The sequence below is a fragment of the Streptococcus sp. Marseille-P6264 genome, assembly GCF_902460355.1.
GTDB lineage: Bacteria > Bacillota > Bacilli > Lactobacillales > Streptococcaceae > Streptococcus.
In genome coordinates this window covers 230687-288216 of the sequence record NZ_CABPTO010000001.1, presented here as the reverse complement: position 1 = coordinate 288216, position 57530 = coordinate 230687, and the positions used below count along the sequence as shown (strand labels likewise).

The 57530-nt window shown below is 42.7% G+C and carries 59 protein-coding genes (2 of these 59 running past the window's edge); 52 read left to right on the top strand and 7 right to left on the bottom strand.

Annotation, left to right across the window (positions count from 1 at the left end):
- The 3 genes from FZ941_RS01530 to rpsU all read left to right on the top strand — a co-directional run.
- Positions 1-173: the final stretch of a class I SAM-dependent methyltransferase gene (locus FZ941_RS01530; RefSeq protein ID WP_398587555.1), read on the top strand. The gene continues 400 nt to the left of window position 1, outside the view; only the last 173 of its 573 coding nucleotides appear in the window; its start codon lies off the left edge, out of view; its stop codon occupies positions 171-173.
- 13 nt (positions 174-186) lie between these two features.
- Complete coding sequence (locus tag FZ941_RS01525; protein WP_148886581.1) at positions 187-810, top strand: Type 1 glutamine amidotransferase-like domain-containing protein; 624 nt, start codon at positions 187-189, stop codon at positions 808-810.
- A 159-nt stretch (positions 811-969) separates the two neighbouring features.
- The gene (rpsU, locus tag FZ941_RS01520; protein ID WP_000048054.1) at positions 970-1146 is read left to right on the top strand and encodes a 30S ribosomal protein S21; all 177 of its coding nucleotides are present in this window, start codon (positions 970-972) and stop codon (positions 1144-1146) included.
- Between the two features lie 252 nt (positions 1147-1398).
- On the opposite strand, the gene mscL is transcribed toward rpsU, so the two are convergent.
- Complete coding sequence (gene mscL / locus FZ941_RS01510; RefSeq protein WP_061422913.1) at positions 1399-1785, bottom strand: large conductance mechanosensitive channel protein MscL; 387 nt, start codon at positions 1783-1785, stop codon at positions 1399-1401.
- Between the two features lie 137 nt (positions 1786-1922).
- On the opposite strand from mscL, the gene dnaG reads away from it, so the two are divergent.
- From dnaG to FZ941_RS01495, 3 genes are all read left to right on the top strand, one after another.
- The gene (dnaG, locus tag FZ941_RS01505; protein WP_316246068.1) at positions 1923-3725 is read left to right on the top strand and encodes a DNA primase; all 1803 of its coding nucleotides are present in this window, start codon (positions 1923-1925) and stop codon (positions 3723-3725) included.
- A gap of 2 nt (positions 3726-3727) precedes the next feature.
- Positions 3728-4840, top strand: a complete 1113-nt coding sequence (gene rpoD, locus FZ941_RS01500) for an RNA polymerase sigma factor RpoD (protein ID WP_002897871.1) — start codon at positions 3728-3730, stop codon at positions 4838-4840.
- 123 nt (positions 4841-4963) lie between these two features.
- The gene (locus FZ941_RS01495) at positions 4964-5302 is read left to right on the top strand and encodes a metal-sulfur cluster assembly factor (protein ID WP_015604868.1); all 339 of its coding nucleotides are present in this window, start codon (positions 4964-4966) and stop codon (positions 5300-5302) included.
- Between the two features lie 83 nt (positions 5303-5385).
- Here FZ941_RS01495 and birA read toward each other — a convergent pair whose 3' ends face one another.
- The 3 genes from birA to FZ941_RS01480 all read right to left on the bottom strand — a co-directional run bounded on the left by birA (position 5386) and on the right by FZ941_RS01480 (position 8237).
- The gene (gene birA, locus FZ941_RS01490) at positions 5386-6321 is read right to left on the bottom strand and encodes a bifunctional biotin--[acetyl-CoA-carboxylase] ligase/biotin operon repressor BirA (RefSeq protein ID WP_148886579.1); all 936 of its coding nucleotides are present in this window, start codon (positions 6319-6321) and stop codon (positions 5386-5388) included.
- A gap of 14 nt (positions 6322-6335) precedes the next feature.
- Complete coding sequence (locus FZ941_RS01485) at positions 6336-7337, bottom strand: LacI family DNA-binding transcriptional regulator (protein WP_148886578.1); 1002 nt, start codon at positions 7335-7337, stop codon at positions 6336-6338.
- 66 nt (positions 7338-7403) lie between these two features.
- Entirely contained in the window at positions 7404-8237 is an 834-nt protein-coding gene (locus FZ941_RS01480; RefSeq protein ID WP_148886577.1) for an AraC family transcriptional regulator, read from the bottom strand.
- A 139-nt stretch (positions 8238-8376) separates the two neighbouring features.
- Here FZ941_RS01480 and FZ941_RS01475 point away from each other — a divergent pair, with 139 nt between their 5' ends.
- The 26 genes from FZ941_RS01475 (at position 8377) to FZ941_RS01350 (ending at position 37022) form a co-directional block, all read left to right on the top strand.
- Positions 8377-10539 (top strand): alpha-galactosidase, encoded by a 2163-nt coding sequence (locus tag FZ941_RS01475; RefSeq protein WP_148886576.1) that lies wholly within the window; start codon positions 8377-8379, stop codon positions 10537-10539.
- 12 nt (positions 10540-10551) lie between these two features.
- Complete coding sequence (locus FZ941_RS01470) at positions 10552-11811, top strand: extracellular solute-binding protein (protein WP_148886575.1); 1260 nt, start codon at positions 10552-10554, stop codon at positions 11809-11811.
- A 13-nt stretch (positions 11812-11824) separates the two neighbouring features.
- Positions 11825-12691, top strand: coding sequence for a carbohydrate ABC transporter permease (locus FZ941_RS01465; protein WP_049552989.1), 867 nt, complete (start codon positions 11825-11827; stop codon positions 12689-12691).
- 13 nt (positions 12692-12704) lie between these two features.
- Complete coding sequence (locus FZ941_RS01460) at positions 12705-13538, top strand: carbohydrate ABC transporter permease (protein ID WP_148886574.1); 834 nt, start codon at positions 12705-12707, stop codon at positions 13536-13538.
- A 255-nt stretch (positions 13539-13793) separates the two neighbouring features.
- Positions 13794-15239, top strand: a complete 1446-nt coding sequence (gene gtfA, locus FZ941_RS01455; protein WP_148886573.1) for a sucrose phosphorylase — start codon at positions 13794-13796, stop codon at positions 15237-15239.
- A gap of 21 nt (positions 15240-15260) precedes the next feature.
- Positions 15261-16397, top strand: coding sequence for an ABC transporter ATP-binding protein (locus FZ941_RS01450; protein WP_148886572.1), 1137 nt, complete (start codon positions 15261-15263; stop codon positions 16395-16397).
- Positions 16398-16573: 176 nt separating this feature from the next.
- The gene (locus tag FZ941_RS01445) at positions 16574-17752 is read left to right on the top strand and encodes a galactokinase (RefSeq protein ID WP_148886571.1); all 1179 of its coding nucleotides are present in this window, start codon (positions 16574-16576) and stop codon (positions 17750-17752) included.
- 66 nt (positions 17753-17818) lie between these two features.
- On the top strand, positions 17819-19303 hold the full coding sequence (galT, locus tag FZ941_RS01440; protein WP_148886570.1) for a UDP-glucose--hexose-1-phosphate uridylyltransferase: 1485 nt from the start codon (positions 17819-17821) through the stop codon (positions 19301-19303).
- A 77-nt stretch (positions 19304-19380) separates the two neighbouring features.
- On the top strand, positions 19381-20382 hold the full coding sequence (galE, locus tag FZ941_RS01435; RefSeq protein ID WP_148886569.1) for a UDP-glucose 4-epimerase GalE: 1002 nt from the start codon (positions 19381-19383) through the stop codon (positions 20380-20382).
- A 133-nt stretch (positions 20383-20515) separates the two neighbouring features.
- Positions 20516-21439, top strand: a complete 924-nt coding sequence (locus tag FZ941_RS01430; RefSeq protein WP_316246079.1) for a bifunctional riboflavin kinase/FAD synthetase — start codon at positions 20516-20518, stop codon at positions 21437-21439.
- Between the two features lie 119 nt (positions 21440-21558).
- Entirely contained in the window at positions 21559-21957 is a 399-nt protein-coding gene (locus FZ941_RS01425) for a Spx/MgsR family RNA polymerase-binding regulatory protein (RefSeq protein ID WP_015604875.1), read from the top strand.
- A gap of 2 nt (positions 21958-21959) precedes the next feature.
- Positions 21960-22238 (top strand): UPF0223 family protein, encoded by a 279-nt coding sequence (locus FZ941_RS01420; RefSeq protein ID WP_005590249.1) that lies wholly within the window; start codon positions 21960-21962, stop codon positions 22236-22238.
- Positions 22228-22998 (top strand): inositol monophosphatase family protein, encoded by a 771-nt coding sequence (locus FZ941_RS01415; protein WP_148886567.1) that lies wholly within the window; start codon positions 22228-22230, stop codon positions 22996-22998. The genes FZ941_RS01420 and FZ941_RS01415 overlap by 11 nt, the downstream gene beginning before the upstream one ends.
- Before the next feature lies 1 nt (position 22999).
- Positions 23000-24313, top strand: a complete 1314-nt coding sequence (locus FZ941_RS01410) for an RsmF rRNA methyltransferase first C-terminal domain-containing protein (RefSeq protein WP_148886566.1) — start codon at positions 23000-23002, stop codon at positions 24311-24313.
- 97 nt (positions 24314-24410) lie between these two features.
- Entirely contained in the window at positions 24411-25295 is an 885-nt protein-coding gene (locus FZ941_RS01405; RefSeq protein ID WP_148886565.1) for a phosphate ABC transporter substrate-binding protein PstS family protein, read from the top strand.
- Positions 25292-26209, top strand: a complete 918-nt coding sequence (gene pstC / locus FZ941_RS01400; RefSeq protein ID WP_005590255.1) for a phosphate ABC transporter permease subunit PstC — start codon at positions 25292-25294, stop codon at positions 26207-26209. The genes FZ941_RS01405 and pstC overlap by 4 nt, the downstream gene beginning before the upstream one ends.
- Positions 26199-27083, top strand: a complete 885-nt coding sequence (pstA, locus tag FZ941_RS01395) for a phosphate ABC transporter permease PstA (protein WP_037615389.1) — start codon at positions 26199-26201, stop codon at positions 27081-27083. Before pstC ends, pstA begins: the two co-directional genes overlap by 11 nt.
- A gap of 10 nt (positions 27084-27093) precedes the next feature.
- A complete protein-coding gene (pstB, locus tag FZ941_RS01390) occupies positions 27094-27897 on the top strand; it encodes a phosphate ABC transporter ATP-binding protein PstB (RefSeq protein ID WP_005590257.1) in 804 nt (267 codons plus the stop codon).
- 27 nt (positions 27898-27924) lie between these two features.
- Positions 27925-28683: a phosphate ABC transporter ATP-binding protein PstB gene (pstB, locus tag FZ941_RS01385; protein ID WP_148886564.1), complete on the top strand. Its 759-nt coding sequence runs from the start codon at positions 27925-27927 to the stop codon at positions 28681-28683.
- An 11-nt stretch (positions 28684-28694) separates the two neighbouring features.
- Positions 28695-29348, top strand: coding sequence for a phosphate signaling complex protein PhoU (gene phoU / locus FZ941_RS01380; protein ID WP_005591940.1), 654 nt, complete (start codon positions 28695-28697; stop codon positions 29346-29348).
- A 225-nt stretch (positions 29349-29573) separates the two neighbouring features.
- A complete protein-coding gene (locus tag FZ941_RS01375) occupies positions 29574-32117 on the top strand; it encodes a M1 family metallopeptidase (protein ID WP_148886563.1) in 2544 nt (847 codons plus the stop codon).
- A gap of 371 nt (positions 32118-32488) precedes the next feature.
- Positions 32489-32926, top strand: coding sequence for a hypothetical protein (locus FZ941_RS01370; protein ID WP_111694531.1), 438 nt, complete (start codon positions 32489-32491; stop codon positions 32924-32926).
- Between the two features lie 120 nt (positions 32927-33046).
- Positions 33047-33721, top strand: a complete 675-nt coding sequence (locus FZ941_RS01365) for a response regulator transcription factor (protein ID WP_125379520.1) — start codon at positions 33047-33049, stop codon at positions 33719-33721.
- Positions 33711-35075 (top strand): sensor histidine kinase KdpD, encoded by a 1365-nt coding sequence (locus tag FZ941_RS01360; RefSeq protein WP_148886562.1) that lies wholly within the window; start codon positions 33711-33713, stop codon positions 35073-35075. The genes FZ941_RS01365 and FZ941_RS01360 overlap by 11 nt, the downstream gene beginning before the upstream one ends.
- Before the next feature lie 74 nt (positions 35076-35149).
- The gene (locus FZ941_RS01355) at positions 35150-35536 is read left to right on the top strand and encodes a VOC family protein (RefSeq protein WP_148886561.1); all 387 of its coding nucleotides are present in this window, start codon (positions 35150-35152) and stop codon (positions 35534-35536) included.
- A gap of 88 nt (positions 35537-35624) precedes the next feature.
- The gene (locus FZ941_RS01350; protein WP_148886560.1) at positions 35625-37022 is read left to right on the top strand and encodes a polysaccharide deacetylase family protein; all 1398 of its coding nucleotides are present in this window, start codon (positions 35625-35627) and stop codon (positions 37020-37022) included.
- Positions 37023-37104: 82 nt separating this feature from the next.
- Here the strand turns inward: FZ941_RS01350 and FZ941_RS01345 are convergent, their stop codons facing one another.
- Positions 37105-38193 carry a DEAD/DEAH box helicase gene (locus tag FZ941_RS01345; RefSeq protein WP_316246067.1) on the bottom strand — a complete coding sequence of 363 codons (1089 nt, stop codon included), beginning with the start codon at positions 38191-38193 and terminating at the stop codon, positions 37105-37107.
- Entirely contained in the window at positions 38186-39166 is a 981-nt protein-coding gene (locus tag FZ941_RS01340; RefSeq protein ID WP_148886558.1) for a Gfo/Idh/MocA family protein, read from the bottom strand. The genes FZ941_RS01345 and FZ941_RS01340 overlap by 8 nt, the downstream gene beginning before the upstream one ends.
- 104 nt (positions 39167-39270) lie before the next feature.
- Here FZ941_RS01340 and udk point away from each other — a divergent pair, with 104 nt between their 5' ends.
- From udk to FZ941_RS01240, 20 genes are all read left to right on the top strand, one after another.
- On the top strand, positions 39271-39906 hold the full coding sequence (gene udk / locus FZ941_RS01335; protein WP_005591973.1) for a uridine kinase: 636 nt from the start codon (positions 39271-39273) through the stop codon (positions 39904-39906).
- Between the two features lie 40 nt (positions 39907-39946).
- A complete protein-coding gene (locus FZ941_RS01330; RefSeq protein WP_148886557.1) occupies positions 39947-40615 on the top strand; it encodes a YoaK family protein in 669 nt (222 codons plus the stop codon).
- 60 nt (positions 40616-40675) lie between these two features.
- A complete protein-coding gene (locus FZ941_RS01325; RefSeq protein WP_148886556.1) occupies positions 40676-41350 on the top strand; it encodes a hypothetical protein in 675 nt (224 codons plus the stop codon).
- A gap of 65 nt (positions 41351-41415) precedes the next feature.
- The gene (locus FZ941_RS01320) at positions 41416-42432 is read left to right on the top strand and encodes a hypothetical protein (protein ID WP_148886866.1); all 1017 of its coding nucleotides are present in this window, start codon (positions 41416-41418) and stop codon (positions 42430-42432) included.
- A gap of 484 nt (positions 42433-42916) precedes the next feature.
- A complete protein-coding gene (locus tag FZ941_RS01315) occupies positions 42917-44482 on the top strand; it encodes a 2-isopropylmalate synthase (RefSeq protein ID WP_148886555.1) in 1566 nt (521 codons plus the stop codon).
- Positions 44483-44494: 12 nt separating this feature from the next.
- Positions 44495-45532 (top strand): 3-isopropylmalate dehydrogenase, encoded by a 1038-nt coding sequence (gene leuB / locus FZ941_RS01310; protein WP_148886554.1) that lies wholly within the window; start codon positions 44495-44497, stop codon positions 45530-45532.
- Positions 45529-45795, top strand: a complete 267-nt coding sequence (locus FZ941_RS01305) for a DUF1294 domain-containing protein (RefSeq protein ID WP_148886553.1) — start codon at positions 45529-45531, stop codon at positions 45793-45795. Before leuB ends, FZ941_RS01305 begins: the two co-directional genes overlap by 4 nt.
- Position 45796: 1 nt before the next feature.
- Complete coding sequence (gene leuC / locus FZ941_RS01300; protein ID WP_148886552.1) at positions 45797-47179, top strand: 3-isopropylmalate dehydratase large subunit; 1383 nt, start codon at positions 45797-45799, stop codon at positions 47177-47179.
- A 9-nt stretch (positions 47180-47188) separates the two neighbouring features.
- A complete protein-coding gene (gene leuD / locus FZ941_RS01295; protein WP_148886551.1) occupies positions 47189-47779 on the top strand; it encodes a 3-isopropylmalate dehydratase small subunit in 591 nt (196 codons plus the stop codon).
- 99 nt (positions 47780-47878) lie between these two features.
- The gene (locus tag FZ941_RS01290) at positions 47879-48658 is read left to right on the top strand and encodes an L-threonylcarbamoyladenylate synthase (protein WP_005590290.1); all 780 of its coding nucleotides are present in this window, start codon (positions 47879-47881) and stop codon (positions 48656-48658) included.
- Between the two features lie 187 nt (positions 48659-48845).
- A complete protein-coding gene (locus tag FZ941_RS01285; protein WP_148886550.1) occupies positions 48846-49295 on the top strand; it encodes a MarR family winged helix-turn-helix transcriptional regulator in 450 nt (149 codons plus the stop codon).
- Positions 49296-49312: 17 nt separating this feature from the next.
- Positions 49313-50167 (top strand): SDR family oxidoreductase, encoded by an 855-nt coding sequence (locus FZ941_RS01280; RefSeq protein ID WP_148886865.1) that lies wholly within the window; start codon positions 49313-49315, stop codon positions 50165-50167.
- Positions 50160-50888, top strand: coding sequence for an ABC transporter ATP-binding protein (locus FZ941_RS01275; protein WP_148886549.1), 729 nt, complete (start codon positions 50160-50162; stop codon positions 50886-50888). Before FZ941_RS01280 ends, FZ941_RS01275 begins: the two co-directional genes overlap by 8 nt.
- A complete protein-coding gene (locus tag FZ941_RS01270; protein WP_148886548.1) occupies positions 50881-52401 on the top strand; it encodes an ABC transporter permease/substrate-binding protein in 1521 nt (506 codons plus the stop codon). Before FZ941_RS01275 ends, FZ941_RS01270 begins: the two co-directional genes overlap by 8 nt.
- Positions 52402-52536: 135 nt before the next feature.
- Complete coding sequence (locus tag FZ941_RS01265) at positions 52537-52854, top strand: TfoX/Sxy family protein (protein WP_148886547.1); 318 nt, start codon at positions 52537-52539, stop codon at positions 52852-52854.
- A 96-nt stretch (positions 52855-52950) separates the two neighbouring features.
- Positions 52951-53616 (top strand): SatD family protein, encoded by a 666-nt coding sequence (locus FZ941_RS01260; RefSeq protein ID WP_148886546.1) that lies wholly within the window; start codon positions 52951-52953, stop codon positions 53614-53616.
- Complete coding sequence (locus FZ941_RS01255) at positions 53613-54350, top strand: DUF3307 domain-containing protein (protein WP_148886545.1); 738 nt, start codon at positions 53613-53615, stop codon at positions 54348-54350. The genes FZ941_RS01260 and FZ941_RS01255 overlap by 4 nt, the downstream gene beginning before the upstream one ends.
- Before the next feature lie 74 nt (positions 54351-54424).
- The gene (locus FZ941_RS01250) at positions 54425-55006 is read left to right on the top strand and encodes a GrpB family protein (protein WP_148886544.1); all 582 of its coding nucleotides are present in this window, start codon (positions 54425-54427) and stop codon (positions 55004-55006) included.
- Positions 55007-55213: 207 nt separating this feature from the next.
- A complete protein-coding gene (locus FZ941_RS01245; RefSeq protein ID WP_148886543.1) occupies positions 55214-56065 on the top strand; it encodes an alpha/beta hydrolase in 852 nt (283 codons plus the stop codon).
- A 169-nt stretch (positions 56066-56234) separates the two neighbouring features.
- Complete coding sequence (locus tag FZ941_RS01240; protein ID WP_148886542.1) at positions 56235-57215, top strand: DUF1002 domain-containing protein; 981 nt, start codon at positions 56235-56237, stop codon at positions 57213-57215.
- A 60-nt stretch (positions 57216-57275) separates the two neighbouring features.
- Here FZ941_RS01240 and guaA read toward each other — a convergent pair whose 3' ends face one another.
- On the bottom strand, positions 57276-57530 hold the final stretch of the coding sequence (gene guaA, locus FZ941_RS01235; RefSeq protein ID WP_148886541.1) for a glutamine-hydrolyzing GMP synthase. Its footprint extends 1305 nt past the window's final position; the window shows 255 of its 1560 coding nt (coding positions 1306-1560); the start codon falls outside the window, past its right edge; its stop codon occupies positions 57276-57278.

Below are 57530 nucleotides of genomic sequence, written 5' to 3'. Positions count from 1 at the left end.
TCAAATCAGACGGAATGCTCTTACTAGCTTGTGAATCTAACAAGCTAACTTATTTTTTACCGAAATTTCAAAGCGAAGAAACATTTAAACGATTCTTGTTATCAGTAGGCTTTGCGCTCGTAACTAGTCAAAGAAAGGGATCGTGGATCTTTTATAAAATTGTTAAAAACTAATGGAGGTACAATCATGAAACAATTATTTTTATGTTCATACTTTGCTGGAGTCAAAAAGCTTTTTAGTGATTATGCAAAGGAAAAAAATCTAGAAAAAAAGGTTGTATTTATTCCTACCGCTGGGAACAAAGAGGACTATACTGCCTATATCGATGAGGCTCAGCAAACATTCAGAGATTTAGGCTTTGAGATAGAGATTCTGGATATTGCTTCTTGTGATCGAGAAATCGCGCAGGCAAAGATTTTCCAAAGCAAGATTCTTTATGTATCAGGCGGAAATACCTTTTATTTATTGCAAGAATTAAAGAAAAAGCAACTCCTATCTCTCATCAAAGAACAAATAAGAGATGGGTTGGTTTATGTAGGAGAATCAGCAGGGGCTATTATTACAGCCAAGGATATTGACTACAATAAACTCATGGACGACAAGACGGTAGCAACAGAGTTATCTGATACAGCAGGATTGGGTGAAGTGAATTTTTATATCCTTCCACATTATGGTGAGGAGCCTTTTACTGATAGTAGTCAGAAGACCTTTGAAATGTATAAAAATCAGCTCAGTTTAATGCTAATAAACAATTCCCAAGCCGTAATTGTAAATGGTGAAGAAAGTGAAGTCGTTTCTGAACAGACTTAAAATAAATTTCTTTTTGCTATTATGATGTTCATTCTAACAATTTGTTGCTTTTAAAAAAGAAAGTGAAGATAATATAAGTTTATGGCAGTTTTTTTCTTGACATTTATCCATTTTGCGTGTAAAATAGAATAGATCTTGGACTTGAAGGGAGTGAAAAAAATGTCAAAAACAGTAGTACGTAAGAATGAATCTCTTGACGATGCTCTTCGTCGTTTCAAACGTGCGGTTACTAAAGCTGGTACTCTTCAAGAAACACGCAAACGTGAATTCTATGAAAAACCTTCTGTAAAACGCAAACGCAAATCAGAAGCAGCTCGTAAACGTAAAAAATTCTAATCAATAGAATGAGGAAACAGCCGATTTGGCTGTTTTTTTCTTTTGGATGGAAAGCCTATAATAAAACAGAGAGTGGGACAGAAATCGGTAATTCGTTAGAATTCGATTTCGTCGTCCCACCTCCGCACAGTTGAGTAGGGCTGTAAAAGCTAATGAAATAGCGTAGTAGAGCCCACTCAACCACTGCGTCTTGCTGGACAATCCAAAGACAATTGAGAGGCTAGGACTTTGGTCCCAGCCTCTGTTTGGATATTAGTTTTGTTTTTCAAGCAAGCTCTTGATTTCTTGCAGAACTTCAAGTTCTGTTGGTCCAGCTGGTGCTTCTTCAGCAGTTTCTTCGTTCTTTTTAGCAAGGCTTTGTGCTTTTTCAGCAGACTTCACGATGAAGAAGAGAACAGTACCGACTACCAAGAAGTTGATCACGGCGCTCAAGAAGTTACCATAAGCTACCCCGTTCCATTTCAATTGAGAAATTTGCTCTAATTGTGCAGCTTTCAAAATTGGGTTGAGGAAGAGGGGAGTGATAACGTCAGTAATCAATGAGTTTACGATTGCTCCGAAAGCATTCGCAATGATAACCCCGACTGCCAAGTCAATCACGTTACCGCGTAGCAAAAATTCTTTAAGATCCTTTAACATTTTCTTTTCCTTTCAAAAAATAATTTAATATTTGAGATTATATTATAGCTTAAAGAAGCAATTATTTCAAGTTATTTGCCTATCAAATGTTTTACATTTGCGTCAAATTATTATAAAATATAGAGTGATATTCTGTGATGAATTGGAGGTATTGTCTATTGGATAAAGAAATCATTTCTGAAATAAAAAATAGTGTCAATATCGTCGATGTCATAGGAGAAACAGTAGCCTTGACTAAGGCTGGGAGAAATTTTCTGGGACTTTGTCCCTTTCATGGCGAAAAGACGCCCTCTTTCAACGTTGTAGAGGACAAGCAGTTTTATCACTGTTTTGGCTGTGGCAAGTCGGGGGATGTTTTCAAGTTTATTGAGGACTACCGAGGCGTATCCTTCATGGATGCTGTTCAGATTGTCGCAGACAGAGCGGGCATTTCCTTAGGGATGGAGAGAGCTGGCGCAGATCGACCGAGACAGGCTCATCCGCATCAGGCGCTCTACGATATTCATACAGAGGCAGCGAAGTTTTACCATGCGGTTCTGATGACGACCAAAATAGGAGAAGAAGCACGCGCTTATCTCTACAATCGTGGGCTGACAGATGAAGTCATTAAGCATTTTCAAATCGGCTTGGCTCCTAATGAAAGCAACTATCTTCATAAGAGCATGGCTGGTAAGTTTGATGAGTCCACTATCATGAACTCGGGTCTTTTTAATCTGGCAGAGAATAATCTGGTCTATGATGCTTTTCAGAACCGGATTATGTTTCCCTTGACCAATGACAAGGGTCAGGTTGTCGCCTTTTCTGGTCGAATCTGGCAAGATTCGGAGGCTGGTTCACAGACTGCCAAGTATAAGAATAGTCGCAGCACCCCTATTTTTAATAAAAGCTATGAGCTTTATCATCTGGATAAGGCCAAGCCGGTTATCAAGAAGAGCCATGAAGTCTATCTGATGGAAGGCTTTATGGACGTGATCGCGGCTTATCGGGCTGGAGTTGAAAATGCAGTCGCATCTATGGGAACAGCTCTGACGCCTGAGCATGTCCAGCATCTGCGTAAGTATTGCAAGAAAATTATTCTGACTTATGATGGAGACAGGGCTGGTCAGGCTGCGACAGCCAAGGCTTTAGAAGAGTTACGGGATATGTCGGTAGAGATTGTTTCCTTTCCTGACAATATGGATCCGGACGAATTTATTGCTAAAAATTCTGCCGAGGAATTGCGACAATTTCTAACCAAAACGCGAATTAGTGATGTAGAGTTCCTTTTGCGTTATCTCAAGCCGGATAATATTGAAAATTTGCAGGCTCAGATTGAATTCGTGGAGCGAATGGCGCCAATCATTGCTCAAACGCAGTCTATTACAGCTCAGAATTCATATATTTATATGTTGGCTGAGTTGCTACCAGATTTTGATTATCAGCAGGTAGAGAATACGGTTAACAACAGTCGTTTGGCTGAGCGAAGTAGTCGAAGCGGACAGCAGTCGGAATTTCCAAGAAGCCCTGTACTGGTAGATCTTCCGTTATCTAAGCAGCTATCACGGCTGATAAAGGCAGAAATCCACATCCTTTATCGTATGGTACATGATCCACTGGTTTTAAATAGCTATCGGCTTCGTACAGATTTCGCCTTTGATACGGCGGAATTGCAGGAGCTATACGAACTTTTACTGGCCAATGGTGAAGTAACTTCGCAGGATTTATCCAGCTTACCAGAAAGAGTCCAGCAACTTTGGTATCGGATGTTGGAGGAAGATTTGCCAGAGGAGATGGAAGACGGAGAGTTAGCAGAAGTTGAGCTGACCAGGGAACGCGAATTGCTTCGTAAGAATAATCAGCTGATTAGCAAAAAGGTTCGAGAAGCTTTGCATACTGGAGATGAGAATGCCGCTATATTAGAGGTGGAGCGCTTAATCGCACAAAAAAGAAGAATGGAGTAGGTATGGCTACAAAACAAAAAGAAGTAACAACATTAGACGTTCAAATTGCAGAATTCATCCGCAATCACAAGCAGACAGGTGTAGCGACAGACGATGAAATCAATGACCAGCTGGTCATTCCTTTCACTTTGGATGCTGATGGGATTGAGGATTTGCTGCAACGCATTCAGGATGCGGGCATCTCGATTACAGACAAGGAAGGAAATCCGAGCGCGCGTGTCTTAAATAACGAAGAGGAAGAAGCGGAGCTGACGGATGAAGAGCTCTTGGGTAGCAATTCAGCCAAGGTCAATGACCCAGTCCGCATGTATCTGAAAGAAATCGGAGTTGTGCCGCTTCTCAGCAATGAAGAAGAGCAGGAGCTGGCTATCTTAGTAGAGCAGGGTGACTTGGAAGCCAAGCAACGTCTGGCTGAGGCCAACCTGCGTCTGGTTGTTTCCATTGCTAAGCGCTATGTTGGCCGTGGTATGCAGTTCCTTGACTTGATTCAAGAAGGAAACATGGGGCTGATGAAGGCCGTTGATAAGTTTGACTACACCAAAGGATTTAAGTTTTCAACTTATGCGACTTGGTGGATTCGTCAGGCCATTACCCGTGCGATTGCCGACCAAGCTCGAACTATTCGGATTCCAGTTCACATGGTGGAAACCATTAACAAGCTGGTCCGCGAGCAACGCAATCTCCTACAGGAATTAGGTCAGGATCCAACTCCGGAGCAAATCGCTGAGCGCATGGATATGACGCCTGACAAGGTTCGTGAGATTCTCAAGATTGCCCAAGAGCCAGTTTCCTTGGAGACACCTATCGGTGAGGAAGATGACAGTCATCTGGGAGACTTTATCGAAGATGAAGTGATTGAAAATCCAGTCGACTATACAACTCGTGTCGTTCTTCGTGAGCAGTTAGATGAGGTCTTGGATACGCTGACAGACCGCGAGGAAAACGTCTTGCGTCTGCGCTTTGGTCTGGACGATGGAAAAATGCGGACACTGGAAGATGTCGGCAAGGTCTTCAATGTCACCCGCGAGCGGATTCGCCAGATTGAAGCCAAGGCACTGCGTAAACTCCGCCATCCAAGCCGCAGCAAACCACTCAGAGACTTTATCGAAGATTAAGAAATGAAGAGAATCGAGGGGCAGAAATCTTTCAGCAGGAATCGTCAAGTCGGCAATCCTAGCTGAAAACAAAAGCCCCTCAAGCTAACTTGAGCTTTTGCCATATCTATAAGGAGGATATGCATGTCAGAAAAAAAATACAGCCCTGAAGAAGTTGAAAAGATTAAAACGCGGATTTTGGAGGCTCTAGAGCAAGTTATCGACCCAGAGTTGGGGATTGATATTGTCAATCTAGGCTTGATCTATGAAATCCGCTTTGACGAGACTACTGGGGAAACGGAAATCGATATGACCCTGACAACCATGGGATGCCCGCTGGCAGATCTTCTGACCGACCAGATCTATGATGCGATGTCAGATGTTCCAGAGGTTACTAAGACAGAAGTCAAATTGGTTTGGTACCCAGCTTGGACGGTGGAAAAGATGAGCCGCTATGCTCGAATCGCTTTGGGGATTAAATAGCGACATCATACTGGAAGAAAGAGTATACAGAAAAGCACTTGAAATGGACCATCAAGTGCTTTTTAAATGCAATTTTAGATAGATTACCAGCTAGTCAGAGAAATTTCTCCACTGTTGAGCCAGATATTTTGGTCATTCTCCAACTGGACCAGAAGTTGGCCACTGTCCGAGATTTCTCTGGCCATTCCCTTATAGGTTTGATTATTTTGCTGGAAACTTACTTGTCGACCAAGGACTAGGGAGTGCTTTTTGTAAAGATAGAGTAAGTCTTGGGGATCGCTTTCGTAGAAACATCTCCAAATTTCAGCAATCAGCTCATTTCTGCTGATAGGAGCCCGCTCTTCAAAGAGTGAGCCTGCCTTATCTTGCAATTCTTTTGGGAAATCATGAATGCAAAAATTAAAACCGACACCAATAATAATGTCTGTGACTAAGCCTGTCTCAACGGAAGTAGTAGCCTCAGTTAAAATGCCAGCGATTTTTTTATCCTTGTAGTAAATATCGTTGACCCACTTGATATCTATGTCTATGAGGGTTAGATTTTTTACAGCCTGATAGATTGCTCCAGCTGTCAGGAGAGTATAAGCAGGGATTTGATCAAAAGACAGGTTGGGCTTGAGATGGAGGGACATATAGAAGCCGCCTTGTTTTGGAGAGAAGAAGTCTCGGCCGAAGCGACCGCGGCCGGCTGATTGAGCAGCAGCCAGATAGAGTGTATTTGCCTCGCCACCCGCTTCCAGACCTGCTTTGGCATCTATCTGAGTAGATTGGCAGTTGGGGTTGAAGGAAACCTTGATAGGTGCCTTCTTTTCAATGATTTCTGGGATTAGTAAATCCCCCGCCTTGAGCTTATAGCCACGGTTTTTCACGGAATCAATCTGGATTCCTTCTTTTTCCAAGCGCTGAATGGCCTTCCAAATGGAGGTTCTGGAAATACCCAATGTCTGAGCCAGGCTTTCCCCGTTAACATAATCGTCAGCTTGGCTGAGAATGGTAAACAATTTTTCGTAGGTTTTCATTCGTTCTTTCTCTGTTAAATACTGCTTTCTCGAATGGTCAGCTTGGTAGAAAGTTTGACCATATAGGGAATGACATCATCTTCGGATGCTAAACTTTGATCCAGAATATGCAGGGCCTGTTTACCCATTTCTTCTGTAAAAACGGTGACCGTACTGAGACTGGGATAGATGTACTTAGCAATAGAGGTATCATTAAATGAAATAATGCTGACATCTTGGGGAACCTGAATTCCGTGTTCTTGCAGAGCCCGCAAGGCACCAATGGCTAAAGCATCGCTGGAGATGAAGAAGGCGGATGGCAGCTTATCCTTGTGCTCATTGATGAGCTCTGTCATCATCTGATAGCCTGATTCCGAAGAAAAGCTGCCTACCTTAACGAAGTCAGCTTGAAAGATTCCTTTGTCAGATAGATACTGCTGGAAGCTCGTAAGACGAGGGTCACTGATGAGGCTAGCCTGGTCAGAGGTTCTTTCTTGCCCAGCAATCATGCCAATCTGGTCAAAACCAGCATTTATGAAGTGCTCAAGAACCTTCCTTACAGCATTCTCAAAATCAACAGTCACACAGCTGTGACCTGCATTAAGCGTATCACTGTCGACAAAAACTAAGTGGTTGCTGTACTGCTCCAGCTGTTGAATTTGAGCTGGGCTGAATTTGCCGATGGCAATCAAGCCATCAATGTCTTTTAATTGATCAAGAGAATCATTTTGAAACATTCTGAGAATCTCATAGCCCAATTCCTGGGTTTTTTTTTCAATACCCAAGCGAATAGAGTAGTAGTAAAGGTCATCGAGCTCTTCCTGCTCAGTGTACCATTCAATGAGCCCAATACGGTAGGTCTGAGTCTTGCTTGGCTTAGTTTTTCTTGATTTTTTATAGTTCAGCTGCTCAGCGATATCAAATATCTTTTTACGAGTGCCATCGCTGACCGACATGCCAGGGTCGTAGTTGAGTACACGGGAGACCGTAGCGGGAGAGACTCCAGCAGCCTGGGCGATATCTTTAATCGTAGCCATTTTTTTCTCCTATTTATCTTATATGGGCTATTATACCTCAAAAACAAGTAAATAACAAAGAGGAATTTAGTAAATTTTTCGCATTTGGCTTGGTGAACAGTTGAAATATTTTTTGAAAGTTTTTGAAAAATAAAGTGGGTCAGAAAAACCAACCGAATAGGCAATAAATTTAATTGGTTGAGTAGTAGTTTCCAGAAGTTGTTTTCCTCTATGCATGCGTATATAATGCAGATACTCTTTGGGAGAGAGTCCATTGTATTCTTTAAAAATGGTTGTCAAATAGCTGCGATTGACATTTAGTTCATTAGCAATACCTTGAATGCTCAGTTGTTCAAGCGGATAGCGAGTTTCTAGAATACGTTTGGTATCTATATACAACTGATAAGTGGAATTTTGCTGTTTCAGGAGCTGTTGGTTTGGTGCGAGCTTTCCCAGTTTAAATAGTAGTTCATATAGCATGGCGAGAAGTTGTAAATGACTTAGCATGGTAGATTGGGAATGTTCAGCCTCTTGAATAATATCTATAATAAACTTTCCCAAACTATCAGTAGGAGTAGTACTTGAATTTCTTAGAAAACCTGTTTTGCCAATTTCTGATAAGTTAAAATAATCCGAAACCTTTGTTCCACTAATTCCGAGCCAATAATAGGACCAAGGATCTTCAGAATCTGCCTTATAGTAAGTTAGTTCGTTTGGTTTTAGTAGGAATAAATCTCCAGCTTTCAGGAAAATTTGTTCCCCTTTATAGTGAAAGACTCCTTTGCCTTTTGTAATAAAATGAAGGACGAATCCGTCACGAATAGCAGGCCCGAAAGAATAGTTTGGCTGGCAATCCTCATAGCCGTAAAAGTCTAATAATAAATCAATTGTTCCCGTCTGGTATTCTGAAAATATAAGCATACTTTTTACATCTCCATACTTTAGAAATAATATTGTAATTTTTATTGTTACCTAACATTTTACCATATTTCCCTAACATAATTCTATTTTAGAAAGCGATTTCATAAGGTAAAATATTAGTAAATATGGAGGTTCAGAAATGGCTATAAAAATAGACAAGCATCTATTCTACATCAATACAAAAAATTCTAGTCTTATCATTGAGGAAAGGGATGGCTACCTTTTGCTTAAACACTTAGGCAGAAAAATAGAATCCTATCATTTTTCCAATACAGTATTTGAGCGAGATCATGCTTTTTCTGGTAATCCGAGGTCGAATGAGCGGAGTTTTAGCTTAGATACCCAGCGACAGGTTTTGGGGCAGCATGGTTTAGGAGACTTCCGGCAACCTTCTCTGCAAGTCCAACATGCTAATAATGAAGTAACAGATTTTCGGTTTGTTGAGAGTCAGCTGATTAAGGGAGATTTCGAAGTTCCAGGACTGCCTAGCCCTCACAGTACAGAAGAAGCAGAAACACTGGCCTTTATTTTAGAGGATACAGTAGCTCACTTACGCCTCACTCTTTATTACACAGCTTTTGAGGATAGCAATACCATTGCAACCTTTACTAAGCTGGAAAATATCGGTAGAGAGACAGCAGTCATACATAAGAACTTGAGCTTAATGGCAGATTTGCCGGCAGGTACTTATGATGTGATTAGTTTACAGGGAGCTTATGCTAGGGAAAAAACAGTTCGTCGTCACAAGCTAGAACAGGGAATTTTTAAAATAGCTTCCAACCGAGGAGCTTCTGGTCACGCACAGACTCCAAGCCTTATCCTTTGTGATAGTGAAACGACGGAAGAGGCTGGTCAAGTTTGGGCAATTCAGCTCCTTTATAGCGGAAACTTTGAAGCTTGGATTCAGCAAAATCAGTTGAATGAAGTTCGGCTAGGTATCGGTATCAATGAAGATAACTTTGCTTGGAAACTGGAAGCGGGGCAGACTTTCTATAGTCCTGTTGCTCTGATGAATTATTCGGCTCAGGGTTTGACTGGTCTTAGTCACGAGAGCCAAGCTTTTGTTCAAGAGCATATCATTCCTAAAGCTTTTGCGAAGCGAGAGCGGCCAATTTTAATCAATAACTGGGAAGCAACTTACTTTGATTTCAAAAAAGAGAAGTTGCTAGAGTTAGCAGATGAGGCACAGAAAGTTGGTATTGAGCTCTTTGTTCTCGATGATGGCTGGTTTGGCAACCGTTTTGATGACAATCGGGCTCTGGGCGACTGGTTTGTCAATGAAGATAAGCTAGGTGGCAGTTTGACAGAGCTCATAGCAGAAGTTCATAGCAGAGGATTGCAATTTGGTTTATGGGTTGAGCCAGAAATGATTTCCGTAGACAGTCAGCTTTATCGGGCACATCCAGACTGGGCTATTCAAGTACCCAATCGGAATCATACTTACTCTCGCAATCAACTTGTATTGGATTATGCTAATCCAGATGTGGTAGCCTATATCAAAGAAACACTGGATCAGCTGTTTAGTCAGCACGATATTGACTACATAAAATGGGATATGAATCGTAATATTACCAATCTTGGGAATGGCATTGACTATCTGGCGACCAAAATGCAGTCACATAAGTATATCTTGGGGCTTTATGAAATTGTAAAATATTTGACAGAGAAATATGAGAATATTTTATTTGAGTCCTGCTCAGGTGGTGGTGGACGAAATGATCTTGGTATGATGCGGTATTTCCCTCAAGTCTGGGCTAGTGATAATACCGATGCCATAGCTCGTTTGCCAATCCAATATGGGTCTTCTTATCTTTATCCGACTATTTCAATGGGTGCCCATGTGTCGGCAGTGCCTAATCATCAGATGGGACGAATTACTCCGCTGGCAACTCGGGGCCATGTGGCTATGATGGGAAATCTGGGGTATGAGCTTGATTTGACTAGTCTATCAGATGAAGAGAAAGCGGCGATTGCAGACCAGGTGAAGTTGTATAAAGAATTACGGCCAGTGGTCCAGCTAGGACGTCAGTATAGGCTAATCAATCCAGATGTTGGCTCCAATGAAGCAGCAGTTCAATTTAACTATGAAGATCAAACGATTGTAACCTACGTCCGAGTCTTATCAGTTGTGGAAACGATGGAAACGACCTTGAAACTAAAAGACTTAGAGGAAGAAGGGCTTTATGAGCTGCAGGGAAATGGCGCAGTTTACTCAGGTGCAGAACTCATGTATGCTGGTATCACTATGAATCTTCCGCAAGGAGATTATCTTAGCAGACAGTTGCATTTTATTAAAAAATAAGGAGGTTAGACCATGAAATGGTATAAAAAGATGAGCTTAGCTGCTATTACAGGACTGTCCCTTTTGGGGCTGTCAGCTTGCAGCAGCCAAGGGGAGTCGACAGATGGTAAGGTAACGATTGAGTATTTCAATCAGAAGGGTGAAATGGTTGATACCCTTCGTGAGATTGCCAAAGACTTCGAAAAAGAAAATCCGAATGTGCATGTGAAAGTGGTGAATGTTCCTAACGCTGGGGAAGTACTCAAAACTCGCGTTCTGGCTGGAGATGTTCCTGATGTTGTCAATATCTATCCCCAGTCTATTGAATTGCAAGAATGGGCCAAAGCTGGCTACTTTGAAGATTTATCTAATAAAGATTATCTCAAGCGAGTTAAGAATCATTACGCAGATAAATATGCGATTGACGGAAAAATTTATAATATACCTTATACTGCTAATGCTTATGGTATCTATTACAACAAAGATAAATTCGAAGAACTGGGATTGAAAGTTCCAGAGACTTGGGATGAATTTGAGGAATTAGTTGATACGATTATAGCAAAAGGGGAAACGCCTTTTGCCATTGCAGGAGCAGATACTTGGACTTTGAATGGTTATCATCAGTTAGCTCTTGCCACTGCAACAGGAGGTGGTAAGGAAGCGAATGATTACCTACGTTTTTCCAAGCCAAATGCCATCAAGTCTTCAGATTCAGTGCTTAAAGATGATTTCAGACTGTTAGATTTATTCCGCAAAAAAGGAGCCATGCAAACCAACTGGCAGGGAGCAGGCTATACTGATGTTGTCGGTGCCTTTGCTAGAGGCGATGCCCTGATGACTCCAAATGGTTCTTGGGCTATCACAGCAATCAATGCGCAAGATCCTAAGTTTAATGTTGGAACTTTCCCTTTCCCTGGAAAGCAAAAAGGACAAAGCTTGACCATTGGAGCAGGAGACCTAGCTTGGTCTATCTCGTCAAGTAGTAAGCACAAGAAAGAAGCCAATGCTTTTGTTGAATATATGTCACGTCCAGAAGTTATGCAGAAATATTATGATGTGGACGGTTCACCAACAGCTATTGAAGGTGTCAAGGAAGCTGGGTCAGATGCACCGCTGGCCGGTCTTGCTAAGCTAGCATTTACAGACCGGCATCTCGTTTGGCTAGCTCAAGACTGGACCAGTGAAAGTGATTTTTATACCTTGACTGGGAACTATATTACAACTGGAAACAAAGAGGATATGGCGAAAGCACTAAATGCCTTCTTCAATCCGATGAAAGCAGACGTAGAGTAGGAGTAGATCTACTATGAAAAAATTGATTGAGAAATATTGGGGCTGGCTCTTTGTCCTTGTTCCCCTTGTACTACAGGCTGTATTCTTTTATGTGCCCATGTTTCAAGGTGCCTTCTACAGCCTGACAAACTGGACTGGTTTGACCTATAATTATAAGTTTGTCGGACTCAATAACTTTATGCTCCTCATGAGCGATCCTAAGTTTATGAACGCGATAGGCTTTACATTGATTATTACTATTTGTATGGTGGTTGGTGAGATTATGCTGGGAATCTGGATAGCACGAGCTCTCAACTCGAAGATAAAGGGAAAGACTTTCTTTCGAGCTTGGTTTTTCTTCCCTGCTGTTCTGTCTGGATTGACTGTGGCTCTTATCTTTAAGCAACTTTTCAACTACGGATTGCCAGCTATAGGGAATGCTTTAGGAATTGAATTTCTTAAAACTAGCCTTCTAGGAACGAATGGCGGTGCAATCTTTGCAGCAATCTTCGTCTTGCTTTGGCAAGGGGTAGCCATGCCCATCATCATCTTCCTAGCTGGTCTTCAGTCTATCCCGACTGAGATTACTGAAGCAGCTCGAATTGATGGAGCTAGCAGCAAACAAATCTTTTGGAAGGTGGAACTTCCTTATCTCCTACCAAGCGTTTCCATGGTCTTTATCTTGGCTCTAAAAGGTGGTTTGACAGCATTTGACCAGGTCTTTGCCATGACAGGAGGCGGTCCGAATAATGCGACCACCTCTCTAGGACTTCTGGTATACAACTATGCTTTTAAGAGCAATCAATTTGGTTATGCCAATGCCATTGCTGTTATCTTGTTTCTCTTGATTGCGGTTATTTCTATTATCCAGTTGAGAGTATCTAAGAAATTTGAAATCTAAGAGGAGAAGCCCGATGAAAAATGCAGAAAGAAAAGCTAATTTTAGTAAATATACCTTGCTAACACTGGGGTCTATTATCATTTTAATTCCACTCTTAGCAACGATATTCAGTTCCTTTAAGTCTACCAAAGACATCGTTAATAATTTTTTTGGATTTCCGACTCAACCGACTTTAGAAAATTTTCAACGCCTTTTGGCCGATGGTATCGGAGGCTACTATTGGAATTCAATTGTAATCACGGTTCTATCTTTGGCTGTTGTCATGATTTTTATTCCCATGGCTGCTTACTCTATCGCTCGTAATATGTCTAAGAGAAAAGCTTTTGGTATTATGTATACGCTTTTGATTTTAGGGATTTTCGTTCCTTTTCAAGTTATCATGATTCCTATTACAGTTATGATGAGTAAGCTAGGGCTAGCCAACACTTGGGGATTAATTATCCTCTATCTGACTTACGCTGTTCCACAGACTCTCTTTCTCTATGTAGGCTACATTAAGATTTCCATTCCAGACAGTCTGGATGAGGCAGCAGAAATTGACGGTGCTGGAAAGTTTACAACCTATTTCAAGATTATCTTTCCTATGATGAAACCCATGCATGCGACAACCATGATTATCAATGCCCTCTGGTTCTGGAATGATTTCATGCTTCCTCTCTTGGTACTCAATAAAGACTCCAAGATGTGGACTCTGCCACTCTTCCAATATAACTACACAGGTCAATACTTTAATGATTATGGACCGAGCTTTGCTTCTTATGTTGTTGGGATTATTACCATTACTATCGTCTATCTCATCTTCCAGCGCAACATTATTGCTGGAATGAGCAATGGGGCAGTGAAGTAAGCTCAAGATACAAAGACTGTAAAAAGCTCACAGTGCATACAAAGGCGACCACATCCATAAACTACTGAATTAGTAACGGCTGTAGAAAAATAGGGAATCTGAAAAAGAAGCTTCAGCTTTTTGGAAGATTCATCTTTCGCACAGAGCATAGGGCGTGTCCTATTAGGCGCACTGGAGTAGAAACCGAGCTAAGGGATAGAAAACCTAAAACCGCTAGGAAAGGATATAGAAGACAAGATTTTAGAGGAGAAGACTATGGCTATTCAAAATAAGACCATGCTGATTACTTACTCAGACAGCCTGGGGGAGAATTTAAAAGATTTATATGACAATTTAGAAAAGCATTTTGGCGATGCAGTTGGAGGAGTGCATTTGCTTCCTTTCTTCCCATCAACTGGTGACCGGGGATTCGCCCCAGTAGACTATGAAGAGGTTGATTCAGCCTTTGGTGATTGGGAGGATGTAGAAAAGCTGGGCGAGAAATATTATCTCATGTTTGACTTTATGATCAACCACATCTCACGCCAGTCTAAGTATTATAAGGATTTTCAGGAAAAGAAGGATGAGAGTGAGTATCGTGACCTCTTTCTCAGCTGGGATAAGTTTTGGCCAGAAAATCGTCCGACGCAAGCTGATGTTGATTTGATTTATAAGCGTAAGGATCGTGCACCTAAGCAGGAAATCGTCTTTGCAGATGGAAGCACTGAGTATCTGTGGAACACCTTTGGTGAAGAGCAGATTGATCTAGATGTTCGCAGTCAGGTAACTAATGATTTCATCAAGAAAACATTGCGTCAACTGTCAGAGCATGGCTGTGATCTGATTCGTTTAGATGCATTTGCCTATGCGGTCAAAAAATTAGATACCAATGATTTCTTTGTTGAGCCAGAAATCTGGGATCTCTTAGAAAAAGTCCAGCAGCAAGCGGCTGAGTTTGGGACGGATATTTTACCAGAAATTCATGAGCATTATTCTATCCAGTTCAAGATTGCAGAGCATGGCTACTTTGTCTATGATTTTGCGCTACCGATGGTAACTCTTTATTCTCTATACAGTGGTAAAGCAGAGCGTCTAGTCAAGTGGCTTGAAATGAGTCCTATGAAGCAATTCACAACACTGGATACTCACGATGGTATTGGAGTTGTTGATGTTAAGGATATTCTGACTGATGAAGAAATTGATTTTGCAACCAATGAACTATATAAGGTCGGGGCCAATGTCAAGCGTAAGTATTCCTCAGCTGAGTACAATAATCTGGACATTTACCAGATTAACTCGACTTACTACTCAGCTTTGGGCGATGACGACAAGAAGTACTTCATTAGCCGTCTGATTCAGGCTTTTGCTCCAGGGATTCCACAGGTCTATTATGTTGGTTTCTTAGCTGGGAAAAATGACCTTGAACTGCTAGAAAATACTAAGGAAGGCCGTAATATCAACCGTCATTATTACAGCAATGAGGAGATTGCTGAAGAAGTCAAGCGTCCAGTTGTGCAAGCCTTGTTCAAGCTTTTCAGTTACCGCAACCAGTCTGCTGCCTTTGACCTAGATGGCACTATTGAAGTGAATCTATTGGATGAAAATAGCCTCCGGATCGTCCGTAGCAATGCAGATAAATCAGTCATTGCTCAAGTAGTTATTAATCTCAAAGAATTGACATATAGCGCTAGTGAAAATGACCAAGCTATCACTTTTGAATAGAGATAAGAAAAGAGAAGAAGAATGGTAGAATTAAATCTGAAAAATATCTATAAAAAATATCCTAACAGCGACCACTACTCAGTGGAAGACTTCAATCTAGATATCAAGGACAAAGAATTTATCGTCTTTGTCGGTCCTTCTGGTTGCGGAAAATCAACTACGCTGCGTATGATTGCAGGTCTTGAAGACATCACTGAAGGAACTGCCTCTATTGACGGTACAGTGGTCAATGATGTGGCGCCAAAAGACCGTGATATCGCTATGGTCTTCCAAAACTATGCCCTTTATCCAAACATGACTGTCTACGACAACATGGCCTTTGGTCTCAAGTTGCGCAAGTACAGCAAGGAAGATATTGACAAACGTGTCAACGAAGCAGCAGAAATCCTGGGCTTGAAAGAATTCTTGCAGCGTAAGCCAGCTGATTTATCTGGTGGTCAGCGTCAGCGGGTAGCTATGGGACGGGCTATCGTTCGAGATGCAAAGGTTTTCCTTATGGATGAGCCTCTGTCTAACTTGGATGCTAAGCTGCGTGTTTCTATGCGGGCGGAGATTGCCAAGATTCATCGCCGTATTGGGGCAACAACTATCTATGTTACTCACGACCAGACTGAAGCTATGACCTTGGCAGATCGTATCGTTATCATGTCAGCGACCAAGAACCCTGCTGGAACTGGAACGATTGGACGGGTGGAGCAGATTGGTACGCCGCAGGAAGTCTATAAACATCCGGCAAATAAGTTTGTTGCTGGCTTCATCGGTAGCCCAGCGATGAACTTCTTCGAAGTAACTGTAGAAGGCGATCGCCTGGTCGGACTGAATGGTGACTTTAGCCTCAAGGTACCAGAAGGTAGCCTTAAGGGTCTCAAAGAAAAAGGCTATCAAGGCAAGAAAGTTATTCTGGGTATTCGTCCGGAAGATATCAACATGGAAACAGCCTTTCTGGAGACCTTCCCAGAGTCAGTTCTAACTGCGAAGATTTCTGTTTCTGAGTTGCTTGGAGCGGAGTCCCATCTCTACTGTGCGGTTGGTAGCAGTGAATTTGTTGCCAAAGTTGATGCACGCGATCATATGAATACCGGAAGTAGTATCAAACTAGGCTTCGATCTAAATAAGGCGCATTACTTTGATGTTGAGACTGAAGACAATATTTTCTAATCTATTGCTCCTTATAAAATAATCCAGACAGATTACTGTTTGGATTTTTACGAAAAATCTATCTACAAAATTAGTAAAAATTTACTAAATTTATTGAAGTTTTACTCGAAAACAGATATAATAAAAATAAGGAAACGATTACAATGTCGATCATTCATTTTAAAGGAGTTTAGTTTATGTCAAACGTACTTTCAGCGGAGCAAGTCCGCGCAGATTTTGCCAAAGTTTTTGGAGTAGAAGCGGATCACACATTCTTTTCACCTGGTCGGATCAATCTGATTGGTGAGCATACGGACTATAACGGCGGTCATGTCTTTCCTGCAGCAATTTCCCTAGGAACTTATGGAGCGGCTCGCAAGCGGGACGATCAGCTCTTGCGATTCTTCTCAGGGAATTTTGAAGAAAAAGGGATTATTGAAGTGCCACTGGAAAACCTGCACTTTGAGCCTGAGCATAACTGGACCAACTATCCGAAAGGAGTTTTGTATTTTCTGCAAGAGGCGGGTCATAAAATTGACCGAGGAATGGATATCTATGTTTATGGAAATATTCCCAACGGATCGGGCTTGTCTTCTTCTGCATCTATAGAGCTTTTGACGGGTGTTATTGCTGAGAAACTCTTTGATTTGCACTTGGAGCGTCTGGACTTAGTGAAAATTGGTAAATTAACTGAGAATGAATTTATCGGGGTTAATTCTGGCATCATGGACCAGTTTGCTATTGGAATGGGTGCTGACCAGCGGGCTATTTACTTAGACACCAATACTCTTGAATATGACTTGGTGCCGCTTGATCTCAAGGACAATGTCGTAGTGATTATGAATACCAATAAGCGTCGTGAGTTAGCTGACTCTAAATACAATGAGCGTCGGGCGGAGTGCGAAAAAGCTGTTGAAGAATTGAACCGCAAGCTGTCTATCGCTACCTTGGGTGAGTTGGACGAGTGGGCCTTTGATGAGTATAGCTATCTGATAGAGGACGAAAATCGTCTCAAACGGGCTCGCCATGCTGTTTTGGAAAATCAACGTACTTTGCAAGCACGGGCAGCTTTGCAGGCAGGCGATCTTGACAAGTTTGGCCGTCTCATGAATGCCTCCCATGTTTCATTGGAGCATGACTATGAAGTGACTGGTCTAGAGCTGGACACCTTGGTTCACACAGCCTGGGAGCAAGAAGGTGTTCTGGGGGCTCGTATGACTGGAGCAGGCTTCGGTGGTTGCGCCATTGCTTTAGTTGCTAAGGATGCGGTGGAATCTTTCAAAGAAAATGTCGGCCACAAGTATCAAGAAGTCGTCGGCTATGCCCCTAGCTTTTACATTGCAGAAGTAGCTGGTGGAAGCAGAGTGCTGGACTAAATCACAGAAAAGAAACTTGGGCTGACAGCAATGCCAGCCCTTTACTAGCAAGAGAAAGGAAGATATATGTCCAAAAAGTTACTGGATGCTTTTGTATCTGCAATAATTGACAATAGTATTTTTGAGAAAATGGACGCCATTTATCTGCGAAACCGTGTCATGGCTTTGGTCGGAGAGGCAGTGGCAGAGCTGGAAACTGAGGCTGAGCAGCTAATTGACCTCAAAGATGACTTGGTGGGTGCAGCTGTAAAGAGTGGGGAGATTGGTGCTACCCTGGCTGAGCAAGATATACTGGGAGCAGAGCTGATGGACTTGATCACTCCAGCCCCTAGCCGGCTCAATCGGGACTTCTGGACGACTTATGGCTCCAATCCTGAGCAAGCTGTGGCTGATTTTTATCAGCTTAGTCAAAAGAATGACTATATCAAGGTCAAGGCGATTGCGAAAAACATTGCTTTCAAAGCACCGACTGAATATGGAGATTTGGAAATCACCGTCAATCTCTCTAAGCCAGAAAAGGATCCCAAGGAAATTGCGGCAGCTAAAAAGGCAAAAAACAGCAATTATCCAACCTGTCAATTATGCATGGAAAATGAAGGCTACCAAGGCCGCTTGGATCACCCTGCCCGCGCTAACCATCGGATTATTCGATTCGATTTGGCCGGACAGGAATGGGGCTTCCAGTATTCGCCCTATGCCTACTTTAATGAGCATTGCATCTTTCTGCACAGCCAGCACCTTCCTATGGCTATCAGCCGGCTGACCTTTGAGCGCCTGCTGGACATCGTCGAGACTTTTCCAGGCTATTTTGCAGGATCCAACGCCGACCTGCCTATTGTCGGTGGCTCCATCCTGACCCACGACCACTATCAGGGCGGACGTCATACCTTCCCTATGGAAATAGCAGAACTGGATTGCAGCTTTACTTTTAGAGGATTTGAAGAGGTGGAAGCAGGCATTGTCAAATGGCCCATGTCCGTCATTCGGCTGAGATCTGAGAATAAGGAACAGTTGATTGAGTTGGCTGACAAGATCTTGCAAGCTTGGCGGACTTATTCTGACCCAAGTGTGCAAGTCTTGGCAGAGTCTGAGGGTGAAGCGCATCATACTATCACACCGATTGCTCGCAGAAAAGATATATTTTTTGAGCTAGACTTGGTCTTGCGGGACAATCAAACTTCCTCAGAACATCCTGACGGCATTTACCATCCTCATAGAGATGTTCAGCATATTAAGAAAGAAAATATCGGTCTAATTGAAGTTATGGGGCTGGCTATTCTCCCGCCTCGGCTCAAGGAAGAACTCAAGCAGGTGGAACTTTTCTTGCTGGGAGAAGAATGTCAGGTTGCTGGCTATCATCAAGAGTGGGCCAATCAACTCAAAGACCAGAATCCAGATGTTACCGCTGAGACGGTGGAAGGAGTAGTTCAGGCATCGATTGGACAAATTTTTAGCCGTGTGCTGGAAGACGCGGGAGTTTACAAGCGAACTGAGGAGGGCAAGGAGGCTTTCATGCGCTTTGTCCAATCTGTTGGTTTGAAAGAGGAATAATTGCAGTGAGAGTTTTCATTCGTCCTTATTTTTTATAAAATAGTTAAAGTATAAATCAAGACAAGAAAGAGAGAAACATGGCAATTTTAGTATTAGGCGGAGCTGGTTATATCGGCTCGCACATGGTAGACCGTTTGGTAGAAGCAGGCAAGGAAGAGGTGGTTGTCGTTGATAATTTGGTGACCGGCCATCGCGCAGCGGTTCATCCGCAGGCAGTCTTTTATGAGGGCGATTTAGCTGATAAGGATTTTATGCGTAGTGTATTTGCCAATCATCCATCTATTGATGCAGTCATTCACTTTGCTGCCTTTTCACTTGTAGCAGAGTCTATGGCGGACCCGCTCAAGTATTTTGATAATAACACGGCTGGCATGGTTTCTCTTTTGGAGGTCATGCAGGAATGCGGCGTTAAAAACATTGTCTTTTCTTCGACAGCGGCGACTTATGGTATTCCTGAGGAAGTGCCGATACTGGAAACGACTCCGCAAAAGCCGATCAATCCTTATGGTGAGAGCAAGCTTATGATGGAGACCATTATGCGCTGGGCAGACCAGGCCTATGGAATCAAGTTTGTAGCCCTTCGTTATTTTAATGTAGCTGGTGCCAAGCCTGACGGTTCAATCGGTGAGGATCACGGGCCTGAAACCCATCTCTTGCCTATTGTGCTCCAGGTGGCTCAGGGCAAACGTGAGAAGATTGCCGTCTTTGGAGACGATTACGATACTCCGGACGGGACCAATGTCCGCGATTATGTCCATCCTTTCGACTTGGCTGACGCCCATATTTTGGCTGTCGAGCATCTGCGTTCCGGACAACCTTCAGATGCCTTTAACCTTGGCTCTTCAACTGGATTTTCTAACCTTCAAATTGTAGAAGCAGCACGAAAGGTGACCGGCCATCCGATTCCTTTGGAAATAGCAGAGCGGCGCCCAGGGGATCCGGATACGCTGATTGCTTCCTCTGAGAAAGCAAGAAGGATTCTGGGCTGGCAGCCGAAATTTGACAATATCGAAACCATTATTGAAACCGCTTGGAAATGGCATTCCAGTCATCCAAATGGCTATGATGATCGCCAGTAATCAGTGTAGTTTTAGATATTTACAGAGACACTTTGTTAGAGATAGCAAGGTGTTTTCTTGGAGCGATGGAAGTTCTTTTCATGGGATTTAATTTGTTGTAAAAAAAGCGGATACATAGTAAAATAGAAAAATGATGAAAATAAGACGAATAAATAATGAATTAGAGATAAAGCAGGAAGAAGATACTGTCTTGGTGCTAGGCTATTTTGACGGCCTGCATAAGGGACATCAGAGACTTTTTAAGGAAGCAAGGAAAATCGCAGAAGAGCAAGGATTGAAGATTGCTGTTTTGACCTTTCCTGAGTCACCCAAATTAGCTTTTGTCCGCTATCAGCCAGAGTTGATGTTGCATTTGAATCATCCTGAGGAACGCGCTGCTCACTTAGAAAATTTGGGTGTGGACTACCTTTACTTGATTGACTTTACTAGCCATTTTTCTAAAAATACGGCCCGAGAATTTTTTGATAAGTACGTTGCTGCGCTTAAAGCAAAGGCAGTTGTGGCAGGTTTTGATTACCATTTTGGATCTGACAAGAGAAAGTCAGAGGAGCTTGCAGACTATTTCGATGGTCAGATTGTCATCGTCTCATCAGTTAATCAAGATGAGGAAAAAATCTCTTCTACTCGGATTAGAGAGACTATTCAAAATGGTGATGTTTCCAAGGCGCATCAGCTATTAGGCTATCCACTCTCTACTCGGGGCATTGTGGTTCATGGCAATGCTAGAGGGCGCACCATTGGCTACCCAACTGCTAATCTAGCACCATTGGATCGCGTGATTTTGCCAGCAGATGGAGTCTATGTGGTAGATGTTGAGCACAATGGCAAGATTTATCGAGGAATGGCTAGTGTCGGAAAAAATGTAACCTTTGAAGGAGATGAACTTCGGTTTGAGGCCAATCTATTTGACTTTGCGGAGGAAATCTATGGCGATACGATTCGAATTATCTGGCTGGACAAGATTCGTGATATGGTCAAATTTGATGGTATTGAAGAACTGGTTGCTCAGTTAAAGAGTGATGAAGAAGTGGCAAGAAACTGGGAATGTTCGGAATAAATGTCAGTTTTTGATATTTTTCTTAGTATTTCAAGCCGATTCTTAAAAATATCTAGTCAAGAGAGATAAAATTTAGTATAATAGAGTTAGTTACTATATAAAAATAAGAAGAGAACAGCATGATTACACTATTTTTATCGCCTAGCTGCACTTCCTGTCGCAAGGCGCGTGCTTGGTTGATTAGTCATGAAGTTCCATTTACGGAGCATAATATCATGACGAGCCCTCTGTCTGCTCCAGAATTGCAACACATTCTTTCATTGACAGAAAATGGCACTGATGACATCATCTCAACCCGCTCAAAAATTTTTCAAAAACTAGATTTAGATGTAGAGGATTTATCGATTTCAACGCTCATTAAGCTGATTGAGGAAAATCCTAGTCTTTTGCGTCGCCCAATTATCCTCGATGGTAAACGAATGCAAATCGGCTTCAATGAAGATGAAATTCGTGCTTTCTTGCCTAGGGGTTATCGGAAGGAAGAACTCAGAGCCGCAACTATGCGTGCTGATATTTAAATATGGAAAAAAATTATAGTTACCCACTAGACTTATCGTGGAGCACTGAAGAGCTTGCTTCAGTGCTTTCTTTTTTTAATGATGTAGAGCAAGCCTATGAACAGAAGATTCAAGCGGAGAAACTGCTCCAGTCCTATGCAGTCTTCAAGAAAGTTGTTCCCAGCAAGGGAGAAGAGAAGCGACTAGGCCGTGAGTTTGAGACGGTTAGTGGCTATTCTCTTTATCGCGCTGTTCAGGAGGCAAAAAGGAAAGGGAAAGGAATGATTTCTCTTGGAAAATAAATTTCATTTTGCGAAAGAAATAGTTTATCAGGCAGGTGCTTTTTTAAGAGACCATCTCTATGATGATTTGGATGTCGTACAAAAGAGCAGCCCGACTGACTTGGTGACTCAAATGGACCGCTTCATCCAAGATGATTTGGTTGGGAAAATTTTAGCTCAGTATCCGAACGACGCGATTTTGGCTGAGGAAAATGACCTGCGACACGACATAGCGGATGGTAATGTATGGGTGATTGATCCCATTGATGGCACCAATAATTTCATTACCCAGCGGGCTGATTTTGCTATTATGTTGGCTTATTTTGAAAATGGGCAGGGCAAGTTCGGCTTGATTTACGATGTGACAAGAGACCAGCTTTTTCACGGAGGCGGGGCTTTTGATGTGTACTGCAATGACAGAAAGTTGTCTGCTTTTATCGACAAGCCCTTGCAGCAATATCTTATGGCTTCAAATGCTAGTATGCTGGAGCATAATCACTGGGGACTAGCTGATTTAGCTCGTGATTGCTTGGGGGTGCGTGTCTATGGCAGTGCTGGGATTAGTTTTGCTAAGACCTTGGCTGGTGGATTAGCCGCCTATTTCTCTTATAATTGGCCTTGGGACTATGCGGCGGCCTATGTGATGGCTGACAAATTAGGCTTCGTCATTCAGACTCTTGATGGCGAACAGCCGAATTTTCAGACTCAGGAGCCGATTATGATTGCACCAAAGTGTAAGTTAGACGAATTACAAGAGTATTTACGAAAGGGAAAAGGCTAGTATGGACTTTCCAGTAGGTTTTAAGGAAAAGTATGAGGAGCTCTTGGGGAAGGAAGCAGAGGCTTTTTTTGCGACTTTTGATCAAGAGCCGATTTCAGCCTTTCGAAGCAATCCTTTAAAAGAGAATCAGAAAGATTTTGTGAATGCTATACCAAACACAGACTGGGGCTATTATGGAAAAATGTCTGGTAAGTCGGTAGAACACGTCACGGGGCTGGTTTATTCTCAAGAGCCAGCTGCCCAGATGGTTGCCCAGGTTGCAGCACCGCAAAAGGGAATGAAAGTTTTGGACTTGGCTGCCGCACCTGGCGGGAAATCTACCCACTTACTCTCTTATCTGAGAAATACAGGTGTGCTGGTTTCTAACGAAATCAATGCCAAACGCAGTAAAATTTTGGTAGAAAACATTGAGCGTTTTGGAGCGCGAAATGTCCTTGTCACCAACGAATCTGCCGATAGATTGGCTAAGGTTTATCAGGGCTATTTTGACCTCATTGTTCTGGATGCTCCTTGCTCTGGCGAAGGGATGTTTCGCAAGCAGCCAGATGCGACCCAGTATTGGAACTCAGAATATCCTGCTCAGTGTGCACGTCTGCAGCGAGAAATTTTAGCGGACGCTGTCAAGATGTTGGCGACAGGCGGGCAGTTGGTTTATTCGACCTGCACCTGGGCACCTGAAGAAAATGAAGAAATTGTCGCTTGGCTTTTAGAGAATTTTCCTTTGGAATTGCTTGAAATACCAAAAGTCAATGGCATGGTGGCAGGGATTGATTTTCCAGAAACAGCTCGTATGTATCCCCACCATTTCAAAGGAGAAGGACAATTTGTAGCGAAATTTCGCTTTACAGGAAGCCAGTCTGCTAAAAAAATCAAGGCTGCCAGAAATAAATTGACAGCTGAGCAAAGAAAACTCTGGCAAGATTTCCAGAAAAAGCATCTAAAAATTGAGCCAGAAGGCCATTTAGAGACATTTGGGGACAATCTGTATCTGGTGCCAGCTGGACTACCAGACATGTCCAAGCTGAAAATTGCTCGCAATGGCCTGCATCTGGGTGAATTTAAGAAAAATCGCTTTGAACCGAGCTTCGCCTTAGGTTTAGCCTTGAGGCCCAGTGAAGTCGTCTCTGTCCTTGAGATTGATGATGAGGCCTTTAGCAAATATGTAGCAGGCGAGACAGTTCAACTCTCACAAAACTATCCAAATGGCTGGTATCAAGTACTTGCCCAAGGCAATGGTCTGGGTTTTGCAAAAATTACTGGAAATACCTTGAAAAATTATTTCCCAAAGGGGCTTCGCTTTCGTTCAAAAGACTAGGCAAAGCCCTCTTTCTATGTTATAGTGGATATAGTGGGATTTTCAGTTTCTTTCAAATAGACATTCCACTATTATTCTCAAGATTTCGAGGAAAAAAATGGTGAAGAAAAAATATAAGCTGATTTTGTCAGCGGTTCTAGTGCTATTTGCAGTCAGCCTATCAGCCTGTTCCAGCTGGATTGACCGTGGGGAGTCCATGACTGCCGTTGGTTCGACAGCTCTTCAGCCGCTTGTTGAAGCTGCAGCGGATGAGTTTGGTTCGGCAAATATTGGAAAAACAGTCAATGTTCAAGGTGGCGGATCAGGTACTGGCTTGTCTCAGGTTCAGTCTGGCGCGGTTGAAATTGGCAACTCAGATGTGTTTGCTGAGGAAAAAGAAGGGATTAATGCTTCAGCCCTTGTTGACCACAAGGTAGCAGTCGCTGGAATTGCCGTGATTGTTAATAAAGAAGTGTCTGTCGATAATTTAACGGCGGAGCAACTGCAGAAGATTTTTACTGGTGAAGTGACCAACTGGAAGCAGCTGGGTGGGAAAAACCTAGAGATTTCCATCATCAACCGTGCGGCAAGTTCTGGTTCTCGAGCTACGTTTGACAGTGTCATCATGAATGGTAAATCAGCCGTTCAAAGTCAGGAGCAGGATTCAAATGGGATGGTTAAGTCCATTGTTTCTCAAACACCGGGAGCCATTTCTTATCTTGCCTTTGCTTATGTGGATGATTCTGTCAAGACTTTGAAGCTCAATGGCTACGAGCCAACGGCTAAGAATGTTGCGACCAATGCTTGGCCGCTATGGTCTTATGAGCATATGTATACATTGGGCAAGCCGACTGGTCTTGCAGCAGAGTTTCTGAACTACATGCTGTCAGATGAAGTTCAGGATGGAATCGTCTCAGGAATGGGCTATATTTCCATCAAGGAAATGCAGGTCAGCAAAGATGCTGATGGAAATGTTACGAGCTTAAAAGGAGATAGCAAATGAGAAATGAAGAATTAGCAAAAAAATTACTATCCCCTTCGAAAAACTCTCGTCTGGAAAAATTTGGTAAATATATCACCTTTGCCTGCCTGTCTTTAATCGTCCTGATTGTAGCCATGATTCTAATCTTCGTGGCGCAAAAGGGCTTATCGACCTTCTTTGTCAACGGAGTCAATGTATTTGAATTCTTATTTGGCTCCACTTGGAATCCGTCAGGTAAGGAATTCGGTGCTCTACCCATGATCTTGGGTTCTTTCATTGTTACGATTTTGTCAGCATTGATTGCAACGCCATTTGCTATTGGAGCAGCCGTCTTTATGACAGAGGTGTCTCCAAAAGGAGCAAAGATACTGCAACCGGCGATTGAGCTTTTAGTTGGGATTCCGTCTGTTGTTTACGGATTCATCGGTTTGCAGGTTGTGGTTCCTTTTGTTCGGACTGTTTTTGGCGGTACTGGTTTTGGGATTTTGTCTGGTATTTTTGTGCTCTTTGTCATGATTTTGCCGACCGTCACCTTTATGACGACGGACAGTCTGCGTGCTGTGCCACGTCACTACCGTGAAGCAAGTCTGGCTATGGGTGCAACGCGCTGGCAGACCATTTGGCGGGTAACGCTAAAGGCTGCTCGCTCTGGTATCTTTACAGCTGTGGTCTTTGGAATGGCACGTGCCTTCGGTGAAGCCTTGGCCATTCAAATGGTTGTCGGTAACTCTGCGGTGATTCCAACCTCTTTGACAACACCTGCGGCGACCCTGACTTCCGTTTTGACCATGGGAATCGGAAATACCGTTATGGGAACAGTGGACAATAACGTTCTCTGGTCTCTGGCTCTGGTGCTCTTGATGATGAGCTTGGCCTTTAACAGTGTCATTAAACTGATTACAAAAGAAAGAGGTAAGAAAAACTATGCACGCTAAGAAATTAGATAAATTGGCGACTGGTATCCTCTACACGATAGCTGGTATCATTGTTGCTATCCTTGCCTCTCTGATTCTTTATATTCTGGTAAGAGGATTGCCGCATATTTCCTGGTCTTTCTTGACAGGGAAATCTTCTTCTTATCAAGCTGGCGGTGGTATTGGGATTCAGCTCTACAATTCCTTCTTCCTACTGGTGATTACTCTGATTATCTCTGTTCCCCTTTCGATGGGAGCGGGAGTCTATCTGGCTGAGTACGCTAAAAAAGGTCCAGTGACTAATTTTGTCCGTACCTGTATTGAAATCCTGTCCTCTCTGCCATCTGTGGTAGTCGGACTCTTTGGCTATTTGATTTTCGTTGTCCAGTTTGAGTATGGCTTTTCTATCATCTCTGGTGCCTTGGCGCTGACTGTCTTCAATCTGCCTCAGATGACTCGGAATGTCGAGGACAGCTTACGCCACGTTCACCATACACAGCGTGAAGCAGGATTGGCTCTTGGAATTTCCCGCTGGGAAACAGTGCTGCATGTGGTCATTCCAGAGGCTCTGCCAGGTATTGTGACAGGGATTGTCCTTGCTTCTGGTCGGATTTTCGGTGAAGCAGCTGCCTTGATTTACACCGCAGGTCAATCTGCGCCGGCTCTGGATTGGTCTAACTGGAACATTTTCAGCATTACCAGTCCGATTTCGATTTTCCGGCAGGCGGAGACGCTGGCCGTCCATATCTGGAAAGTCAATAGTGAAGGAACCATTCCTGATGGAACTGTGGTGTCAGCTGGATCAGCAGCAGTGCTTCTGATTTTCATCTTGATTTTCAACTTTGGAGCCCGCAAACTCGGTTCCTACTTGCACAAGAAATTAACCTCTGCATAAAGGAGAAGCAATGACAGAATATAATTGGAATGAAAAACATATCATTACTTTTCCTGAAGAAAAGGTAGCCCTTTCGACCAAGGATTTGCATGTTTACTATGGTAAAAAAGAATCCATCAAGGGTATTGATATGCAGTTTGAAAAGAATAAAATCACAGCTTTGATTGGACCGTCTGGCTCAGGGAAATCTACCTATCTCCGCAGTCTTAATCGTATGAATGACACGATTGATATTGCTAAGGTAACAGGGCAAATTCTTTACCAAGGAATAGACGTCAATCGGTCTGATATCAACGTTTACGAAATGCGTAAGCACATCGGCATGGTCTTTCAACGTCCCAATCCATTTGCCAAGTCTATTTATCGCAACATTACCTTTGCCCATGAACGTGCTGGTGTAAAAGATAAAAATATTTTGGATGAACTTGTTGAAACTTCGCTCAAGCAAGCCGCGCTTTGGGACCAAGTCAAGGATGATCTTCATAAATCAGCCTTGACCTTGTCAGGCGGCCAGCAGCAGCGACTCTGTATTGCCCGAGCTATCTCAGTCAAGCCAGATATCTTGCTTATGGACGAGCCGGCTTCTGCGCTGGATCCGATTGCGACCATGCAGCTGGAAGAGACCATGTTTGAGCTCAAAAAGGACTATACGATCATCATCGTGACTCACAATATGCAGCAGGCTGCCCGGGCCAGTGACTACACCGGCTTCTTTTATCTGGGGGATTTGATTGAGTACGACAAAACTGCCAATATTTTCCAAAATGCCAAATTGCAGTCGACCAATGACTATGTTTCTGGTCATTTCGGTTAAAGGTGAAGAAACTAAAGGAATGAACTTATGACAGAACCTATTTTGCAAGTCAAGGACTTGTCGGTTTATTATAATAAAAAGAAAGCACTTAATAGTGTCTCCTTGGACTTTATGCCTAATGAAATCACTGCCTTGATTGGACCGTCCGGTTCAGGGAAATCTACCTTGCTCAAGGCTATCAACCGTATGGGCGATTTGAATCCAGAAGTAACAACGACAGGCACTGTCATCTATAACGGTCACAATATCTACAGTCCTCGGACAGATACGGTGGAGTTGCGTAAGGAAATTGGCATGGTTTTCCAGCAGCCTAATCCATTCCCAATGACCATTTATGAAAATGTTGTCTATGGACTGCGTATCAATGGTATTAAGGATAAACAGGTTTTAGATGAAGCGGTAGAGCGATCCTTGATTGGGGCTTCTATCTGGGACGAAGTGAAAGACCGTCTACATGATTCGGCTATTGGTCTCTCTGGTGGTCAACAGCAGCGGATTTGTGTAGCACGCGTTTTAGCTACCAGCCCGAAAATCATCCTCTTGGATGAGCCGACATCTGCGCTAGATCCAATCTCTGCTGGTAAGATTGAGGAAACTCTCTATGGGCTCAAAGACACCTATACCATGCTTTTGGTGACGCGCTCCATGCAGCAGGCTTCTCGGCTTTCGGATAAAACGGGCTTCTTCTTGGGTGGCGATTTGATCGAGTTTAATGATACTAAGGAGATGTTCCTCAACCCACAAAATAAGGAAACAGAAGATTATATTACAGGAAAATTTGGATAAGGAGTTGAATGATGTTACGATCTCAATTTGAAGAAGATTTGGAGAAATTGCACAACCAGTTCTATGCCATGGGACAAGAAGTACTCTCACAAATCAACCGCACCGTGCGTGCTTTTGTCACGCATGACCGTGACTTGGCAAAGGAAGTCATCGAAGATGATGCAGAAGTAAATGAATATGAAGTGAAATTGGAAAAGAAATCATTTGAAATGATTGCCCTCCAACAACCTGTTTCTCAAGACCTTCGTACTGTCTTAACCGTTCTAAAGGCTGTTTCAGACTTAGAGCGTATGGGAGACCATGCAGTATCCATTGCAAAAGCAGCTATTCGTATGAAGGGTGAACAGCGTATTCCAGCTGTCGAGGACGAAATTAAAAAGATGGGCCGCGATGTGAAAAATTTCGTTGAAGCTGCCCTTGATCTCTACCTGAATGGTTCTGTAGATCAAGCCTATGAAGTAGCAGCCATGGATGAAAAAATCAACCATTATTTTGATAGCATTCGTGACCTGGCTACGGAAGAAATCAAGAAAAATCCTGAAGCTATCGTTACAGGCCGTGATTACTTCCAGGTTATTTCTTTCTTGGAACGTATCGGCGATTATGCCAAAAACATCTGTGAGTGGGTTGTTTACTTTGAAACGGGTAAAATTATCGAATTATAATATATGTTAAAAAGACAGGCTAAGCTTGTCTTTTTGTGTTTTGGGGAGGAGAAAAGAGAATAACAGGATAGCTTTAAAATGATTACATTATGTCTGAAGATGAAAATCAATTTTGAGTCAGTTAGGATGAGTATAAAGTCACTAAATATGGTAGAATAGTAAGAGATGAATCATGAATGGAGGTTGGCTTAATACCAGCCCCTTCAATTAGATGAGGAGAAAAACATGCAAGCAGTTGCACATTTTATTGATACTTTTGTTCCAGAGCACTATGATCTCTTTTTGGATTTGAATCGTGCGGATAAGACCTTCTCAGGGAAAGTTACCATTAGTGGTGAAGCTAAAGCTGAGAAAATTTCCTTACACCAAAAGGATTTGACGATTGAGGTCGTGGAAGTAGATGGAAAAGCTCGTCCCTTCACTCTTGATAATGACAATGAAGCTCTTTATGTTGAGTTGGAAACAGCAGGCCCTGTGAAGGTAACCTTGACCTATACAGGTAAGATTACAGATAATATGACAGGGATTTACCCATCTTACTATACAGTAGATGGAGTGAAAAAAGAAATTATTTCTACCCAGTTTGAGAGCCATTTTGCCCGTGAAGCCTTTCCTAGCGTGGATGAGCCAGAAGCTAAAGCGACTTTTGATTTGGCATTGAAATTTGACCAAGCAGAAGGCGAACTTGCCTTGTCTAATATGCCTGAAATCGACGTTGAAAACCGGAAAGCGACTGGCATTTGGAAGTTTGAAACGACTCCACGTATGTCTTCCTATCTCTTGGCTTTTGCTGCAGGCGATATGCAAGGCATTACTGCTAAAACTAAAAACGGCACTTTGGTCGGTGTTTATGCAACCAAGGCTCACCCAGCTAGCAACTTAGAATTTGCTTTGGACATTGCGGTTCGCTCTATTGAATTTTACGAAGAATATTACGGTGTCAAATACCCTATTCCTCAGTCGCTTCATGTAGCTCTGCCAGACTTTTCATCTGGCGCTATGGAAAACTGGGGTCTGGTCACATACCGTGAGATTTACCTCTTAGTAGATGAAAATTCTACGGTATCCAGCCGTCAAGATGTAGCACTTGTCGTTGCTCATGAGTTGGCTCACCAATGGTTTGGAAACTTGGTCACTATGAAGTGGTGGGATGACCTTTGGCTCAATGAAAGCTTTGCCAACATGATGGAATATGTCTGTGTCAATGCGATTGAACCAAGCTGGAATATCTTTGAGAATTTCCAAACAACAGGTGTGCCTTTGGCGCTTAAGCGGGATGCGACAGACGGAGTTCAGTCTGTCCATGTGGAAGTGAAGCACCCTGACGAAATCAATACTTTGTTTGATCCGGCTATCGTTTATGCTAAGGGAAGCCGCCTTATGCACATGCTTCGTCGTTGGTTGGGAGATGAGGCTTTTGCCAAAGGCTTGAATGCTTACTTTGCTAAACATCAGTATGGAAATACTATCGGTCGTGACCTCTGGAATGCCTTGGGAGCTGCTTCTGGTCGTGATGTAGCATCCTTTATGGATTCTTGGCTGGAACAGCCAGGCTACCCTGTTTTGACAGCTACAGTAGAAAACGATACGCTCAAACTCTCTCAAAAACAATTCTTTATCGGAGAGCACGAAGATAAGAAACGCACTTGGGTCTTGCCTTTAAATAGCAACTGGAAAGGTTTGCCAGATACGCTGGAAACAGAAACGCTGGAAATTCCAAATTATTCTGCCTTGGCTGCTCAAAACCAAGGTGCCTTGCGCTTCAATACGGAAAATACGGCCCACTATATCACGGACTATCAAGGTGTCTTGCTTGAGCAGATTTTAGATACCATTACAGAATTGGATAGCACCAGCAAGCTTCAAGTGGTGCAAGAGCGCCGTCTCTTGGCTGAAGCAGGTAGCATTTCATTTGCTGATTTGGTTCCTGTAATTGAAAAACTGACAGAAGAAACCTCCTATTTGGTTGTTTCAGGAGTTAAAGCCGTTTTGAATGGTCTTAAGCTCTTTGTGGACGAAGGAAGCGAGTGCGAGAAAGCCTATCATGAATTGGTTGTTAAACTTAGCAAATTCAACTTTGATCGTCTAGGCTTTGAAGCAAAAGAAGGGGAAAGTGATGAGGATGAGTTGGTTCGCCAGATCGTTGTAGGAGGTCTGATTGCAGCTGATGATCAAGCAGCAAGTCAAGAAGCAAGCCGTATTTTTGCTGCTCATCAAGAGGACTTGGAGAAATTGCCTGCGGCTATTCGCTTGCATATTCTCATCAACCAAATCAAGCATGATGAGAGCAAAGAATTGGCTGACCAATATTTGAATGATTATATTTCAACAGTCGACGGTAGCTTCAAACGCCAATTGGCATCTGCTTTGGCTTACACTAAGGACGCAGAAACCCTTGCTCGTATCTTGGAATCTTTGAAAAACAAGGATATCGTGAAACCACAAGATTTGGCTATGAGTTGGTACCTCCCTCTCTTGAATCACCAATTTACTCAAGCTACTGCTTGGACCTGGGCGCGTGAGAATTGGGATTGGATTAAGGCTGCTCTGGGTGGCGACATGAGCTTCGACAAATTCGTCATTTATCCAGCTAATGCCTTCAAAACAGCAGAAAGACTAGCAGAATATAAGGCCTTCTTTGAGCCGCAGCTAGACGATATGGCTATCAGCCGTAACATCAGCATGGGAATCAAGGAAATCGCAGCGCGTGTTGACTTGATTGCCCGTGAAAAAGCAGCGGTTGAGAAAGCTATCAAGGCTTCAGTCTAGATAAATGAAAGAGAGTGGTACAGAAATCGGTAATTCGTTAGAATTCGATTTCGTCGTCCCACCTCCGCACAGTTTAGTAGGGCTGTAAAAGCTGATGAAATCAGCCTAGTAGAGTCCACTCAACCACTGCGTCTTGCTCGACAATTCAAAGACAATTGAGAGGCTAGGACTTTTGTCCCAGCCTCTTTTTTCTTGTTTAGAATCCCATAGTTTCAGTCTTCTTTAAGAAAAAATTCAGTCCCGTTTAAGCAAGCCTCCCTATAATAATCCTAGCATGTGAAGGGATGTGAGCTTGTTCACTTAAGATTTATATTTCTTCATCATGTTAAAATCCATGAAAATATAAAATGTAGAAAGAGGAAAACTTTAAAATGGATATGGAAAAAATGATTGTAGTTAAAAAGAGTACCAAATGGTGGATGACAGCAGTGGCTAGTGCATCCTTAGCCGTCGGAGCGATTGGTGGCTATGGAATTGGTGCCTTGACACAGAAAAGCCCGCAGCAGAGTTCAGTACAGGCTACTATGCCTCAGCAAAACAAGCAAGATGGCAGGATGCCAGGTCAAGGCGGACAACCTCCTCAAGGTCAGGGACAGGGAAATGAAAATGGTATGCCACCACAGATGGGGGAACAAAACGGTCAAGATGGTCAAGTCGGTCCGGGAGGTGGAGGTCAGCCACCACAAGGAAATGGTCAGCCAAGAGGACCACAAGAAGGAAATCAATCAAAAAAGAAGCCATCAAACGCTGACGGCACAACAAAAGATGATAAGAACAGCGAAAATAACTCGAAAACAACAAATTCTTAAAGCATTTTCGACAAGTCATGATATAATAGAAAAAGATAAGTGAAGATGGAATGAGAAGTGTTTGCCATGTCTCTATTTAAACCACACAGCATAAGCTTTTTCTAGAAAGGGAGGAACAGGATGATTAAGATTCTATTAGTGGAGGATGACCTCGGTCTGTCAAACTCAGTATTTGATTTTTTAGATGATTTTGCAGATGTTATGCAGGTCTTTGATGGCGAAGAAGGACTATACGAGGCAGAAAGTGGCGTGTATGACCTGATTTTGCTGGATTTGATGCTTCCTGAAAAAGATGGCTTCCAAGTGCTTAAAGAATTGCGCGAAAAAGGGGTTACCACTCCTGTCCTTATCATGACTGCCAAGGAAAGTATCGATGATAAAGGCCATGGTTTTGAACTCGGTGCCGACGATTACCTGACTAAGCCTTTTTATCTGGAAGAGCTTAAAATGCGGATTCAGGCCTTGCTCAAACGCTCTGGTAAGTTTAATGAAAATACCCTGTCCTATGGCGATGTGACGGTCAATCTTTCGACCAATTCGACCTTGATAGATGGAAAAGAAGTCGAGCTACTGGGTAAAGAGTTTGATTTGTTGGTCTACTTCCTTCAGAATCAAAATGTCATTTTGCCCAAGACTCAAATCTTCGACCGTTTGTGGGGCTTTGACAGCGATACGACGATTTCTGTGGTGGAAGTCTATGTATCTAAGATTCGGAAAAAATTGAAAGGAACGGCTTTTGCGAATAATCTTCAAACCCTTCGCAGTGTCGGTTACATTTTAAAGAATGCTGAATAAACTCAAAAAAGCCTTATATGCGGATGATTTTTCTTATTTCATTCGCTATTTTGGTGTATTCACCCTGATTTTCTCGGCCATGACGCTCATTATTATCCAAGTCATGCGCTCCAGCCTTTACACGACCGTTGATGATAATCTCAAAAGTCTCAGTCAAAATCCCGCCTGGGTAGCCAATCTAGCCTATCGGACGACGGGGCGGCAATACCAAGAGCCAGAGAATAAGGATTCAGAGCATGAGCCGGCTCCCGATATCAAGATTGAGGAACCGGGTAGGGTCAATGTCAGTGCCAATACTTCAGCCATTCTTTTGAATGATGATTATCAGAATGTGTCAGCCAAGAATGGTTTTTTAAACTTTGATGCGATTAAATTTAATAAACGATTTCTTAATCAAATCAAGCAAATACAACTAACTAATAGCTATGGACAGGTCGAGAGTTATCGGGCTTATATGTTTGACATTGATCCAGATGATGAAATTGAAAATGTCAAGTACGCGGTTGTCATGACCAGTATCAGCCAGCTAGAGCAAACTAGCGAAAAGCATGAAAAGCTGATTGCGATTGTCATGATTAGCTTCTGGGGTATTTCCTTGATTGCCAGTATCTACCTGGCGCGGATGAGTGTCAAACCTCTCTTGGATAGCATGCAAAAGCAGAAGTCCTTTGTTGAAAATGCTAGCCACGAATTGCGGACGCCTCTAGCTGTGCTGCAAAATCGCTTGGAATCTCTCTTCCGTAAGCCCGAAGCTACAATTATGGAGTCTAGTGAGAGTATTGCATCCAGTTTAGAGGAAGTGCGAAATATGCGTCTACTCACGACCAACTTACTCAATCTAGCAAGGAGAGATGACGGCATAAAGCCAGAATACGGTGAAGTCACGCCAGACTTCTTCACTACAGCTTTTTCTAACTATGCTATTATCGCGGAAGAAAGCGATAAGGTCTTTGATTTCAAAAATCTGGTTTCAAAGTCAATCACGACAGACAAGGTCTTACTTAAGCAGGTCATGACCATCCTTTTTGATAATGCCATCAAATACACAGAGGAAGATGGAGAGATCTATTTCGTGGCTTCCGCCAATGATCGGAGCTTGACCTTGCGTATTTCTGACAATGGTCCAGGGATTGCGGGCGATGACAAGAAAAAAGTCTTCGATCGTTTTTATCGGGTGGACAAGGCACGGACTCGTCAAAAAGGTGGATTTGGACTAGGACTATCCCTGGCGAAACAAATCGTGGACGCCTTAAAAGGAACCATCACAGTCAAAGACAACAAACCTCGTGGAACTATTTTTGAAATCAAAGTTCCTCTTAGGTCAGATATTAGAAAACGAATCAGCAAAAGCTGAAAAACTTTTCATATTATTTCAAATTTGACTGCTTTTACGGTATAATAAAAGAAAGAAATGAAAGAGGTACAACTATGACATCAAAAATGTTGCATACTTGTTTACGAGTGGAAAATTTAGAGGCTTCGATTGCCTTTTATGAAGATGCGTTTGGTTTTAAGGAATTGCGCCGCAAGGACTTTCCAGAACACGCTTTTACCATTGTTTATCTCGGTTTGGATGGCGATGATTATGAGCTTGAATTGACTTATAATTATGACCACGGACCTTATGTAATCGGTGATGGCTTTGCTCACATTGCTCTTAGCACGCCTGATTTGGAAGGTTTGCACGCTGAGCATGCTGCTAAGGGCTATGAAGTGACTGAGCCAAAAGGGCTGCCTGGAAATACACCGAATTATTATTTCATCAAAGACCCTGACGGCTACAAGGTCGAAGTGATTCGAGAAAAAAGTCTTTAAAAATAATTAAACTTGTATTTTAGCACTTGTAAGATACAAGTTTTTTAACATTAGAATCATTTTAGGACAATAGCTTAGGGGTTAATAGATGAAAAGACAACATAGAAAGAAGCGTAGACGAAAGTATAGACTGATTCTCAGTCTTCTGAATCTGCTTCTTTTAGGACTTCTTATTTTTGGTGGATTGCGAATCCATGAAATGTTTCAGGAAAGGGATTTCCAGCAAAAGGTTGCAGAAGTGATTGCCAAGGAAGAGCAAGAGCATGCTGACAATGCCGAAAAGCATGCTGGTAGGATTGGCAGCCATTATGTGGCAGCTTTTTATCCTCTTATGAATGGGCAGCCGCTTCAAAGTATCAAAGATAAAATGTTGCAGGACAGTCAGAGCATTTCAGATGACAAAAAGCAAAAGGAAAACTTGACTGCTTTGACCTTTTACTATACGGAAGAAAAGTCTACTAGTCTGGCCAATACTAAGGAAGTGGTCATCCAGCGAAAAGATTACAGTATCTCGAAAAGAGACATCAAGTCTGAGGAGGCAAGAGAAGTAGCCTCGACGTATATTAATCCAGAAGGTGCAGCGATCACTTTGGACAAGCTGTTTCAAAATCCAGAAGCTGCTAAGGAAATTTTCCTGAAGGAGTTGACCAGTCAGCTAACCTTTAGACAGGTGGAGGAAAGTCAGCAAACAGCAGCCTTAAATGCTCTCCGAGAAATAGAGTTGAGCCAGTGGAATTTTCATTACGAAGATAGTTTATTTTCCATTCGTCTGCCTAAAGAAATCAACGGTGTGTCGAGCGTGACGGTGCCTCTATCTAGTTTTTATGATCTAATTCGTCCGGAATATTTGCAGGGGGCTGATTTGGAAGCTTACCAGCAGTATGAAACAAAGCGGCATGAGAAAATGGTTGCCCTGACCTTTGACGACGGTCCCGACAGTAAGACGACCCCTCAGGCTTTGGAAATTCTAAAACGCTACAATGCCAAAGCAACCTTCTTTATGGTGGGACAAAATGTTGCTGCCAATCCAGAACTGGCGAAACGTGTTCTTGATGAAGGCCATCAGCTCGGCATCCATACATGGAGCCACCCAGATTTGACCAAGTTACCTCTGAATCAAGCCAAAAAAGAAATCCTAGATACTCAGGAAGCCATTTATAAGGCGACTGGTATCCGGCCTATGATTACAAGACCGCCTTATGGAGCCATCAACTCTACGGTTCAAAATGCTGTCGATCAGTCCTTTATCATGTGGAGCGTGGACAGTCTCGATTGGAAAACACACAATACAAAGGCTATTATGCAGGAAATCGTGAAAACCCAGCCAGGATCCATTATTCTCATGCATGATATTCATCAGACAACCATTGATGCCCTGCCAAGCGTTCTTGACTATCTGAAGAATAACGGCTATACCCTGGTGACAGTTGATGAACTGCTGGATAATCAGCTCCAGCCGCATCAGATTTACTATAGCCGAAATTAAGAAAAGCATAGGAAATGCAAGATTTCCAATGCTTTTTGCTTTACTATCATCAGATAAAACTATCGTTTACTGTGATTTTCACTCAAGGCTGAACATACAGTTCTTGTTTTTTCAAGATGATTTCGCGGACAGAGGCATATTTTTTGAGAGCTTTTAGTTCTTCTGGGTGGCTGATGAAGGTGATGGCATAGCCTTCCTTGCCCATGCGACCTGTTCGGCCAGAACGGTGGGTGTAGGTTTCCAGATCGCGCGGTACTTCGTAGTTGACTACGCATTCTAGAGAATCAATATCAATGCCACGGGCAACCAAGTCTGTCGCCAGCAAAAGCGTGATATCGTAATTTTTAAATTTTTCAAGAATAACCTTGCGGAATTTTACATTGACATCGCTGGCTAGGGAGACCGCACTAGCCCCTCGGTATTGAAGCTTTTCTTCGGCGCTGCCCAAATCTGACAGACTATTGAAAAAGACTAGCCCACGAAATTCTTCTACATTGGATAGCTTGCGCAAGAGTTCAACCTTGTCACGTTTTTCTACCTGCATATAGAAGTGCTGGATATTGTCCAAAGTCTGGTCGTCAATGCTGATGCGCAGAGTATTTTCAGCGATCTTCTCTTGGTCGAACTTAGCAGTAGCACTCATGTAAATCAGCTGGTGGTCCCGCGGTGCATAATGCAGAATCTTATCAACAAACGCATACTGGGAATCACTGAGAAGCTGGTCAAATTCATCTAGGATAATAGTATCAACATTCATCATCTTGATTTTCTTGAGCTTAATGAGCTCAAAAATCCGACCAGGTGTACCAATCAGTATCTCAGGACCTTTCTTTAGCCGCTCAATCTGCCTTTTCTGGCTATTGCCAGAGAGGAGGAGTTGACTGCTCAAGCCCAAAGGCTCCGCCCAAGATTTACAAACATCAAAAATCTGTCCCGCCAGCTCTGTATTTGGAGCTAAAATCAAAAGCTGCTGCGCTTTTTTAGGCTTCAATTTCAATAAGCTAGGAAAGAGATAGGCCAATGTCTTGCCCGTACCAGTTGGACTGATGCCTAGCACCGTTTCTCCCTGAGAAATGGGCTGGAATATCTTTTCTTGGATGGCAGTCAGTTCAGCAAAACCCAGCTGATCCAGCTGGTCCTGCCAAACTGTTGGAAATGTTTCTTTAATCATGGTCAACCTCAAATCTAATGCCAGCATCTTTTCTCATGGCAAACATGCACTCATGCACAGTAGCAGCAGCCTGCAGATAGTCGCTGTAAAGTTCTTCCTGGCCGCCTTTAAGGACACGAGCAAAAGCCTGGGCTTCTTCCAGCATTTGGTGGTCTGCTTGGCGGATAGCTAGACTTTCCGTCTCTCCATTGAGCTTTTGGAAAATGGCAGAGCGGATAAACTCGATACCGTCTAAGGTCAGAGTGCCTTGGTCCGTATAGATTTCAGCTGGCAGCTGGCTATGAATATTTTTTCCAGCTTGAATACGAACCTGAAAATCAGGATAAATAAGACTGCCTGAACCGTTAAGGTCAACGCCATTTGGCAGTTGTTGAGCTGTATAGCGGGTGTTTTGTGGTGCACCAAAGAGTCGGACAGCTGCATAAAGCGTGTAGACGCCCAGATCCATCAGAGCACCGCCTGAGAATTTAGCGGAAAAAACATTGGGCTCCTGTCCACTCAGCAGGGCTCCCATCTTGGAGGAGTATTTTGCATAGGTGAAGTTGGCTCCCCAGATTTTCTTGTCTTTTAGGAAGTCCTGAATGACTGCAAAAGCTGCTTCGTGGTAGTTTCTGGCTGCCTCAAAGATATAAACCTGATGCTCAGCTGCCAGCTTGACCAATTCTTGCCATTCTTCAGGCCTTGATACAGCCGGTTTTTCAACTATGACATGTTTTCGAGCCAAAATGGCTACCTTGGCATGGTTAAAGTGGAGGCTATTGGGACTGGCGATGTAAACCACATCTAGGTCGGCAGATAAGAATTCAATCATATCGGTGTAGAGGGCGACGTTTTTATAAGCCTGCGCAAAACGCTCTGCAGCACTCAAGGTTCGTGAGTAAACAGCTGTAAACTCATACTCACCACTCAATTGAGCTGCTTTGATAAACTCGTGGGAAATAGTTCCCGTACCGATGATACCGAGTCGTAACATACTTTCTCCTTTAAAATGATTTTCCTGAATTTTTCTTGATTCACCCTTTCATTATATCATGAATTAAGGTAAAATAGATAAGATAACAAGTAATGGAGAAAACAATGCAAAACAGACCTATTATTATCGGTGTTACAGGTGGATCTGGTGGGGGAAAAACCAGTGTATCTCGGGCTATTTTAGATCATTTTCCTAATGAGAAGATTTCCATGATTGAGCATGATTCATACTATAAGGATCAGTCTCATTTGACCTTTGAGGAGCGGGTTAAGACCAACTATGACCATCCTTTTGCTTTTGATACAGACTTGATGATTGAGCAGATCAAGGAGCTTTTGGCTGGCCGTCCAGTGGACATCCCGACCTATGACTATACGGAGCACACGCGCAGCAATAAAACCTATCGTCAGGAACCCCAGGATGTCTTCATTGTAGAGGGGATTTTGGTTTTGGAAGACCAACGCCTCCGCGATTTGATGGACATCAAGATTTTCGTTGATACTGATGATGATGTGCGGATTATTCGTCGGATTAAGAGGGACATGGAAGAACGTGGACGCAGTTTGGATAGTGTCATTGAGCAGTATCTGGGTGTCGTCAAGCCTATGTACCATCAGTTTATCGAGCCGACCAAGCGCTATGCGGATGTCATCATTCCAGAGGGCGCTTCTAATAAAGTTGCGATTGATTTGATTACCACCAAGATTGAAAAGATTTTGGAGGAAGCTAGAGAAGGATAGAAAGGAAGTCTGGTGTTACACTGGACTTTTTGGGTAAATTATGAGAAAGTTCGTCAAAAGAGAATTCCATTCTCGATCAAAGTTTTTTGCCTGTTTGTTGACCTTTTGCGCAGGTTTTGTGGATGCTTACACTTTTATGGAACGCGGGGGTACATTGGTTGCGGGCCAGACAGGAAACGTCGTCTTTTTGTCCGTTGAGCTGATTCATCACAAGACTGGAGAGATTGAAGTGAAACTGGCTACCATGCTGGCTTTTATGCTGGGGATCTTTCTGATAACCGTTTTCCGTTCCTTTTTTGAGCAGTCAATATGGCGAGTAAGTAGCATTTCACCAATGGTTCTCATCTGTACTCTGGTAGGTTTTATGCCAAGTACCGTGCCTAATATGCTGATTGTTCCTCCGATTGCTTTCTGTATGGGGGTCGTTGCCACAGCTTTTGGCGAAGTAGATGGCATAGTCTACAATAATTCCTTTATGACAGGAAATATCAAGAAAACAATGGTGGCTTTTGGAAATTTTGTGCGAACGAAGGAAAAACCATATTTGAAAGAGGGCATTTTCTTTGTTGCTTTGTTAGGAAGCTTTGTCATCGGAGCCATTATTTCGACCTATATGCTCCAATTTTACGCTTTACGAACCATTTGGATCGTTGCAGGAATTCTATTTACCTTCATGATGTTCCGCTTGGTTCAGTATGTACGAAGATAAAGACGAAATGGCTTAGGAAAGAAGAAGCCTTAGTTGTAATTTATTAAATAAATAAGAGAAATGAGAAAAATAATTTTTATTGGACAGAGCGATGATAAAACCGTCTACTATAACACACGAACAAAAGAGGCTTTGGTAGCTGATAAGAGTGTCTTGTTAAATACGGAAGGGGCAAGAAAATCGAATAGAGCCATTATTCCTTTGATTTTGCTTTTTGCATTATTTGGTGGAGGTACTGGAGTTGCGATTTTTTCTTTTGCTAGTCCATTTAGATTAAACGAGAGGATGATTCCAATCATTTTATTAGCCATATTTTTAGTTTTTGTTGGTAGTATTTATATGTTGGAAAAGGCCTTGTATAAAAATGTTCGATCCATAGTTTTAGCAAGCAAGGAACAGTTTAAAGATGCGGTGAATGGAAGTTTAATTTGGGAAGGTTTTTCTGATAAGAAGGCCACATTTGGTAAGATCTTCTTTTTCTTGTTTATTATATTGATTCTTCTATTTTGTGTGGGAATTGTAGGTATGTTTGGAATACCAGGAATGCTTATTCCTTATTATGACCATGATTGGTTTAATCTTTCATTATTATTTTCACCATTGGCAGGGGTGCTTCCAGCTGCGGTTGTGATTTCTCTATTCCAAAACAACCCTATTCGCTGGCTGTTAGCTGTGCGAAAATACGATAAGGGAGAAGTGGTTTTTGCCGAGGCAGTAGAGGAGGATGCGAATTGATAAAAAAGCCATCGATTGTTATCTATAAAAGATCAGCACTGGGATTACTTAGTCTATTTGGTTTAATGGTGGTGATCAGTTTTTTTAATATCTTCCTAGAAGACAATTGGTCAGCAAATCTTTTCTATTTCTTAGTAGCAGTTTCTTTATTGCTCACAGTAGGTTGGATGGCCTTTGCTTTTATGGGAAAAATCCAGCTTGATGGTCAATACTTGCTTGTTTTCCGAAATTTCAAATGCTATCGCTTTCCACTTTCTTCGGTTACATTTTACTTCGGCAAAAGCAGACATGCTTATCGTGGGAATTATGAATGGACTATATTTATTGTAGGGGAAGCCTTAACTAAAAACGGCGGAAGTCAAAAAGTGACTTTGAAATTGATTGGAAGTAAGCAGAAGAATCGTCAATTCCAGCAGTTTATTCAAGAACATCTGGAAGGGAAAGTACAGCCTCTGCCTAAGGAAGATTCGTGGAAACTGAACGCTTTTGGGCAGTTAGAGTTAATTGAAGAAGATGGGCATACAGAACCAAAGTCAGTATTGACAGTCACTAGGAAGTTATCTGATTTTATCGAATTTGGAGCAGATCAAGGAAATGTTAAAAAAACTGTGTTTTATGATATTAAGCGAAATGAGCTTTTTGTAGGGAAAAGTGTGCCTTTTCCAATGATTTTTCTACCAAGTGCTGGTTTTTCTTACGGCCTGTATATATTTACGGAGAATCTGACTGTACGAGGTTTGTTCCCTTTACTTTTTTCCTTCATTTTCATGCTTTTACTGACTCTTTACCAGTTTAAAAATAGAAGGGAGAAATCAGTAGTTGAAGTAGTGCCTTATGAGATGCCCATAGACTATTTTGCCACCCAAAAATCCAACGGTCTAAAAACCTATGCTCTCATTTTCCTCTTTGCCTTGATTTCAGCTGTTTTCTCTTGGCTTTATCTTCTATTTGGCAGTTTCCTACTTTTATTTTTGACGATTGTGATATGGTATTGTTTCTTGCTCTTACTCCTGTCTGGGCAATTTAAAAAAACCAAATATTTGAAAGTATTAGAAAAAGAAAAGGAATATAGAAATCAATGATTAGTGTGTTTAGAGAGCATATTCTATGATGATCTTTTTACTTTGCCATTTAGAAATTAAAAACATTCGATAATTATTATAGAGATTTGCGGCGTATAATTCTCTTCGAATGGGGAGGAATGACTGGTTAGCATTGTAATCAATATAATACTTGAAGAAGGAGGAGCTAACTTGCTCCTTTTTCGCATTTATAGTAATAAGACCGAAAAAAGATCCAGCATATTAAAAATTTTCAGAAAATATTGAATTATCTGTTGACAGCCCAATGATACTATGCTAAAATACTAGACAATAACATTTCAAAAGGAGTCAGTCAAACATGAAGTCAACCCAATATTCAAACTTTGCTTTGTTGTTGTGTTACTCGGGCTAGTGCGAAAGCATTAGTCCTGTTTGGCTTACCAAGCGGGAGTAAATCAACATCTCGCTTGGGTTTCTGAGCGAGATGTTTTTTTAAAACCATATTTGGAAAAGGGGTAATCTTATGCGTAAAGTTGAATTTTTTGATACAAGTCTTCGTGATGGGGAACAAACACCTGGTGTTAACTTCTCAATAAAGGAAAAAGTTTCCATTGCAAGACAGCTGGAGAAATGGGGAATTTCTGTAATTGAAGCTGGTTTTCCGGCTGCTAGTCCAGATTCATTTATAGCCGTTCAAGAAATTGCTAAAGCTATGAAAAAAACAGCAGTGACAGGATTAGCTCGTTCTGTAAAATCTGATATTGATGCTTGTTATGAGGCACTTAAGGATGCCAAGTATCCACAGATTCATGTCTTTATCGCTACCAGTCCGATTCACCGCAAGTATAAACTCAATAAGAGCAAGGAAGAGATTTTAGAAGCTATTAAGGAGCATGTTTCTTATGCACGTTCTAAGTTTGAGGTTGTCGAGTTCTCTCCTGAAGATGCGACTAGAACAGAGTTGGATTTCCTATTACAAGTCGTTCAAACAGCGGTCGATGCAGGTGCATCTTATATAAATATCCCTGACACAGTTGGCTTTACGACTCCAGAAGAGTTTGCACGCATCTTTGATCACTTGACTGAAAATATTAAATCAGATCATAAAGTTGTCTTTGGTGTCCACTGTCACGATGATCTCGGTATGGCAACTGCAAATACTTTGACAGCAATTAAACACGGTGCTGGACGTGTCCAGGGAACTATTAATGGTATCGGTGAACGCGCAGGTAATGTTGCTCTTGAAGAAGTAGCTGTTGCTTTGAAGATTCGTGAGGATTTCTTCCAAGCAACTAGTGATATTGTTTTGGATGAAACAATGAATACGTCAGAAATGGTTTCTCGCTTCTCTGGTATTCCAGTTCCTAAAAACAAGGCCGTTGTTGGTGGTAATGCCTTCTCTCACGAGTCTGGTATCCATCAGGATGGAGTCCTTAAAAATCCTCTCACTTATGAGATCATCACACCTGAATTGGTCGGTGTCAAGAGTAATAGTCTTCCGCTTGGAAAATTGTCTGGTCGCCATGCATTTGTAGAAAAACTAAGAGATTTGGCCCTAGACTTTACAGAAGAGGACATCAAACCACTCTTTGCTAAGTTCAAGGCGCTGGCTGATAAGAAACAAGAAATCACAGATGCAGATATTCGTGCTCTGGTAGCTGGAACCATGGTTGAAAACCCAGAAGGATTCCACTTTGATGATTTACAACTACAAACTTATGCAGATAATGACATCGAAGCAATCGTTAGCTTAGCTAATATGGATGGTGAGAAGGTCGAATTTAATGCGACAGGACAAGGTTCCGTTGAGGCTATCTTCAACGCTATCGACAAGTTCTTCAATCAATCTGTTCGCTTGGTGTCCTACACTATCGATGCGGTGACAGATGGGATTGATGCCCAGGCTCGGGTATTGGTGACTGTTGAAAACAGAGATACAGAGACCATCTTTAATGCAGCAGGGATTGATTTCGATGTACTGAAGGCTTCAGCTATTGCCTACATCAATGCCAATACCTATGTTCAAAAGGAGAATGCTGGTGAGATGGGACGAAGCGTTTCCTATCGCGATATGCCTGCAAATAATTAGAAGGAAGCGACTATGACAAAAGAAATTGTAGCTCTGGCGGGTGACGGTATCGGCCCAGAAATTATGGAAGCTGGTCTCCAAGTGCTGGCTGCTGTTGCGGACAAGTTCGGTTTTACTTATCATATCACGGAGAAAGCTTTTGGGGGTGATGGTATTGATGCGGAAGGTCATCCTCTGCCTCAATCAACTCTAGAAGCGGCTAAGGAGGCGGATGCTATTCTCCTAGCAGCTATCGGCAGTCCCCAGTATGATAATGCTCCAGTTCGTCCGGAGCAAGGCTTGCTGGCTCTGCGCAAGGAGCTTGAGCTCTATGCCAATATCCGCCCAGTTAAGATTTTCGATGCTCTTAAGCATTTGTCGCCCTTGAAGGCAGAGCGTATTGCTGGCGTGGACTTCGTGGTCGTGCGCGAGCTGACTGGTGGGATTTACTTTGGTGAGCATATTTTGGAGGATAAATCTGCGCGTGATATCAACGACTACAGCTATGAAGAGGTGGAGCGGATTGTCCGTAAGGCCTTTGACATTGCGCGTGGTCGCAGAAAGCTTGTGACCAGTATTGACAAGCAAAATGTGTTAGCAACATCCAAACTCTGGCGCAGAGTAGCTGATGAAGTGGCCAAGGATTATCCAGATGTGACTCTGGAGCACCAGCTTGTGGACAGCGCTGCTATGCTCATGATTACCAATCCTGCTAAGTTTGACGTTGTAGTAACGGAAAATCTATTTGGAGATATTCTCTCAGACGAGTCTAGTATCTTGTCAGGGACGCTGGGAGTTATGCCATCGGCCAGTCATTCGACTGCTGGGCCAAGTCTTTATGAGCCTATTCATGGCTCGGCTCCCGATATTGCGGGACAGGGTATTGCCAATCCGATCAGTATGATCCTTTCTGTAGCCATGATGCTGCGGGATAGTTTTGCAGAGCTAGAAGCTGCAGAGGCGATTGAAGCAGCAGTTGAGAAGACTTTGTCTCAAGGTATTTTAACCCGAGATCTGGGTGGTCAGGCTAGCACAGCTCAAATGACGGAGGCAATTATTAAGAACTTATGAAATGGATAGTAACAGGCATTTGCCTGCTATGGAACCTTGTCGTTTTCCTGCTTTATGGCTGGGATAAGCGAAAGGCTAAGAAAAATCACTACCGCATTCCAGAGAAAACCTTGCTCTTGTCAGCTCTTGCAGCCGGAGGTTTGGGCGCTTTATTAGGCGGTCGCCTCTTTCATCACAAGACCAGAAAATGGTATTTCTGGTTGGCTTGGATTTGTGGAATAATAGTGGAAATTGGAATTTTATATTACATATGGAGAAGCTAGTATGGCTGGAAAATCGATTTTTGATAAACTTTGGGACAGGCATGTGATCACAGGCCGAGAAGGTCAACCCCAGCTTATGTATGTGGATCAGCATTATATTCATGAAGTAACCAGCCCTCAGGCTTTTCAAGGTCTACGAGATGCAGGGCGCAAAGTTAGACGGCCGGACTTGACCTTTGGAACCTTTGACCATAATGTTCCTACGGTCAATATCTATGATATTCGGGATGTGATTTCCAAGGCTCAGATTGATAAGCTTTCTGAGAATGTCAAGGATTTTGGCATCGAGCATGCGGCTCACGGATCGGAACTGCAGGGGATTGTTCATATGGTTGGACCCGAAACGGGCAAGACTCAGCCGGGCAAATTCATTGTCTGCGGTGACAGTCACACGGCCACTCACGGAGCTTTTGGAGCTATCGCTTTTGGAATTGGTACTTCGGAGGTAGAGCACGTCTTTGCCACTCAAACGATCTGGCAGGTCAAGCCTAAGAAAATGTTGGTCAAATTTACTGGAGTGCCACCTAAAGGTGTTTATTCTAAAGACTTCATACTTGCTCTGATTGCCAAATACGGTGTAGCTGCAGGTGTTGGCTATGTGGTCGAGTATGCTGGTGATGCCATTGATCATTTGACCATGGAAGAGCGCATGACCATCTGCAATATGTCCATTGAGTTTGGCTCCAAGATGGGCATTATGAATCCTGACCAGAAGACCTATGATTACGTTCAAGGACGGCCGGGAGCACCTAAGGACTTTGAGGCGGCAGTGGCTGATTGGAAGACTCTGGTCAGTGATCCCGATGCTGTCTATGATAAGGTCATTGAGATGGATGTCTCCGAGTTGGCACCTATGGTGACTTGGGGAACCAATCCTGCTATGGGAGTAGAGTTCGGTGCAGCCTTCCCTGAAATCCGTGATATGAACGACGAGCGGGCCTATAATTACATGGATCTCTCGCCAGGCAAGAAAGCAGAAGATATTGACCTAGGTTATATCTTTATCGGCTCCTGCACTAATGCCAGACTCAGTGATTTGCAGCTGGCTGCTAAGTTTGTCGCTGGCAAGCATATCGCTCCCAATCTGACTGCTATCGTCGTACCAGGCTCTCGTCCAGTCAAGCGGGCTGCTGAAAAGATGGGACTGGATAAAATTTTTATGGATGCAGGCTTTGAGTGGCGTGATCCGGGTTGCTCCATGTGTCTGGGGATGAATCCAGACAAGGTGCCAGACGGAGTCCACTGTGCCTCGACCAGCAATCGGAACTTTGAGGATCGTCAGGGATTTGGTGCTAAGACTCATCTTTGCAGTCCTGCCATGGCAGCAGCGGCAGCCATTGCCGGGCACTTCGTAGACGTCCGCCAACTACCGGAGGTCCAGTAAGGAAGTTTTATGGAAAAATTTACAATCTACACGGGGACAACGGTTCCCCTCATGAATGACAATATCGATACGGACCAAATCTTGCCCAAGCAGTTTCTCAAGTTGATTGATAAAAAAGGTTTTGGCAAGTACCTCATGTACGCATGGCGCTATCTGGACAATCAGTACACCGAAGATCCTGATTTCGTCTTTAACAGACCGGAGTATCGCAAGGCGACTATTCTGATTACAGGGGACAATTTCGGTGCGGGTTCCTCTCGGGAGCACGCTGCCTGGGCCTTGGCTGACTATGGCTTTAAGGTAGTCATTGCCGGATCTTTCGGGGATATTCACTACAATAACGAGCTCAATAACGGCATGCTGCCGATCGTCCAGCCGCTCGAAGTACGGCAAGCCTTGGCTAATCTGAAGCCAATGGATAAAGTGACGGTGGATTTGGAGCAGCAGAAGATTTTTTCTCCGGTGGGAGAATTCTCCTTTGACATTGATGAAGAATGGAAGCACAAGCTCCTCAACGGTCTGGATGACATTGGCATTACACTCCAGTACGAGGATTTGATTACAGAATATGAAAAAAATCGTCCATCTTATTGGCAGTAACCTTATTTTTGCTATATTGAGAAAATTCTGAAAAAATCTTGTCTCCGATAAAAATATATGGTAAAATAAATCTTAATTTAATAGAAAAGGAAGAAACTTATGACAAAACACATTCAATGGAACGGAACTCTTTCACAAGAAGGCTATGACATCCTGAAAGGCGATGGCGGCTGTATCGTTTGCCCGACCAAGGTGGGTTACATCATTATGACTAGTGATAAGGCAGGTTTGGAGCGTAAGTTCGAAGCTAAGGCCCGTAACCGTAATAAGCCAGGTGTTGTCCTCTGTGGCAGTATGGATGAGCTTCGTGCTTTGGCGCAGCTAAATCCGGAAATTGAAGCTTTTTACCAAAAGCACTGGGATGAAGACATCCTCTTGGGTTGTATCCTTCCATGGAAGCCAGAAGCTTTTGAAAAGCTCAAAGCCTATGGCGACGGTCGGGAAGAGCTGATGACAGATGTTCGTGGCACGAGCTGTTTTGTTATTAAGTTTGGTAAGGCGGGCGAGCAGCTGGCAGCTAAGCTTTGGGAAGAAGGCAAGATGGTCTATGCATCCTCAGCCAACCCATCCGGTAAAGGAAACCGTGGCAAGGTCGAAGGAATTGGCGAGCGCATCGAAAACGCTGTTGACCTCGTCATTGAAGCAGATGACTATGTAGCCTCTATCCAGCCAGATAAGACCATCGAAACTCGTTACGAGCAAGGCGTTATGGTCTCCATGGTGGACAAGGATGGAAAACTGATTCCAGAACAAGGTGGCCAACGTTCCATCTCACCAGCACCAGTAGTCATCCGGAAAGGCTTGGACATTGACAAAATCATGATGCACCTGTCCGATACCTTTAACTCATGGGATTACCGTCAGGGTGAATATTACTAAGATAAAAAGAAGCCCAGTGTGAGAGAGGGATTACCTCTTTACACTGGGCTTTTTAGTTTGGAACTTTAAGTTTAAAATCTTTAGCCAGTTTAAAATTATTTCCAAATAGAACAAAATTCTTGACAGATGTAATACGTGGTGTTACAATTGATAAAAACAATTCGAGATAGAATAAAAAGGAGGCGAAATGAATAAGATGATAGGGGGCTACCAAGCTCTACAGATTCGTTTATTGAATGGGCGTATCTTTCAAAAACTATTGAGGAAGGAACCAGAAGCTCAATACAGAAGTGAACAAGGGAAAATTTTAACAGTGCTTTGGCAAACAGAAGATGGTAGAGCAACTGCTACGGATATCGCCCTTGCTTCAGGACTAGCTAACAATACCCTGACCAGCATGATTAAGAAGTTAGAAGACCAGGGCTTGGTTACTGTAAAAACTTGCACTCAAGATAAGAGAAGAAAATTTGTTAGTTTGACCGAATTGGGTTGGGCACAAAAGGAAATTGGGGATCGTGTTAGTAAAGAGTTGGGCGATATTTTCTACCAAGGCTTTTCGGATCAAGAAATCCGAGAATTTGAGGCTTATCAAGATCGAATTATCTCAAATCTAAAAGCTAAAGAAAATGAACTATAGTAGAAGGGAAAATGCTTATGATTGGAATTACGGGTGTAACAGGGAAATTAGGCTCCTATGTGGCTGATCTTGTCGATAAGAAAGGAATCGCTTCCGTCCATCTAGCACGAAGCCCTGAGCGGGCAAAAGTCTATGCGTCTGCGGAAATTCGTAAGATGGTGTATGCCAATACTCCAGAGGTGGTTGAGGCCTTAAAGGGGATCGATGTCTTGTTGATGGTCTCTGCTCGGGAAAATCCAGAGCGTGTTAAGGAACACAAGAGTTTTTTAGATGCCGTAAAGCTAGCGGGGATTCAGCATATCGTCTATACCTCATTTTATGGGGCAGATGAAAAGGCAACTTTTACCTTATCTCGGGATCATGCCCAGACGGAAGCTTATATCAAGGAGTTAGGATTCACCTACACTTTTCTAAGAGATAATTTTTACTTGGATTTATTTATTGATATTGCGCTTGAAAATGGAGAAATTCGTGGTCCGGCCAGCAGTGGCCTTGTGTCAGCTGTTGCTCGTAAGGACACATCTAGGGTTGCAGCTGAGATTCTCTTACATGCTAAGAAATGGGAAAATCAAACCTTGAATCTAACAGGACCAGAGGATCTTACTATGGAAGAGATTGCGACACTCCTTTCAAAAGCAACCAAACAACTAATCACCTATGTAGATGAATCAGTGGAAGAAGCCTATGAGTCACGGAAAAAATGGCCAGCACAAACTTGGGAGTACGATGCCTGGGTCAGTACCTATACAGCTATAAAAGTTGGGGAACAAGCTGGGGTTTCAACAGATATCGAAAAAGTACTAGGGTATCCAGCAAGTAGCATATTGGATATTCTTAGAGACAGAAAACTTATTGAGGAAGAACATGATTGAATATAAAAATGTAGCGCTACGCTATACAGAAAAAGATATCTTGAGAGATGTTAATTTACGGATTGAGAATGGAGAGTTCATGGTTTTAGTGGGGCCTTCTGGTTCCGGTAAGACAACTATGCTCAAGATGATCAACCGTCTTTTAGAGCCAACAGATGGCAACATCTATATGGATAATAAGAGAATCAAGGACTATGATGAGCGTGAGTTGCGCCTTTCTACAGGCTATGTCTTACAGGCTATTGCTCTCTTTCCCAATCTAACGGTTGCAGAAAATATTGCTCTCATTCCTGAGATGAAAGATTGGAGCAAGGCAGAGATTCAGCAGAAGACCGATGAATTGCTGGAGTTAGTAGGTTTGCCTGCTGAAGATTATGCTCAGCGTATGCCGAGTGAGCTGTCTGGTGGTGAGCAGCAGCGGGTGGGCATTGTCCGTGCCATTATTGCCCAACCCAAAATCCTGCTGATGGACGAGCCTTTTTCTGCTCTTGATGCTATCTCGCGTAAGCAATTGCAGAGCTTAACCAAGAGTATCCATGACCAGTTTGGGATGACGACAATCTTTGTGACCCATGATACGGATGAGGCCTTGAAATTGGGGAATCGGATTGCTGTTCTGCAGGACGGGGAGATTCGTCAAGTAGCGACACCTGGGGAAATCTTATCTGCACCTGCGACTAACTTCGTAGCAGATTTATTTGGAGGTGTTAAACATGACTAATTTAATTTCTACCTTTCAAGAGCGCTTTGGAGAATGGTTGACAGCCCTTGGTCAGCACCTCCAGCTCTCTCTTCTGACCTTACTAGTGGCCATCTTCCTGACTATTCCGCTCGCTATCTATCTCAATAGTCACAAAAAAGCGGCCAATTGGGTGCTGCAAATTGCAGGAATCTTTCAGACCATTCCTTCAATGGCTTTGCTGGGACTCTTTATCCCCCTTATGGGAATTGGCACACTGCCGGCACTGACTGCTCTGGTGATTTACGCCATTTTCCCGATTTTAGAAAATACTGTCACGGCTTTGAATGGGATTGATCCTAGTTTAGAAGAAGCTGGAATCGCCTTTGGGATGACCAAGTGGGAGCGACTCAAAAAGTTTGAACTGCCTCTAGCTATGCCCGTAATCGTGTCAGGAGTTCGGACGGCGACGGTAATGATTATCGGAACAGCGACTCTGGCAGCCCTTGTTGGAGCTGGTGGATTAGGTTCTTTTATCCTTCTAGGAATTGATCGTCGCAATGCCAGTCTAATCTTGATTGGAGCAATTTCATCTGCAGTTTTGGCTATTCTTTTCAATAGTCTCCTTAAATGGATGGAAAAGGCTAAGCTTCGGACGGTATTTACAGCTTTTGCTGTCTTAATCCTCGGCCTCGGTGCTTCTTACTCGCCGAGTCTCTTTCCCAAGCAGGAAAAGGATCATCTGGTTATAGCTGGGAAATTAGGTCCAGAGCCAGAAATTCTTATGAATATGTATAAACTCCTCATCGAGGAAAATACGGATATGACTGTGACAGTCAAGCCTAATTTTGGGAAGACCGACTTCCTTTATCAAGCTCTGAAAAAAGGCGATATTGATATCTATCCTGAGTTTACCGGTACGATTACTGGCACTCTCTTGCAGCCTGCTCCAAAGGTCAGCAATGATGCTGAAGAAGTTTTTGAAGCAGCACGTGATGGAATCAAAAAACAGGACAATCTAGTCTTGCTCAATCACATGGCTTATCAAAATACTTATGCCATTGCTGTACCTAAGAGTGTTGCAAAAGAATACAATCTTAAAACCATCTCTGATCTTAAAGCAGTCCAAGACAAGCTCAAGGCAGGGTTTACCTTGGAATTTAACGACCGTGAAGATGGGAACAAGGGACTTCAATCTGTCTATGGACTGAATCTCAATGTGTCAACCATGGAGCCAGCTCTTCGCTATGATGCGATTAAATCAGGCGCTATTCAGATTATGGAAGTCTATTCAACTGACCCTGAAATTGAGCGCTATCAACTTCAGATTTTAGAAGACGATAAACATCTTTTCCCTCCTTATCAAGGTGCGCCTCTCATGAAGGCTGAACTGCTAGAAAAACACCCTGAGTTGGAAGGTATTCTCAATAAGCTGGCTGGTAAAATTACAGAAAGCCAGATGAGCCAGATGAATTATCAAGTCGGCATTGAAGGCAAAAAAGCGGAAGCTGTCGCGCGTGATTATCTGGTCAAGGAAGGACTTTTGAAAAAATAAGAAATAAAAGTTAGACTCCTAAGGTCTAGCTTTTTTACTTGTTTTAGAATAGATAGACTGCAGATTAAAGAAGATACATCAGCAATCTTCATCCATTTTTGGTATAATAAAGTATCAATGTATGGAGGTGTTCCGATGGCATCTAGTCAAGAATATTTGGATTTTATCCTGAAGCAACTGGAGGGCTTAGGTCAAGAAATTAGCTTTCGCAAGATGATGGGGGAATATTTGCTCTATTATCGAGGTCGCTTATTCGGCGGGATTTATGACAATCGCTTTCTGCTCAAGCCAGTCGAGCCAGCTCTGGATTTTTTTGAAAATCCGGTTTATGAGTCTCCTTATCCAGGCGCAAAGCCAATGCTTCATATAGAAAAAATAGAAGATGCTGCCTTTCTCTGCAGTTTGATTGAAGCTGCCTATCCTGCCTTATCAGCACCTAAAAAGAAAAAATAGTCTTTCTGTTCCAATGGATATTTCTAAAATTTTCCGTTTTAATGGACATTTTAATAATTTTCCGTTATAATGGACTTAAAGGAGGTTTGATCAGCTATGCTTTATATTGCTCTTATTGGAGATTTGATCGAATCCAAACAGCTAAAAAACCGTAAGCAGGCGCAGAAGGACCTGCAGGACATGATGGCAGTGCTAAATCAGGATTATCAGGATTATTTGGTGTCGCCTTTCACGGTAACGACTGGAGATGAGTTTCAGGCTTTGCTGCGGCCAAATCCAGAGATCATGCAGCTCCTTGATCAGATTGCCTTGGGCTTTCCTCATCCGATTCGCTTCGGGCTTGGCCTGGGGGAGATTGTGACGGACATCAATCGGGAGCAGAGTATTGGTGCCGACGGTCCGGCCTACTGGAGGGCACGCGCAGCCATTGAGGCTATTCACGAGAAGAACGACTACGGCAGCAGCCGTATAGCTGTATCCTTGGAAGACGAAGAGCTCAGTCAGGCGGTTAATACGGTGCTGGCAGCTACTTCATTCATCCAGAGCAAGTGGAACACCAGTCAGAGAGAGGTTCTGGAGCGGATGCTCATGGAATATATCTATGACGAGAATTTTTCTCATGGGGAAATAGCAGAGCTGCTGCAGATTAGTCCCAGTGCGCTTAGTAAACGGCTCAAGTCGTCTGGACTGAAGATTTATCTGAGAAATCGTCGTTTAGCTATGAGAATGATTCTAAAAGCAGCAAAGGAGGCTGAACAATGACGAATTTTATGGGATTTTCAGAATTTTTCATGCAGAATCCGATTCTTGTATTGACTTTGCTGGCTCATGTGCTAGCTGATTTTCAGCTTCAAAGTCAGAAAATGGCCGACCTCAAAAGTCGGCGGCTAAATTTCTTAATTCTCCACTTGGGAATTGTTCTCTTGCCCCTGTTGCTCTTGGGGCTCATCTTACCTAATTATCTGCTATATTTCGCCTTGGTCTGGCTCAGCCATGCGCTTATTGACTTCTTGAAGAATAGGCTGAATTCATCGATTGTCCGCCATCATGCTCAAAAGTTTGCCTTTATACTGGATCAGGTCTTGCATCTGATTAGCATTTTTGCTCTTTATTTTCTCTTAGGGCAGCAGAAAATTTCAGCTCCTAATTGGCTGTCTGAGCGCTACCTCATGCTACAGGCTCTCTTTTTCTTCGCCCTTACTGGTAAGCCGGTTAATATCCTCTTTAAACTCTTCTTCAGCAAGTATCAGGCCGGAGAAGACAGCGGAGAGACTATTGCGGGGGCTGGTGCCATGATTGGGATTTTGGAGCGCTTGATTATGGGACTTTCCCTTATTTTCAGGCAGTTTACTGCCATTGGGTTAGTTTTTACAGCTAAATCTATTGCCCGCTATAATAAGATCTCAGAAAGCCAGTCTTTTGCAGAATACTATCTGATCGGTTCACTTTTTAGCATGATCAGCGTTTTACTGACTTATGGCTTGCTTTATTGGTAATAAAAACTGAGGCTGGGATAGGATTCCCAGTCTTTACTCTAATTCTCATTTGATACAAGGTAAGGAGAAGTCACATGGCAAAAGCCCTAGAAGATATGTCTTTAGAAGAATTATGGCAGTTGTTCCCGATTTTCTTAGAGGAGCACAATAAGGACTGGCCAGCTTGGTATAAGGAGGAAAGCAGAAGAATACAAAGTTTTTTGCCAGCAAATCAGTTGTATGAAATGCACCATATTGGCTCCACATCTATTGAGGGGATATGGGCTAAGCCGATTATTGACATTCTTTTAGAAATTCCTCGAAGTGAAGATATGGGGAGCATCAAGAGAGAATTGCTGGAGCATGGCTACCTGCTTATGTCAGAGTCAGAAGGCCGCATGTCTTTTAATAAGGGCTATACACTGCAAGGTTTTGCGGAGCGCGTTTTCCACTTGCATCTGCGCTACCATGGAGACCATGATGAACTCTATTTCCGAGACTATCTGAAAGATCATCCAGCTGTCGCTAAAGACTACGAGCAGTTAAAATTAATCTTACGGAAAAAGCACGAGCACAATCGTGATGCCTATACAGAAGCTAAAACTGATTTCATCAGGCAGTACACGCAAAAATCCAAAAAGCTTTATAAGAGAAGGTATGACGACAAGCTGACCTAACCAGGAAGTCCTGCAAATCCACTATATTTCGTTTTAATTAGAGCAAAGAACTCGGATAGTTGCCTTGATTCGTTATAATACGTATTTATAATCACAAGTTTCAAATTAAATAATATGATATGGTTTAAATTGAAATATAAGTCCTTTATTTGTCTACAAATACCAGAAATGTTATAATACTAATCTATACAAGATGGGAGGTGGAAAATGAGAAAACGGTCTATTATCGCACTCTCAACTTTTCTGTTTATTGTTCTTATCACTTTATTTCTAGTGCCGAAGCTACAAACAAGAGAGTTAAATAGTAGAGACTATATTCAGTCAAGGACTCCGACCTTGTTTTTCCATGGTTATGGCTCAAGTGCTAATGCTGAAAAGCATATGGTAGAGGCAGCCAGACAAGCTGGAGTTACTCAAACCATCATCACAGCTACAGTTGATAGTCATGCTCAAGTAACCTTTAAAGGAGATATACCAAAAGATGCTATCAATCCAATTGTCATGGTTGAGTTCAAAGACAATCGAAATCCCGATTATGCTCAGGACGGAGAATATGCAGCAGCAGTTGTTCGAAAGTTGCAAGCAAAATATGCTTTCAAAAAGATGAATTTTGTCGCGCATTCTATGGGGAATATGTCTATTTTATTTTACCTATTAGAGCACGCTCAGAATGAAGAATTTCCACAGTTACAAAAACAGGTAAATATCGCCAATCATGTCAATGGTTTGGAGGGGATGGATCTACCAGCTAGCTTGACCATTCTAGACAACCATACAGGGCAGCCTAGCGCCATGAGTGATAGCTATCAAAAACTTCTGGGCTTGCGCGAAATTTATCCGCAAGATCAAGTGGATGTTCTCAATATCTATGGAGATTTTAAAAATCAATCAGATGGTTCTGTTTTAAACGTTTCTTCTCGCAGTCTCAAGTATCTTGTAATCGACAATGCCAAGTCCTATCAGGAAAAAAGAGTGACTGGCCCTCTGGCTCAACATAGCCAGCTGCATGAAAATCCAGAAGTAGATCGATTATTGATTGATTTTCTTTGGGGCAAATGATTTTAAGAAAAGCAGGCTATTCTTCGTCTGTAAGAAAACTTTAAGCATTTTATACTATTTTGTTCTATGGAAAGTTTTCCTTTCCTGATTTAATGCGACAGCGCAATACGCTGATTATAATCGAAGCTTCTCTAAAACCTTATTGTTTAGAGATAGATTGAGGAGTAAAATGAAATTTAAGAAAACATTACTGACAGCAGGAGCTCTAGTAGCTACTCTCTTTACCGTATCTACAGCAACTGCTGACACAAACGTTCAAAAAGTCATTGACGAAACTTATGTTCAGCCTGAGTATGTCTTGGGCTATTCCTTGGATGACAGCCAAAAAGAGCAAACACTTCAGCTCTTAGGCTACAATGCATCGAGTGATTCTAAACCTCTGAAAACAATGACACCTGATGTCTATTCAAAGATTATGAATGTAGCAAATGATCCTAGTTTGCAGCTATATTCTTCTGTTAAGATTAAGAAGTTGGGCAACAAGAAGCCGCTTCAAGTTAAGATTGTTACGCCGCAAAATATCACCAAGGTTACAGAGGATATGTATCGCAATGCAGCAGTCACCTTGGGCGTACAGCATGCAGAAATTACAGTAGCAGCACCTATCCCTGTGACTGGAGAAAGTGCCCTAGCTGGTATTTATTACTCGCTGGAGGAAAATGGAGCTAGCGTTCCTCAGGAAAATAAAGACTTGGCTCAGGAAGAATTAGCCGCACTTTCAAATATCAACGCTGAGAACCAAGGTAAGGAAGGCTACGATGCCGATAAGCTGAATGTGGCACTGACAGATATTAAAACAGCTGTTGCTAATGCTAAAAAGAATAACAGCAATTTGACCGAAGCTGATGTCCGTAAAATCGTTGAAGAAACACTGAAAAACTACGGTCTCAGCAGTTCAGTCACAGCTGACCAAATTAATCTGATTATTAACTTTGCAGTCAATCTTTCAAACAGTGGAGTCATCACAAATTCTGATTTCACAAAGACGCTCACCGACTTAAAAAACAGTATTGTTTCAAAGGCTGGCGACACATTCAATAATATCAACCTTAACTTTGATGCAAACGGACTTCTTGAAGATGGCGGTAATTTCTTTAGCAATATCTGGAATGCAATCGTCAATTTCTTTAAGGGCCTGCTAGGTCAATAAGACTGTCTTTAAAATATAACTAAAAAACCAGCTAGATTCTAGCTGGTTTTTGCATATTTCTTATTCCCACTCCACAGTTGCAGGTGGTTTACTTGTGATATCGTAGACGATACGGTTGACGTGATCTACTTCGTTGACGATACGGACAGAGATCTTTTGCAGAACTTCCCAAGGGATCTTGGCAAAGTCAGCTGTCATACCATCGATAGAAGTAATAGCGCGAATGGCAATTGTGTAGTCGTAAGTCCGACCGTCGCCCATAACACCTACTGAACGAACGCCTGTATTGACAGTGAAGTATTGCCAGATGTCTCG

Bases quoted from the DNA above. Each gene is read 5' to 3' on its own strand.
- FZ941_RS01525 (WP_148886581.1), top strand. From the start codon at position 187: ATGAAACAATTATTTTTATGTTCATACTTTGCTGGAGTCAAAAAGCTT.
- rpsU (WP_000048054.1), top strand. From the start codon at position 970: ATGTCAAAAACAGTAGTACGTAAGAATGAATCTCTTGACGATGCTCTT.
- mscL (WP_061422913.1), bottom strand. From the start codon at position 1,785: ATGTTAAAGGATCTTAAAGAATTTTTGCTACGCGGTAACGTGATTGAC.
- dnaG (WP_316246068.1), top strand. From the start codon at position 1,923: ATGAATTGGAGGTATTGTCTATTGGATAAAGAAATCATTTCTGAAATA.
- rpoD (WP_002897871.1), top strand. From the start codon at position 3,728: ATGGCTACAAAACAAAAAGAAGTAACAACATTAGACGTTCAAATTGCA.
- FZ941_RS01495 (WP_015604868.1), top strand. From the start codon at position 4,964: ATGTCAGAAAAAAAATACAGCCCTGAAGAAGTTGAAAAGATTAAAACG.
- birA (WP_148886579.1), bottom strand. From the start codon at position 6,321: ATGAAAACCTACGAAAAATTGTTTACCATTCTCAGCCAAGCTGACGAT.
- FZ941_RS01485 (WP_148886578.1), bottom strand. From the start codon at position 7,337: ATGGCTACGATTAAAGATATCGCCCAGGCTGCTGGAGTCTCTCCCGCT.
- FZ941_RS01480 (WP_148886577.1), bottom strand. From the start codon at position 8,237: ATGCTTATATTTTCAGAATACCAGACGGGAACAATTGATTTATTATTA.
- FZ941_RS01475 (WP_148886576.1), top strand. From the start codon at position 8,377: ATGGCTATAAAAATAGACAAGCATCTATTCTACATCAATACAAAAAAT.
- FZ941_RS01470 (WP_148886575.1), top strand. From the start codon at position 10,552: ATGAAATGGTATAAAAAGATGAGCTTAGCTGCTATTACAGGACTGTCC.
- FZ941_RS01465 (WP_049552989.1), top strand. From the start codon at position 11,825: ATGAAAAAATTGATTGAGAAATATTGGGGCTGGCTCTTTGTCCTTGTT.
- FZ941_RS01460 (WP_148886574.1), top strand. From the start codon at position 12,705: ATGAAAAATGCAGAAAGAAAAGCTAATTTTAGTAAATATACCTTGCTA.
- gtfA (WP_148886573.1), top strand. From the start codon at position 13,794: ATGGCTATTCAAAATAAGACCATGCTGATTACTTACTCAGACAGCCTG.
- FZ941_RS01450 (WP_148886572.1), top strand. From the start codon at position 15,261: ATGGTAGAATTAAATCTGAAAAATATCTATAAAAAATATCCTAACAGC.
- FZ941_RS01445 (WP_148886571.1), top strand. From the start codon at position 16,574: ATGTCAAACGTACTTTCAGCGGAGCAAGTCCGCGCAGATTTTGCCAAA.
- galT (WP_148886570.1), top strand. From the start codon at position 17,819: ATGTCCAAAAAGTTACTGGATGCTTTTGTATCTGCAATAATTGACAAT.
- galE (WP_148886569.1), top strand. From the start codon at position 19,381: ATGGCAATTTTAGTATTAGGCGGAGCTGGTTATATCGGCTCGCACATG.
- FZ941_RS01430 (WP_316246079.1), top strand. From the start codon at position 20,516: ATGAAAATAAGACGAATAAATAATGAATTAGAGATAAAGCAGGAAGAA.
- FZ941_RS01425 (WP_015604875.1), top strand. From the start codon at position 21,559: ATGATTACACTATTTTTATCGCCTAGCTGCACTTCCTGTCGCAAGGCG.
- FZ941_RS01420 (WP_005590249.1), top strand. From the start codon at position 21,960: ATGGAAAAAAATTATAGTTACCCACTAGACTTATCGTGGAGCACTGAA.
- FZ941_RS01410 (WP_148886566.1), top strand. From the start codon at position 23,000: ATGGACTTTCCAGTAGGTTTTAAGGAAAAGTATGAGGAGCTCTTGGGG.
- FZ941_RS01405 (WP_148886565.1), top strand. From the start codon at position 24,411: ATGGTGAAGAAAAAATATAAGCTGATTTTGTCAGCGGTTCTAGTGCTA.
- pstC (WP_005590255.1), top strand. From the start codon at position 25,292: ATGAGAAATGAAGAATTAGCAAAAAAATTACTATCCCCTTCGAAAAAC.
- pstA (WP_037615389.1), top strand. From the start codon at position 26,199: ATGCACGCTAAGAAATTAGATAAATTGGCGACTGGTATCCTCTACACG.
- pstB (WP_005590257.1), top strand. From the start codon at position 27,094: ATGACAGAATATAATTGGAATGAAAAACATATCATTACTTTTCCTGAA.
- pstB (WP_148886564.1), top strand. From the start codon at position 27,925: ATGACAGAACCTATTTTGCAAGTCAAGGACTTGTCGGTTTATTATAAT.
- phoU (WP_005591940.1), top strand. From the start codon at position 28,695: ATGTTACGATCTCAATTTGAAGAAGATTTGGAGAAATTGCACAACCAG.
- FZ941_RS01375 (WP_148886563.1), top strand. From the start codon at position 29,574: ATGCAAGCAGTTGCACATTTTATTGATACTTTTGTTCCAGAGCACTAT.
- FZ941_RS01370 (WP_111694531.1), top strand. From the start codon at position 32,489: ATGGATATGGAAAAAATGATTGTAGTTAAAAAGAGTACCAAATGGTGG.
- FZ941_RS01365 (WP_125379520.1), top strand. From the start codon at position 33,047: ATGATTAAGATTCTATTAGTGGAGGATGACCTCGGTCTGTCAAACTCA.
- FZ941_RS01360 (WP_148886562.1), top strand. From the start codon at position 33,711: ATGCTGAATAAACTCAAAAAAGCCTTATATGCGGATGATTTTTCTTAT.
- FZ941_RS01355 (WP_148886561.1), top strand. From the start codon at position 35,150: ATGACATCAAAAATGTTGCATACTTGTTTACGAGTGGAAAATTTAGAG.
- FZ941_RS01350 (WP_148886560.1), top strand. From the start codon at position 35,625: ATGAAAAGACAACATAGAAAGAAGCGTAGACGAAAGTATAGACTGATT.
- FZ941_RS01345 (WP_316246067.1), bottom strand. From the start codon at position 38,193: ATGATTAAAGAAACATTTCCAACAGTTTGGCAGGACCAGCTGGATCAG.
- FZ941_RS01340 (WP_148886558.1), bottom strand. From the start codon at position 39,166: ATGTTACGACTCGGTATCATCGGTACGGGAACTATTTCCCACGAGTTT.
- udk (WP_005591973.1), top strand. From the start codon at position 39,271: ATGCAAAACAGACCTATTATTATCGGTGTTACAGGTGGATCTGGTGGG.
- FZ941_RS01330 (WP_148886557.1), top strand. From the start codon at position 39,947: ATGAGAAAGTTCGTCAAAAGAGAATTCCATTCTCGATCAAAGTTTTTT.
- FZ941_RS01325 (WP_148886556.1), top strand. From the start codon at position 40,676: ATGAGAAAAATAATTTTTATTGGACAGAGCGATGATAAAACCGTCTAC.
- FZ941_RS01320 (WP_148886866.1), top strand. From the start codon at position 41,416: ATGGTGGTGATCAGTTTTTTTAATATCTTCCTAGAAGACAATTGGTCA.
- FZ941_RS01315 (WP_148886555.1), top strand. From the start codon at position 42,917: ATGCGTAAAGTTGAATTTTTTGATACAAGTCTTCGTGATGGGGAACAA.
- leuB (WP_148886554.1), top strand. From the start codon at position 44,495: ATGACAAAAGAAATTGTAGCTCTGGCGGGTGACGGTATCGGCCCAGAA.
- FZ941_RS01305 (WP_148886553.1), top strand. From the start codon at position 45,529: ATGAAATGGATAGTAACAGGCATTTGCCTGCTATGGAACCTTGTCGTT.
- leuC (WP_148886552.1), top strand. From the start codon at position 45,797: ATGGCTGGAAAATCGATTTTTGATAAACTTTGGGACAGGCATGTGATC.
- leuD (WP_148886551.1), top strand. From the start codon at position 47,189: ATGGAAAAATTTACAATCTACACGGGGACAACGGTTCCCCTCATGAAT.
- FZ941_RS01290 (WP_005590290.1), top strand. From the start codon at position 47,879: ATGACAAAACACATTCAATGGAACGGAACTCTTTCACAAGAAGGCTAT.
- FZ941_RS01285 (WP_148886550.1), top strand. From the start codon at position 48,846: ATGAATAAGATGATAGGGGGCTACCAAGCTCTACAGATTCGTTTATTG.
- FZ941_RS01280 (WP_148886865.1), top strand. From the start codon at position 49,313: ATGATTGGAATTACGGGTGTAACAGGGAAATTAGGCTCCTATGTGGCT.
- FZ941_RS01275 (WP_148886549.1), top strand. From the start codon at position 50,160: ATGATTGAATATAAAAATGTAGCGCTACGCTATACAGAAAAAGATATC.
- FZ941_RS01270 (WP_148886548.1), top strand. From the start codon at position 50,881: ATGACTAATTTAATTTCTACCTTTCAAGAGCGCTTTGGAGAATGGTTG.
- FZ941_RS01265 (WP_148886547.1), top strand. From the start codon at position 52,537: ATGGCATCTAGTCAAGAATATTTGGATTTTATCCTGAAGCAACTGGAG.
- FZ941_RS01260 (WP_148886546.1), top strand. From the start codon at position 52,951: ATGCTTTATATTGCTCTTATTGGAGATTTGATCGAATCCAAACAGCTA.
- FZ941_RS01255 (WP_148886545.1), top strand. From the start codon at position 53,613: ATGACGAATTTTATGGGATTTTCAGAATTTTTCATGCAGAATCCGATT.
- FZ941_RS01250 (WP_148886544.1), top strand. From the start codon at position 54,425: ATGGCAAAAGCCCTAGAAGATATGTCTTTAGAAGAATTATGGCAGTTG.
- FZ941_RS01245 (WP_148886543.1), top strand. From the start codon at position 55,214: ATGAGAAAACGGTCTATTATCGCACTCTCAACTTTTCTGTTTATTGTT.
- FZ941_RS01240 (WP_148886542.1), top strand. From the start codon at position 56,235: ATGAAATTTAAGAAAACATTACTGACAGCAGGAGCTCTAGTAGCTACT.